Origin of the sequence: Bacillus safensis FO-36b (genome assembly GCF_000691165.1) — a bacterium.
Lineage (GTDB): Bacteria > Bacillota > Bacilli > Bacillales > Bacillaceae > Bacillus > Bacillus safensis.
Genome location: NZ_ASJD01000009.1, coordinates 1 through 57,671 on the forward strand (window position 1 = coordinate 1; position 57,671 = coordinate 57,671).

49 protein-coding genes, 4 tRNA genes, 1 pseudogene and 1 other annotated feature (1 of these 55 running past the window's edge) are annotated in these 57,671 nt (G+C 41.2%); of the genes and pseudogenes, 14 read left to right on the forward strand and 40 right to left on the reverse strand.

Features of this window, described 5'->3' with window-relative positions; translation table 11 throughout:
* Positions 1–181: 181 nt before the first annotated feature.
* From BA81_RS15535 to BA81_RS15550, 3 genes are all read right to left on the reverse strand, one after another.
* Positions 182–1,417 carry a TerD family protein gene (locus tag BA81_RS15535; protein WP_034283549.1) on the reverse strand — a complete coding sequence of 412 codons (1,236 nt, stop codon included), beginning with the start codon at positions 1,415–1,417 and terminating at the stop codon, positions 182–184.
* Positions 1,418–1,790: 373 nt separating this feature from the next.
* Positions 1,791–3,227, reverse strand: a complete 1,437-nt coding sequence (bglA, locus tag BA81_RS15545; protein ID WP_034283551.1) for a 6-phospho-beta-glucosidase BglA — start codon at positions 3,225–3,227, stop codon at positions 1,791–1,793.
* A 12-nt stretch (positions 3,228–3,239) separates the two neighbouring features.
* Positions 3,240–5,138: a beta-glucoside-specific PTS transporter subunit IIABC gene (locus BA81_RS15550; RefSeq protein ID WP_034283552.1), complete on the reverse strand. Its 1,899-nt coding sequence runs from the start codon at positions 5,136–5,138 to the stop codon at positions 3,240–3,242.
* 155 nt (positions 5,139–5,293) lie between these two features.
* Here BA81_RS15550 and BA81_RS15555 point away from each other — a divergent pair, with 155 nt between their 5' ends.
* Positions 5,294–6,004, forward strand: a complete 711-nt coding sequence (locus tag BA81_RS15555; protein ID WP_034283554.1) for a GntR family transcriptional regulator — start codon at positions 5,294–5,296, stop codon at positions 6,002–6,004.
* Between the two features lie 42 nt (positions 6,005–6,046).
* Here BA81_RS15555 and BA81_RS15560 read toward each other — a convergent pair whose 3' ends face one another.
* Positions 6,047–6,640, reverse strand: a complete 594-nt coding sequence (locus BA81_RS15560) for an Imm64 family immunity protein (protein ID WP_108909022.1) — start codon at positions 6,638–6,640, stop codon at positions 6,047–6,049.
* Between the two features lie 176 nt (positions 6,641–6,816).
* On the opposite strand from BA81_RS15560, the gene BA81_RS15565 reads away from it, so the two are divergent.
* On the forward strand, positions 6,817–7,713 hold the full coding sequence (locus tag BA81_RS15565; RefSeq protein WP_034283556.1) for a PhzF family phenazine biosynthesis protein: 897 nt from the start codon (positions 6,817–6,819) through the stop codon (positions 7,711–7,713).
* A gap of 39 nt (positions 7,714–7,752) precedes the next feature.
* Here the strand turns inward: BA81_RS15565 and BA81_RS15570 are convergent, their stop codons facing one another.
* From BA81_RS15570 to BA81_RS15650, 18 genes are all read right to left on the reverse strand, one after another.
* On the reverse strand, positions 7,753–8,628 hold the full coding sequence (locus tag BA81_RS15570) for a LysR family transcriptional regulator (RefSeq protein ID WP_227001689.1): 876 nt from the start codon (positions 8,626–8,628) through the stop codon (positions 7,753–7,755).
* 9 nt (positions 8,629–8,637) lie between these two features.
* On the reverse strand, positions 8,638–9,144 hold the full coding sequence (locus BA81_RS15575) for a hypothetical protein (protein WP_034283559.1): 507 nt from the start codon (positions 9,142–9,144) through the stop codon (positions 8,638–8,640).
* A 15-nt stretch (positions 9,145–9,159) separates the two neighbouring features.
* Positions 9,160–9,666 (reverse strand): LURP-one-related/scramblase family protein, encoded by a 507-nt coding sequence (locus tag BA81_RS15580; RefSeq protein WP_024424003.1) that lies wholly within the window; start codon positions 9,664–9,666, stop codon positions 9,160–9,162.
* Between the two features lie 105 nt (positions 9,667–9,771).
* Positions 9,772–10,113, reverse strand: coding sequence for a darcynin family protein (locus tag BA81_RS15585; RefSeq protein ID WP_034283651.1), 342 nt, complete (start codon positions 10,111–10,113; stop codon positions 9,772–9,774).
* A gap of 70 nt (positions 10,114–10,183) precedes the next feature.
* Positions 10,184–10,774, reverse strand: coding sequence for a Crp/Fnr family transcriptional regulator (locus BA81_RS15590; protein ID WP_034283561.1), 591 nt, complete (start codon positions 10,772–10,774; stop codon positions 10,184–10,186).
* A 173-nt stretch (positions 10,775–10,947) separates the two neighbouring features.
* Positions 10,948–11,796, reverse strand: coding sequence for an MBL fold metallo-hydrolase (locus BA81_RS15595; protein WP_034283563.1), 849 nt, complete (start codon positions 11,794–11,796; stop codon positions 10,948–10,950).
* Positions 11,797–11,862: 66 nt separating this feature from the next.
* Positions 11,863–13,029 carry an MFS transporter gene (locus BA81_RS15600; RefSeq protein WP_034283565.1) on the reverse strand — a complete coding sequence of 389 codons (1,167 nt, stop codon included), beginning with the start codon at positions 13,027–13,029 and terminating at the stop codon, positions 11,863–11,865.
* Between the two features lie 141 nt (positions 13,030–13,170).
* Positions 13,171–13,473, reverse strand: a complete 303-nt coding sequence (locus BA81_RS15605) for an ArsR/SmtB family transcription factor (RefSeq protein ID WP_025093701.1) — start codon at positions 13,471–13,473, stop codon at positions 13,171–13,173.
* A gap of 716 nt (positions 13,474–14,189) precedes the next feature.
* Positions 14,190–16,163, reverse strand: coding sequence for an AAA family ATPase (locus BA81_RS15610; RefSeq protein ID WP_034283567.1), 1,974 nt, complete (start codon positions 16,161–16,163; stop codon positions 14,190–14,192).
* Between the two features lies 1 nt (position 16,164).
* Positions 16,165–16,671, reverse strand: coding sequence for an ABC-three component system middle component 4 (locus BA81_RS15615; protein ID WP_034283570.1), 507 nt, complete (start codon positions 16,669–16,671; stop codon positions 16,165–16,167).
* On the reverse strand, positions 16,661–17,911 hold the full coding sequence (locus tag BA81_RS15620; RefSeq protein WP_051627369.1) for an ABC-three component system protein: 1,251 nt from the start codon (positions 17,909–17,911) through the stop codon (positions 16,661–16,663). Before BA81_RS15620 ends, BA81_RS15615 begins: the two co-directional genes overlap by 11 nt.
* A 261-nt stretch (positions 17,912–18,172) precedes the next feature.
* On the reverse strand, positions 18,173–19,375 hold the full coding sequence (locus BA81_RS15625) for a hypothetical protein (RefSeq protein ID WP_034283571.1): 1,203 nt from the start codon (positions 19,373–19,375) through the stop codon (positions 18,173–18,175).
* Between the two features lie 90 nt (positions 19,376–19,465).
* Positions 19,466–19,945: a 23S rRNA (pseudouridine(1915)-N(3))-methyltransferase RlmH gene (gene rlmH / locus BA81_RS15630; protein ID WP_034283574.1), complete on the reverse strand. Its 480-nt coding sequence runs from the start codon at positions 19,943–19,945 to the stop codon at positions 19,466–19,468.
* A gap of 80 nt (positions 19,946–20,025) precedes the next feature.
* The gene (locus tag BA81_RS19415; protein WP_080701239.1) at positions 20,026–20,196 is read right to left on the reverse strand and encodes a CxxH/CxxC protein; all 171 of its coding nucleotides are present in this window, start codon (positions 20,194–20,196) and stop codon (positions 20,026–20,028) included.
* Between the two features lie 162 nt (positions 20,197–20,358).
* Entirely contained in the window at positions 20,359–21,189 is an 831-nt protein-coding gene (locus tag BA81_RS15635) for an energy-coupling factor transporter transmembrane component T family protein (protein ID WP_034283577.1), read from the reverse strand.
* Positions 21,180–22,895, reverse strand: coding sequence for an ABC transporter ATP-binding protein (locus tag BA81_RS15640; RefSeq protein ID WP_034283578.1), 1,716 nt, complete (start codon positions 22,893–22,895; stop codon positions 21,180–21,182). The genes BA81_RS15635 and BA81_RS15640 overlap by 10 nt, the downstream gene beginning before the upstream one ends.
* Before the next feature lie 19 nt (positions 22,896–22,914).
* Positions 22,915–23,472 (reverse strand): ECF-type riboflavin transporter substrate-binding protein, encoded by a 558-nt coding sequence (locus tag BA81_RS15645; protein ID WP_024424020.1) that lies wholly within the window; start codon positions 23,470–23,472, stop codon positions 22,915–22,917.
* A 14-nt stretch (positions 23,473–23,486) separates the two neighbouring features.
* Positions 23,487–24,347, reverse strand: coding sequence for an SAM hydrolase/SAM-dependent halogenase family protein (locus BA81_RS15650; RefSeq protein WP_024427616.1), 861 nt, complete (start codon positions 24,345–24,347; stop codon positions 23,487–23,489).
* 112 nt (positions 24,348–24,459) lie between these two features.
* Positions 24,460–24,730, reverse strand: a binding site (T-box leader).
* 192 nt (positions 24,731–24,922) lie between these two features.
* Here BA81_RS15650 and BA81_RS15655 point away from each other — a divergent pair.
* Together BA81_RS15655 and BA81_RS15660 are read left to right on the forward strand one after the other, a co-directional pair.
* Complete coding sequence (locus BA81_RS15655) at positions 24,923–25,612, forward strand: ABC transporter permease (protein ID WP_034283580.1); 690 nt, start codon at positions 24,923–24,925, stop codon at positions 25,610–25,612.
* Positions 25,613–26,497 (forward strand): ABC transporter ATP-binding protein, encoded by an 885-nt coding sequence (locus BA81_RS15660; protein WP_034283582.1) that lies wholly within the window; start codon positions 25,613–25,615, stop codon positions 26,495–26,497.
* Positions 26,498–26,537: 40 nt separating this feature from the next.
* Here BA81_RS15660 and BA81_RS15665 read toward each other — a convergent pair whose 3' ends face one another.
* The 11 genes from BA81_RS15665 to BA81_RS15715 all read right to left on the reverse strand — a co-directional run bounded on the left by BA81_RS15665 (position 26,538) and on the right by BA81_RS15715 (position 34,673).
* On the reverse strand, positions 26,538–27,002 hold the full coding sequence (locus BA81_RS15665; RefSeq protein WP_034283585.1) for a GNAT family N-acetyltransferase: 465 nt from the start codon (positions 27,000–27,002) through the stop codon (positions 26,538–26,540).
* Between the two features lie 68 nt (positions 27,003–27,070).
* Positions 27,071–28,261, reverse strand: a complete 1,191-nt coding sequence (locus tag BA81_RS15670; RefSeq protein ID WP_377969777.1) for a S1C family serine protease — start codon at positions 28,259–28,261, stop codon at positions 27,071–27,073.
* 78 nt (positions 28,262–28,339) lie between these two features.
* A complete protein-coding gene (locus BA81_RS15675; protein WP_034283589.1) occupies positions 28,340–29,134 on the reverse strand; it encodes an MBL fold metallo-hydrolase in 795 nt (264 codons plus the stop codon).
* A 6-nt stretch (positions 29,135–29,140) separates the two neighbouring features.
* Positions 29,141–30,004, reverse strand: coding sequence for a two-component system regulatory protein YycI (locus tag BA81_RS15680; RefSeq protein ID WP_034283591.1), 864 nt, complete (start codon positions 30,002–30,004; stop codon positions 29,141–29,143).
* Entirely contained in the window at positions 29,991–31,370 is a 1,380-nt protein-coding gene (yycH, locus tag BA81_RS15685) for a two-component system activity regulator YycH (protein WP_034283594.1), read from the reverse strand. The genes BA81_RS15680 and yycH overlap by 14 nt, the downstream gene beginning before the upstream one ends.
* A complete protein-coding gene (walK, locus tag BA81_RS15690) occupies positions 31,360–33,198 on the reverse strand; it encodes a cell wall metabolism sensor histidine kinase WalK (RefSeq protein WP_024424029.1) in 1,839 nt (612 codons plus the stop codon). The genes yycH and walK overlap by 11 nt, the downstream gene beginning before the upstream one ends.
* 7 nt (positions 33,199–33,205) lie before the next feature.
* Positions 33,206–33,913, reverse strand: a complete 708-nt coding sequence (gene yycF, locus BA81_RS15695) for a response regulator YycF (protein ID WP_024424030.1) — start codon at positions 33,911–33,913, stop codon at positions 33,206–33,208.
* A gap of 347 nt (positions 33,914–34,260) precedes the next feature.
* Positions 34,261–34,333, reverse strand: a tRNA-Phe gene (locus tag BA81_RS15700).
* Positions 34,334–34,360: 27 nt separating this feature from the next.
* A tRNA-Asp gene (locus BA81_RS15705) sits at positions 34,361–34,437 on the reverse strand.
* An 82-nt stretch (positions 34,438–34,519) separates the two neighbouring features.
* Positions 34,520–34,591, reverse strand: a tRNA-Glu gene (locus tag BA81_RS15710).
* A 6-nt stretch (positions 34,592–34,597) separates the two neighbouring features.
* Positions 34,598–34,673: transfer RNA gene (locus BA81_RS15715), tRNA-Lys, on the reverse strand.
* A gap of 342 nt (positions 34,674–35,015) precedes the next feature.
* On the opposite strand from BA81_RS15715, the gene BA81_RS15720 reads away from it, so the two are divergent.
* Entirely contained in the window at positions 35,016–35,540 is a 525-nt protein-coding gene (locus BA81_RS15720; protein WP_034283595.1) for a peroxiredoxin family protein, read from the forward strand.
* Positions 35,541–35,568: 28 nt separating this feature from the next.
* On the opposite strand, the gene BA81_RS15725 is transcribed toward BA81_RS15720, so the two are convergent.
* The 6 genes and pseudogenes from BA81_RS15725 to BA81_RS15750 form a co-directional block, all read right to left on the reverse strand.
* Positions 35,569–35,778 (reverse strand): hypothetical protein, encoded by a 210-nt coding sequence (locus BA81_RS15725; RefSeq protein ID WP_034283597.1) that lies wholly within the window; start codon positions 35,776–35,778, stop codon positions 35,569–35,571.
* Positions 35,779–35,791: 13 nt separating this feature from the next.
* Entirely contained in the window at positions 35,792–36,925 is a 1,134-nt protein-coding gene (locus BA81_RS15730) for a DUF418 domain-containing protein (protein ID WP_034283599.1), read from the reverse strand.
* A 137-nt stretch (positions 36,926–37,062) separates the two neighbouring features.
* Complete coding sequence (locus tag BA81_RS15735; RefSeq protein ID WP_034283601.1) at positions 37,063–38,352, reverse strand: adenylosuccinate synthase; 1,290 nt, start codon at positions 38,350–38,352, stop codon at positions 37,063–37,065.
* 256 nt (positions 38,353–38,608) lie between these two features.
* A pseudogene (locus BA81_RS15740) lies at positions 38,609–39,023 on the reverse strand (VOC family protein).
* A 129-nt stretch (positions 39,024–39,152) separates the two neighbouring features.
* Positions 39,153–40,517, reverse strand: coding sequence for a replicative DNA helicase (gene dnaB / locus BA81_RS15745; RefSeq protein ID WP_003214779.1), 1,365 nt, complete (start codon positions 40,515–40,517; stop codon positions 39,153–39,155).
* A gap of 252 nt (positions 40,518–40,769) precedes the next feature.
* Positions 40,770–41,726, reverse strand: a complete 957-nt coding sequence (locus BA81_RS15750; RefSeq protein ID WP_034283602.1) for a DUF4885 family protein — start codon at positions 41,724–41,726, stop codon at positions 40,770–40,772.
* A 109-nt stretch (positions 41,727–41,835) separates the two neighbouring features.
* Between BA81_RS15750 and BA81_RS15755 the strand changes: the two genes are divergently transcribed.
* Positions 41,836–42,693, forward strand: coding sequence for a hypothetical protein (locus BA81_RS15755; RefSeq protein ID WP_034283603.1), 858 nt, complete (start codon positions 41,836–41,838; stop codon positions 42,691–42,693).
* A 161-nt stretch (positions 42,694–42,854) separates the two neighbouring features.
* Here BA81_RS15755 and BA81_RS15760 read toward each other — a convergent pair whose 3' ends face one another.
* The gene (locus BA81_RS15760) at positions 42,855–43,073 is read right to left on the reverse strand and encodes a hypothetical protein (RefSeq protein WP_034283605.1); all 219 of its coding nucleotides are present in this window, start codon (positions 43,071–43,073) and stop codon (positions 42,855–42,857) included.
* Positions 43,074–43,607: 534 nt separating this feature from the next.
* Between BA81_RS15760 and BA81_RS15765 the strand changes: the two genes are divergently transcribed.
* From BA81_RS15765 to BA81_RS15800, 8 genes are all read left to right on the forward strand, one after another.
* The gene (locus tag BA81_RS15765; protein ID WP_034283606.1) at positions 43,608–44,492 is read left to right on the forward strand and encodes an alpha/beta hydrolase; all 885 of its coding nucleotides are present in this window, start codon (positions 43,608–43,610) and stop codon (positions 44,490–44,492) included.
* 4 nt (positions 44,493–44,496) lie between these two features.
* Complete coding sequence (locus tag BA81_RS15770) at positions 44,497–45,282, forward strand: 2,3-dihydro-2,3-dihydroxybenzoate dehydrogenase (RefSeq protein WP_034283608.1); 786 nt, start codon at positions 44,497–44,499, stop codon at positions 45,280–45,282.
* A gap of 26 nt (positions 45,283–45,308) precedes the next feature.
* Positions 45,309–46,487, forward strand: a complete 1,179-nt coding sequence (dhbC, locus tag BA81_RS15775; protein ID WP_034283609.1) for an isochorismate synthase DhbC — start codon at positions 45,309–45,311, stop codon at positions 46,485–46,487.
* A 27-nt stretch (positions 46,488–46,514) separates the two neighbouring features.
* Positions 46,515–48,134, forward strand: a complete 1,620-nt coding sequence (locus tag BA81_RS15780) for a (2,3-dihydroxybenzoyl)adenylate synthase (protein WP_034283610.1) — start codon at positions 46,515–46,517, stop codon at positions 48,132–48,134.
* A gap of 18 nt (positions 48,135–48,152) precedes the next feature.
* A complete protein-coding gene (locus BA81_RS15785) occupies positions 48,153–49,061 on the forward strand; it encodes an isochorismatase family protein (RefSeq protein ID WP_034283611.1) in 909 nt (302 codons plus the stop codon).
* 15 nt (positions 49,062–49,076) lie between these two features.
* Positions 49,077–56,225, forward strand: coding sequence for an amino acid adenylation domain-containing protein (locus BA81_RS15790; protein ID WP_034283612.1), 7,149 nt, complete (start codon positions 49,077–49,079; stop codon positions 56,223–56,225).
* A 20-nt stretch (positions 56,226–56,245) separates the two neighbouring features.
* The gene (locus BA81_RS15795) at positions 56,246–56,473 is read left to right on the forward strand and encodes an MbtH family protein (RefSeq protein ID WP_025093680.1); all 228 of its coding nucleotides are present in this window, start codon (positions 56,246–56,248) and stop codon (positions 56,471–56,473) included.
* A gap of 123 nt (positions 56,474–56,596) precedes the next feature.
* Positions 56,597–57,671 carry the 5' portion of a helix-turn-helix domain-containing protein gene (locus BA81_RS15800; RefSeq protein ID WP_034283614.1) on the forward strand. Its footprint extends 551 nt past the window's final position, so only the first 1,075 of its 1,626 coding nucleotides appear in the window; the start codon lies at positions 56,597–56,599; its stop codon lies off the right edge, out of view.

Here is a 57,671-nt window from a genome sequence, read left to right on the forward strand (position 1 = left end):
TCAAGTATCTTGCCCAGAAGAAGTCACTCCCTCCATTATTGATCATAAAGTCTATTTTACCGTGACCTTCAAAACGGAAAAATAGGCTAAATGATTTAAAAAATGGAATAGACTCTCTATTTAAAGGTCAAATAAAATAAGCTAGACAATGCACTTTGCTTTGTCCAGCCATACATTTATTTTATTTATAATCATTGATCGGTCCTTTATCCATCAAAACATCAATTTCATTAGATGACTTCATTTTTAATTTAGGTCTGCGCTCGGAATTGGGTTTGCTGTAAAGCTCTAGCGGACGGATGATCACACCATCATTTGTATTTTGAAGCATCCCCGGCACACAAGAATAAATCCGATCATTATCATTCGCATGTTTGGCATGAATTGTCACAGACGTTCCTTGGTGATTATCGATACTCATAGATACCCTATATCTATAAAAGGAACCTGTTCCGTTTGATTGAGCAGAATAAACAACCGGAACAATAGCAAGGATATCGTCATTTAACCGTAATTTAATGACTTCTGTTTTCAGCGAATCACGGTCTCTACCGACATCTCCCATATGCTCTACAGCTCCGTTACCGTAACTTTTGAGAGCTGGAACACCTTTTGCGCCAAACATGGCCACATCTATTTGTTTTCCTGCCTTCGTATAGACCAATGCATAAATATCATAATCCGTTCCAGACTCCCAGGATACTGTAGCTGTAATCTCAGGCGTTTTTTCAATGATGATCGGTTTATGACCTTTGTCTAGACTAATTTTACCTTGAACTTTCTCTAAGCTAATAGGTGCAGCCACTTTCTCTTTAGCGGCTGTCTTCATTGGAGCAGGCTCATCAATTTGTTTTTCAGAAGCCATTTGAGGAGGTGAAGAAACATCTTGTACAACAGGTTCAACCTCCACCCCATAAAGCTTGCATAGCCCTTCCAATCCAGAATTGAAGCCACGCCAGATGGATCGTGCTTTCGTTTCACTATTTCTGATATACAGCTCTACTACGACAATCCCTTTTTCATTTGTAAATTTTACTGGTGTTAGGTATAGCACCTCATCACCTGTTCGAATTTCTGCTTGCAGATTCTTCACTTGAGAAAAGCCAATTCCTTGATCCTCTGTTAGTGTAATCGCCATCTTTGTGATTCCAACAGGCACTTTACTCATATCAAAATTCAATTGATGCCTTTTCAACTGATCTGATATCTCTGCTGGTAAAAGTGTCGCGACACCCGTGGCACTCTCCGGCTGATTGTAAAAAATAATGCCATTATCTCCTTGAACTAGATCTGAATCTGTTAAAAGAAACGCAGTTAAAGAAATATCAATTGCAGATGACACTTCATAACTGATGGATACTTGCCCCTTTGGAGAATTTAGTACGGTATTGGCACCCATTTGCAGAGTTTGATTCATTTCAACAACTCCTATTCCTCATCTACCATTTATCGTTTTTATAGATCAATTATACCAAATTGTGTAATAGAACCTATGAATATCTTTATCTCTTTTCAATTTCTGCAATGATATGAGAAAATGCCAACTAAAACAAACTACTCTCGAAAGGAGAATCAATATGTATAAAAAAATCATTCCTGCTGTTATGGTGATATTCGGCTTTTGGATTCTTCTTCAAATATACTTGAACATCAAGATCTTTCACAATCCAATGAACTATTTTGTCCCTATTACCCTCTTCTTCCTTTGTGTTCAGGCTCTATTAAAACATAAACGATGAAAAACCCGAACAAGCATATACCACGCTCATCCGGGCTTCTATTTTCCTTTATTACACTTCTTCACCGTTCGTTGCGATGACGTTTTGATACCAAGTAAACGAATCTTTTTTAAGGCGCTTCATCGAGCCGTTACCTTCGTTGTCGCGGTCAACGTAGATCATGCCGTAGCGTTTTTTCATTTCACCTGTTGTGAATGACACGATATCAATGATGCCCCAAGGTGTGTAGCCAATAAGGTCCACACCGTCGTATTCAATCGCTTTTTTCAGTGCTTCGATATGAGAAGCTAGATATTGAATTCTGTCTGGATCGTGAATAGAACCGTCTTCTTCCACTTGATCTATTGCACCAAATCCATTCTCTACGATGAACAGCGGGATTTGATAGCGATCGTAAAAACGATTCAATGTATACCTTAAGCCTGTCGGGTCAATGGACCAGCCCCAGTCACTTGATTTGATATAAGGGTTATCTACACCATGCGGCAGGGCTCCGTTGACAATGTCTCCGTTGTGATCAGACACCGTATCACTTTTAACCGTTGTCGACATGTAGTAGCTAAAGCCTAGATAATCCACTTTCCCTTTTCTTAAGCTTTCTTCATCGCCTTCTTCAAATGGAATATGATACCCTTCGCGTTCGAATTCTTTTAATGCATAGCTCGGATAGTAGCCGCGAACCTGTACATCTGGGAAGAAATAGCGCTGTCTCATATACTCCTCTGCAAGCATGACATCCTCTGGATTTGAGGAATACGGATAGATTGGCACGTGAGACACCATCGCTCCAATTTGGAAAGCAGGATTGATCTCTTTTCCTTTGGCTACTGCCCATGCACTTGCAAGTAATTCATGGTGTCCTGCTTGATACATGACTTCTTTGGCATTTTCGCCTTCTTTGACTGATACCCCTGAATTTGTCCAAAGGAATAGTGGGTTGTTGACATCCATTTTGTTATTGATTTCATTAAATGTCATCCAGTATGTGACCTTGTCCTTGTATCGATTGAAGCACACTTCTGCGAATTTCGCGAAATACTCAGCGACTTTTCGGCTGCGGAACCCGCCGTACTCTCTTGCCAAATGAAGCGGCATCTCAAAGTGAGACAGCGTAATCACAGGCTCGATGCCATGCTTGAGCAGTTCATCAAATACATCATCATAGAATTGTAACCCTGCTTCATTCGGTTCTGCTTCATCTCCCTTAGGGAAAATCCGGCTCCAGCCAATTGATGTACGTAAACATTTTAGACCCATTTCGGCAAACATTGCGATATCTTCCTTATAACGATGATAGAAATCGATCGCTTCATGATTCGGATAAAATTTATCTTCTTCTACCGTTTCAGTTATTTGTCTCGGTACTCCGTGAGCACCTGCTGTCATCACATCTACAACACTTGGTCCTTTTCCTGCTTCATTCCATCCACCTTCAAATTGATGTGCAGCTAATGCTCCGCCCCATAGAAATTCTTTTGGTAATGTCATTATTCATTCCTCCTATTTCACAATTGTGATCATGACGTCTGTTGACTGGCATGTCGATTGTTCTTGTACAATCACATCTTCGTACGCTTGTGTATTGGTGATGATGACGGGTGTGATTGTTTTTAATCCCTTGCTTTCAATGGCTTCTTGATCAAATGTCATCAACAAGTCACCCTTCTTCACCTTGCTGCCTTCTTTGATATGAAGAGTAAATGCTGAGCCATCTAGCGAAACCGTATCAATTCCTACATGAACAAGTAACTCCACACCAAATTCTGAACGCAGTCCAATTGCATGCTTTGTCGGCGCAAGCATGACGACACTGCCATCAAACGGTGCATACAGCTTGTTGTCTGTCGGTTCAATCGCAAATCCTTTGCCCATTGCCCCAGAGCTAAATACGGCATCCGGCACTTCAGATAACGGGAGTACTTTCCCTGCAAGCGGTGCAGGAATGGTTTCTTCATTGTTCATCGAAGCATTCATTTTTTCTCCAACTTGATCTTTATCAGACGTTGCACCGGCTGTCTGTTCCACTGTATCTTCCCCATAACCAAACATTTGAATGAGCACAACTGGTAAGATCAGCGCAATTGCGACACCAATCAATATGCCGATGATCGATGTTGGAAAGTCTGAACTAATTCCATTTACAATCGTCAGTGGACCAGGCAACCCTGCATACGCAAAGTAATAAGGCGTAAAGAAGCTGGCAGCAATGGCCCCGACCGCTCCAGATATACATCCGAAAATAAATGGTTTCTTGAAACGCAAGGTGACCCCATAAATCGCAGGCTCGGTAATTCCAAAGAGACCCGTGATTCCCGCTGACACCCCGACTTTTCGTGTTTCGCGGTTTCTTGCTTTTAAAATAACCCCTAACACTGCGCCGACCTGAGCGATAACAGCGATGGTTTGATATGCCTGGAAGGAGTCACGTCCATATTGTTCAAAGTTGGCGAGCACCATTGGTGTGATGCCCCAGTGAACACCGAAAATGACAAGCACTTGCCAGAAACCTCCGATAATGGCGCCTGCTAAAGCTGGGACATTTTCTGCTAAGACATTGTATCCGTTTGCAATTCCATTTGCGCCTGCTGTCGAAAGTGGACCAATTAATAGAATGGTTAACGGAACCATGACAACCATACAGATAAATGGGACAAATAACGGTTTGACCACCTCGTGAATGCGTTTGTTTAAAAATCTCTCTACATATGAAAGGATCCATACCAAGAATAACGGCGGCAAAACAGATGACGTATAAACCGTTTCAGATAACGCTATGCCTAAAAAGGTAACGCCTTCCCCTGATGCCACGCGTCCAGCAATCTCCGTCCAAGCCGGACTGACAAGCGCTGCTGTACACGCTACTGCGATATACATATTCGTTTTAAAATGCTTGGCAGCTGTAATGGCAATAAAGATAGGCAAGAACGTAAACGGCGCCCAAGAAATAAAGCTAAAGACTTCATACGTTCCCGTTTTCGAGAAGCTTGGAAATAATAAATTAATGAGGATAAGTGCACCTTGTAAAATACCAGCTGCCGCCAAAATATACACAAATGGCGCAAACACAGCAGACATGGTCGCGATGACACGATTCAGCACCGTTCCCTTGTTTTCATTTACCTGGTCATCTTCAGACGGCTGCAGCTGAACAAGGCTGGAAAAATGCTCATAGACCTCACCAACATGCTGACCGATGACGACCTGAAATTGACCGCCGTTTTCCACCACGGTAATGACGCCAGGCATCGCATTGACTGCTTCCTTTGCCTTTGGATTCGAACGTTTCAAGACCAAACGCAGCCGCGTGGCGCATCTTGCGGCACTCACCACATTTTCTTCTCCGCCAACTGCCTCTAAGATGTCTTCTGCAAGCTTTTGATAATCCCTCACTTTTGACATATAAAACCCCCCTTTATCACTACTAGTATATGTACATTATAATTATACCGGTACAATATATCAATACATATATAATTTCAATTGGCATATCAAAGGAAATTTGGTATGTGCTATAATACAAGAACAATAAATCGTGAAAACAAAGAGGAATGGCCATGTTAAAGTATCAACAAATTGCGAGCGATATTGAAAAATATATTGTCACCCATGAGCTGCAGCAAGGGGATAAGCTCCCTGTACTCGAAACACTCATGAGCCAATTTGCTGTGAGCAAAAGTACCATTATCAAATCATTAGACTTACTCGAAAGAAAAGGAATTATCTATCAAGTGAGGGGCAGCGGCATCTTTGTTCGAAGACACCGCCGTAAGGGCTACATCAGCCTTTTATCCAACCAAGGGTTTAAAAAAGATTTAGAGGAATTTCAACTGACATCAGAAGTTTTAATGCTAGACACCATCAAGCCGTCCGAAGAAGCTGCACTTAATTTGAACATTGAACAAGATGAAGATGTCTTTTATCTAAAACGCATTCGTTACATCAATGGGCAAACGTTATGTTTAGAAGAATCCTATTACCGAAAAACGATCATTCCCTATCTCAACACAGAAATTGCTGCCGACTCTGTTTTTAAATTCATCAGTGAAGGGCTTGGACTCAAAGTCGGCTTCTCCGATATGTACTTACAAGTAGGCAAACTTAATGAAACCGAAGCAAAGCACCTCGGACTTAAGCAAGACGATCCCGCTCTCCGCGTCGAGACGGTCTTTCATCTCACAAACGGCCAGCCCTTCGACTTCTCGAAAATCACGTATAACTACATGCAATCCCAATTTTTTATTCAAGCGAATAATTATTATGGGTGATGGATGGAAAAAGCCCCCTGGTGTCAGGAGGCTTTCTTACTTTTATCTTTTAACCTTTAAACATTCCATCCTTCTTTCTTGAGAAGATAGGCCATCAATCCCAACATCACCATAATAAATGTCTATGTGATTTCCTTTGCCAATTAGAGCAACTGGAAAAGCATGCTGGTCTTGCAGACACTTTTCAAACTCATCTGGATGAATTTCGACTTCAATTTCATGTCCAATGAACGCATATTCAAACGTCATCGTATGATAAAGATCCACAAGACAGCGTATGATCTCCTGCTGAAGATGAATGACATCATGAGAAACAACCTCTGTCCAATTTAAACTGAGAACGAATCCTACGAAACCCGTTTCTTTTTGTATGTTGATTGTCCTTCCTTTTCGATCTGAACTTCTGCCTGACAATTCAAACTCTGTATAATAACCAGAAAAATCATCGTCTTTGATGATGTTCTCTTTAACACTGTGTTCAATCCATGTTTCTCCGTCAGGGTCCAGACTAAACTTTACTTTCTTAATAGACATGTCTTTTTGAAGAAGATAATCAATCAATTGGCGAAAAGTATTTGGTATATGAATGTCTTCATAAAAAACGAGTCCGATATTGATATACCCACCTGTAGTTATGTCATATCCCTCGCTTCATTTTTTCTTTCATTATACTTTACTTAAACTATTATTCTATGAAAACTCCCTCTCTTACATGAACACTTGCGATTTAAACCATCAAAAAGATTCATTTTACGAATGCATCAAACAAACTTATGATTAACGTAACAAGAGTGTATAGGAGGGTTCGTCACATGGGAGACATTAGAGTGTATCATGTCGATGCGTTTACAACTGAGAAATTTGGAGGAAATGCCGCTGGGGTGGTGTTGGATGGTGAGTTTTTAACAGAAGATGATATGCAGAGCATCGCCAAGGAGTTGAATTTACCGGAATCCGTCTTCTTGCTTCCTGCCCATGATAAGAAAGCCGATTATCGCGTCAAATACTTCACACCGACGGAAGAGGTCAATTTTTGCGGGCATGCGACTGTTGGATTGACTTGGCTTCTAGCAACGGAGCTAGGGCTGGCTAAAGAGAGATCAGGGATCGTGTTAGAAACAAAGATCGGCAATGTGCCTGTTGAATGGCACGAAGAAAAAGGCAAGGTCGTTGATGTGGAAATGACGCAGGTGCCACCGAGGACGCGAGATTTTGTCATCGATTTAGAAGAGCTTAGTGACATGCTTGGTGTGAGCAGTGACCGCATCGATCCATCCTATCCTATCAAATTAGCAAACACCGGAAACTGGCATCTTCTTGTGCCGATGAAGCACCAACAGGACATTGATCAAGCGGCACCGAACTTAGCGGCTTTAGCTAAAATGAATAAAGAGCATGGCATCTCGACAACCCACCTTTATACGTTCCACACCTCAAAAGAATGCGATCTTTATACGAGGGATTTTGCACCTGGGATTGGTATACCAGAAGATCCTGTGACGGGGGCAGCAAACGGGGCGTTGGCTGGATATCTTTATTTGGAGGGTATCATTTCTCAGCAAGAAATCACTCACCTGAACATTGCCCAAGGGGATGCCATCGGCAGACCTGGCATGCTTCGTATCACAGTCATTCCGAATGAATCAAAGCCGGTGATTAAAGTGGCAGGCGCAGCTGTCATCACGATCCGCGGCGTGTTAACTTTATAAAACATCAGCTTGAATGGGGACTTCCTGTTCAAGCTGATTCTATTTAAAATGATTTTTGACCGTTTCGATCCATCTTTTGGCCGATGGGGAAGCTGCTTTGAATGATTTGAGCGCCAGGTTGACCTCACGAAAGACGCTCGTCTCCAGTGGAATGACTTTCGTATGAGGTATGTGCGGCGGCAAAACCAATTTTGGAATGATCGTGACCCCAAGTCCTTCTTGAACCATAGAAATAAGCGTATTGTTGTCTTCAATTTCAAACAAAACATGAGGCTTCACGCCGCCTCTTTCTTTTAACAGCTTCTTGACGAGTATGTCACAGCCCGCTTTCGGCATGATAAAGGCTTCATCATGTAACGAGTCCACTTCAATCACTTTCTTCGTATGAAAGCGATGATTCTCTTGTATGAGCACCACCAATTCATCCTGAAAAAGTGGAACGGTCTCAAATTCCCTCGATGACTGCGTTAAAAAACCAACATCAACCGTGCCAGAAGTGATCCATTCCTCAATCTCCTCATAACCGCCTTCATATAACTCCAGCTTGATATGCGGATAGATTTGCGTAAAACGATGAATAAGGCGTGGAAGGACATTTGAAGAAAAACTAGGGAATGTCCCTATCTTGATACTCCCCACTTCCATCCCTTGAATGAGCGCCGCCTCCTGCTCAAGCAATGCCGCATGATGCATGATTTGCCGGATATGCGGCATCACCCGCTCACCTGCGTCCGTTAACGAAAGCCCGTTTCGATTCCGCCGAAGCAGCACAATCCCGAGTTCCGACTCAAGCTTCGCAATATTATGACTCACCCCAGATTGCGTCAGCCCAAGCTTCTCCCCTGCTTTTGTAAAACTGCCGCACTCGACGACTGTTAGAAATACTTTGTATTGGAATGTGATCAGTGTGCTCACCTCACAAGCTCATATTAGATCTTGGCAAAATCTACTGTTAGATATTTCTTTGATTTTTCGATTTAAATGTTGTTCTATCAATTGAAGGCAAGTCTTCTGAATCCATAAACGTTGAAATGTAAAGAGCTGTTCTTTTTCATCACCATGCAAATCTTCATCTTTCTCCAACTGAAAATCCGTTAAGTCCATTTTTTCATGAACGTGCATATTAGTAAAAACATGAGCATTGTGAAAATCGTGCATATGCTCTACTAAAGATGAGATTGTGGTGATAAAATCATCAAATGTATCTTCTTCAAGCGTTTTTTTGAGATCCAGATTACTATGGACATCAATTGAAATATAATTATCTCTTTCATCTAATTCTTCTCGGGTAGCTAGCGGGTTATCATGGGTCGTTGCTTTTCTATTTAAATCTGTAATGGAGAAATAAATAATGATTTCTTTTTTATCGAGAAATTCATACTCCCATAATTCTGCATCTCTTAATCTTATGATGCGAGTGAGGTTGTCCAATTTTTAAACCTCCAATTAATTCGTCGTTGCCGACGACGAAGACCTAGACGCAGCTTCATCAGCTTTCACACAATCAATCGCAACAACGAGCGCAATCATCACAGGCTCCATTTCTTCTTTCAAAATATCAACCTTATAGCTGTCACCCCAAGTAAACCATTCCTTCTTCACCTGACCAATCACTTCGCCGTTCTGGAGCACCTGAAAATTCATATCCCACCAGTTACCTTGCACTTCGATCCCAGCAGCATCAATTGAATATTTTGCTTTAAAGAACGTAAACTCTTTTTTAATCGTCAATACCTCTTGACCACCAACTTCTACTAAAAACTTCGGTAAAAAGGTAAACATTTTCTTCGTAATCACAGCGATTTCATCTCGTTCTGTATTCAAAATGGTAAACGTCTTCGGCATCTTCATAAAGCTGCCTTCGACCACATATACATCATTCTCCTGCTGATCCTTTACCGTAAACCTGCCGCTCAGACTAAATACTTTCTGCTTCATATAAAGCTGCTTCATATGTACCTCCGATTCAGTTCAAAAATTTATCCGTTCTTACCTTACCCCTGATTATACCAAAAAATAGAATGTACAAAAAACCACCTGCTATCAGGTGGTTTTCGATTACTGATCCATTTTCAGAGATTCTTGTTCATATGTTTGAAAAGCATCTTCCATTCCCATGATGACCTCTTTAATTTTGACATAACCACTTGTGTAAGGAATAGAATCTCTAATCTCTTCCCACATAAAATGATAGAATTTCAGGTCATCCGTTTCACACATCACAAAATCTGTGTACTCCTTACCTGGAAGAGCTTCAGCATCAAAAAAGCGCACTGTCACATGTTCTTTATATTTCTGCATCAACTCTTGCAGCGAAGCCGCATGGGTTCTTCGCTCCTCTCGTGGCAAAGCAAGCCAAGATGGATAGAACTCTAATAAAACAACCATCATATATTTCATCATCATACCCCCGATTCTTCTATGATGTGATGATTGTACGTCAGATCTAGGGAGTGTGCATTAACATAGGTTAATGTTCAGCAGGATGGAGCAGCCTGCTCAGCGAAACCGGAGAAATACCAATATATGAGGCAATATGATATTGAGCGATTCGTTGATGTAACCCGGGATATTTCAATAAAAACGCCTGATATCGCTCAATTGCGGGCAAATAGAGCAGTTCCCTCTCACGCTTTTCCTTTCTCGTATAAAGCCTTTCTACACTAACCCGAACAAACCGCTCCCACATATGACTTCTGTCCATCAACATTTGAAGCAGATCATACGGAATTTCAATCACGATAGAATCCTCCATTGCTTCAATCGAATAAGGAGAAAGCTGCCCGTTGATCATACTTGCATAAGAAGTAGCAAAATCATCTTCCAACGTAAAAGCCACATTGTACTCCCTTCCATCCGGTAACAAATAGAAGAGACGGAAGAGCCCCGTTATGCAGAAATAAGCATGCTTCACTGGATCGCCAGCTTTGATCATGCATGTACCTGCTTTTAATTGTTTAATCGTTGTTCCATCTTTGAAGGCTTGCCAATGATTTTGTTCGATTGGATATTTGGATATTTTGGTTTTGAAAGTGTCGTATGGATCAGTTATTTTGTCCATATGTTTTTTACCTCCTAATAAGGAAAACTCGATAAAAAATTTATCAGAAAACACTCAAGTCTACTTGGGATTTTTTTATTATCAATGCCAAAAATAAGTCTGTCACAATCCGTGAGGCAAAAAAAGTCTCGTTTGAGGGAAATCACTCAAATGAGACTTTTTTTAGTTATTATTTAATACCCATTTACAAAATAAGCAATGGTTTCTAATTCATCTTCTTTCAGTTCTCTGTTCACATAATTTTGATATTCTTTCGTGATTTTCTGCTGATCTCCACCACATAGATCAGTGAATTTCGCTATCATCCGAACTTTGTCTGTTTCCTGACGAAACTCCTCTTTTGTCCACGGTCTTTGGTGTGAAGGAATATACGTATCGGCATCAAAAGCATCTAACTCATCTAAAAGACGCAATATTTCTTTCACCGTATAATGAACTTTTTCGGCATACATTTTCGGATAAATGCAATCACCAAGAAAAAGAATTTTCTCTTCTTTCACATACACGATCACTGAATCTGCCGCATGATCGCCTCCAACATGTTGCACGATGCAAGTGACCCCGCCAAGATCAATCTCCATCCGACGATCAAACGTGACATCCGGTAAAACCACCTGAATATCTCGATGACCCTGATATTCTTCCTTAATGGCCTTCGCGCAGAACTCAATCTCCGTTCCTTCCCTCACCCGCTCATCAATCGCCTCATCTGACCACGAAAACGGAACAAGCTCCTCCATTTCCTTTCTTGTCTGTGCAGAAGCAATTGAAACCGTATCAGGCAGCGCAGGCAGACCAAAAATATGATCCCAATGCCAATGCGTGAGGACAACCATATCAGGCTTGGCGTTCTCGTGCTTTAAAGTTCTTTGGATGAAATAGTTCGCATGATCTTCTGAGTTACCCGCATCGATCATTAATGTTTTGTTATTGCCAACGACCATGCCTAGGATGGGGCGGTCGGTGAGTGATACTGGTGTGATGTACCAAAAACTCTGACCTATTTTTTTAATTGAGTGCAAAGGTGCTTCCTACTTTCTGTCATTATTTTTTAAATTGAATCACGTTTTTTCCCATCGTTCTACTGTTTAAGTATATCGAATTTCATTACTCGAAGTAGCACGCGAAGCCAATATTGTTACAATGATCGCGATTGCAACGCCTAAAGCACCTGCCCAAGTAACGGAAGATAGAGAAACCCTCTCTACAAAGATACCTCCAATAGCTGCACCTGCGGCCATCGCCAATTGCATCATTGACTGATTGAGACCTAATAGTATACCTGATGACTCTGGCTCTATTGTAGCTAAGTGGTATTGTTGAGTCGGGCCAGAAGACCATGCAGCAAATGACCATAATATTAAAATGAGCAATACTCCAACATAAGAATGCGTAACTAGTGAGAGCAATATGAGCATGATGACATGTAATGTCATTCCACTAATCAGCGTAAAATTCACACCCCATCGATCGGTACTAAATCCACCAAACTTTGACCCAACTAGACTAGCAATCCCGAATACGAGGAGAACTCCACTCAGCAATTTGCTGCTTACACCTGATATATTTAAAAGGTAAGGGGATAGGTAGGTATAGGCAATTGAATAACCACCAAGCCAGAAAAAGGTGATGGCTAATCCCAACACTACTTTTGGTTTTTTAAAAAGAGCGAGTTGTTGAATTAAAGGTACGGGTTTATCCCCTTGGATTTTTGGAATCGTAAGAGAAATTATCACCATGGCTAATAATCCGAGTAAGGCTATTCCTCCAAATACAGCTTTCCAACCAAAGAAATCACTAGTCATTCTCCCCAGTGGGACTCCAATGATCAATGATGCTGTAAATCCCATTACTACTGTAGCAATAGCGGTACCTTGCTTACCTTTTGGTGCAATTTTTTCAGCAATTGTTAATGCAGTAACTACGACCATCCCCGCTCCAAGAGCCATAATAATTCTTGACACAATAAATAATTGATACCCAGGGAGGACGAATGCCAGAATATTACCTAGAATAAAAACGCTAAGTGAAAATAACATTAACTTGCGTTTATTCATTCCCGATGTTAAAGCCATTAATACTGGGGTGAAGATGGCATACACAAGAGAAAAAATCGTAATTAACTGGCCAGCTGCAGCTATCGTAATCCCTAATGATTCAGAAATATTATCCAAAATACCAGAGATGATATACTCTGATGTACCAACTAAAAAACTTACAATAGCTAAAATGTAAATCTTTACAGTGTTTGACAATGTAGATCACTCCTTATATATAATACATTTACATATCTAGAATTGTTAATATGTATGGACAAAAAAACATATTACGATAAGTCGATTTGTATTTAATAAATGAATGAAACTGAATTCTGATGTATGAATTCAGTTCATTTATTAAATATTTTTTTCTAGAATCTCAGCAATTTTTTTTATGGCATTTTCATCTCTTTTATAATACGTGTATTTACCTATACGCTCTGTCGTAATTAATCCAGCTCGAAGTAAAATTGAAAGGTATTGAGATGCTGTTGATTGCGTCATTTTCAATTTATCTGTTATTTGACTAACACATACCCCTGTAGTATTCATATCAATCCCTTCATGGGGTGTAAAATGACGATCAGGTTCCTTTAACCATTGTAAAATTTGCAATCTGGATTCATTGGATAAGGCTTTGAAAACTTCTATTGGCTCCATACACCCCATTATATCGATAAATAACGATATGTCAACATGTGTTGTTTGAGATTCCTTACAACTTTCTGTTTTCCTAGGTAATTTCTCGCCGCTTTAGGCTTAATCGTGTTTTTTTGCGGAGTGGTGGGGAAAACCCTATATCTTCTTTCCTGCTGGCAATGGAGATGTTTGATGGGAAAGGGTTAGAGTACTTTTTTGCGGCTTGTACAGATGAATTTATTCTTCTCATCCCTCACTTACTTATGATACGGTTCTGCGAACTTTATTAGGTGGTAAAACATTATCAGAAGAAAACCAAAAGGTAATCTTTTTGATATCCTTCTGGTTCTCCTCCATTTGTATTTCTTTTATTAAAGATCTAACAGTACCTTTTTCATCATCACTAACTATCGTTTTAAGTGCATATATAACTTCATCTTTATTAACAGAACGTTCATTACTCGAAATTTTAATTTCTGATTTCCTAATACTCTCTTAATTCGTCATACCAGCGCTGTATTACTGTATCTTCTATATCCTCAATCATTTTATTAGCTTCAAGCACAAAACGGACTCTAATATTTGGAAATGAAAAAATCTTGTTTATAACTCTTTCCCTCTTTCTTCAATAATTCTTTTATCATAGGCGATAGGTAAACACCTTCTAGCACTTGTTTCAGTACATAAGGGTTAAAATATGGTTTCCATGACTGATTACTTTTCACCCTTTGGGTTTGTTAGTTTGCATTGTTTATAAAACCTATTTCGTAACCTTCTTTATCTTCCGTACTAAATCTTTTAACCACATATTGAGCAAAATCTTTTTCAAGATCATCAGGAAAGTCATTATCGACTAAAATAATCTGATGTTCAATCCCCTTTTCAAGAAAGCCATTTGACATTTTTTGTAGATAATCATAGATTCTGATATACTTTTTCGGGTCATCTAGCCCTTCTATTTTACTTTCTTTGGCACCATCAGCGTCTTCACTATATTTTTTTGTTTTACCTAGATATTTGCCAATAGTATCAAGCATTATTAAGCTTGGAAAATTAGTTTCGTTAATCAAGCTATTCTTTAATATACTTGTAATATAACCCACAGAAACTAAAGTTCTTAGACCTCCCGAAGTTAAATCTACATATTCTCTATCTCTAACAATTGGTAAAAATGTTTTTTCACTAAAACTTATCCCATAGGCATTCTTTATTGGAATATACTCTAAAAACTCTTTTAAGTATGTCCCTAAATCACTTAATGTTTCTTCTACAGACGGTGTTTGTTCTTTTAATGATTTTAATCTAGAATCCAACTCACTAATCTGCTTATTGATTACCTCTTGTTTTTGTTTTAATTCACTTAATTGTGACCTTACCTTTAAAAAGTATTTCACCTTATCAAGTTGTTCTTTATAACTCGATAATTCTGAAATCACCATATCCCTCTGGCTTATATAAGGAGAAATAAAAGTTTCGGCTTTAGTGTCTAGAATACTCTTTGCTTTATCTAATTGAGTTCTATTTGATCTTATTACATCTTCGATTATAAATAGTTCATCTCGTAACTCATCTACAATTTTATTCAAGTCTTTAGATCTGTTTTTTATACTATTGATTTCTTTTTTTAGAACATCTTCATTGTGCTCGATAAAATGTTTTTTTATTTCTGATGTTTCCATCTTAGAATCACACAAAGGACATTCAACTACCTTATAATTTAGCATTGGCATACTATCCTTAACTTGTAAAACAGTTTGTAATTTATTTATATCATTGTAATACTCTTTTCTTAGTCTGAGGTTTTGCTCTAACAGAGCCTCTTTGTGAGATTTTTTTGAAAATAGAATATTTATTTTTTGCTCTATTTCAAGTACTATAGATCGTAATTCCTCCATTTCAGCATTATTTGACTTCATTTTGTCAGTTATTTTATTTTTTTCTTTTTCGAGAAAAATTAGCTTTTCATTTAACTCTTCTTTTTCAGCTTGCAGCGAACGCTCAGTTGAAAGTTTTGTTTCAAGTAAAAACGCAGAAACTGACACATACTTATTTTCAATTTCTTTCTTTTCTCTAACTTTTTCTCCTATCATATTTTGCAATTCTGTGATTTGTGTATCTAGCACATTATGTAAAAATTTAAATGTTTCTTTGTTTTTAGCCATTAATGAATAATTTTTTCTATCCAATAAGTCTCTACTTCCAACATCGTCTTGATCAAAATAACAATACTTAAATATATCTCTAAAGCTTAACCTTACCATAGGAGAATTATCCTTAGAGGGGGATTTTTTAACTTTAATGATGGGTATATTTAAACTAGATAATAAAAAATCAGAAAAATAACCAGCTGCCCCTTCTTTTTCATAATTAGGAGAATACTCTAGAGGGAATACATTCTCGATATTTTCAATATTTGAAGAAAAGACTTCTATATCCGCTTTTGGATTGAATATGTCTCTCTTTATTGTATAAACTTTATTACTTAACGATACTTCTAGCAAAGCATATTTTCCTTGTTGTTCAATCTCATCATACATGTACACTTTTTTGCTTCCTAACAAATAATCGATTAGATTTAATATGCTTGATTTCCCAGTGTCTGAATCTCCATGGATAATATTAATCCCATTTTCAAAATTCACATGATACGATTTTGACCTACCTATTAAAACCATCTTATTAATTATTAATTTTGGTGATTTCACAACCATTTTATATCCCCTTTACTAAAGGATTTACAATTCTCTTGAGTTCACTTGTACTTACTGATCTTAATATAAGCATCTCATTACATAATTCCTTAATTCTCATTGTGTAATCCGTTTCAGTTCTATTAACCATGGTTTTTCCCTTTTCCGTTAGGATATAAAAAAGTTCATTTTTTTCTTGAACAACATCTATCATGTTATATGCAATCATTAATTTAGTTAGTTCTTTAGCAGGTTTAATATCAAGTAGAGTAATTTTATTAGGAAATAAGCTAGAAACCGAGCCAGATTCAATGTTTAACAATTTCAAGCTATTCTTGTTTTTAACAGCTAATACCCGTTTTAGTAGAAATGGATATTTAATTAAAAAATCAAAAATCGTAAGTTTATCTAAATTTAATATTAATTTCCCTCTTGTTGTGTACGCTAATATTTCTATTATTATTAAAAATCTAATCAATCTTAAATTGATGTCATTTTCAGTTATAATAACTGGTATATTATTTCTCATTTTGATCCCTAGCCTTTCTAAAATCCTCTATATTTTTTATGGAATGACTTTTAGCCCACCATATATCTTTATCTAGGCTGTTTGCAAGTTGTTGTAACATCCCAGTTTTTTTATTAGCATCTATTAGGGGGATTGCAGTTTTTAAGAACTCTTTGTCTCTATCTATTATATTTTCTAAAATCTTATTTAAAAGTTCATTACTAGATTTTATTTCTCCATCTACAAGTTTATTAAAATATATTCGGTATAAACGTTCTAAGTTATTGTAAAGTTGATCTAATTCTTCGATGTCATATCCTTTGTTTATCATGGACCTAATCATATACTCCGCATTAAAGAAAGTTTGCTTTGAGTCATCAATTAGCGAATTATGAACATCAGCTATTAATAACTTCAATACAAATAATTCATCATCTAATTTACCATCATCAATAAACGTCTTTGGTTTCATATCTTCAGAAAAGTGTTTTTCCTTCACATACGTACTGAGGTCTTTTTTTATCCCCTTGTATACTATGCTGTTTTTTGATTCAGGCTTACATATATTAAAGTGATCATTATTACAAGCGACCTTTAGTTTTTTCCCCACCTGATATGAAACTGCATTTTGCTCTTCGACAATCTCATCATATTGTCCAAAATAATATACTGTTTTAGGTATCCTCTCCTTATTTTCTATCCAATCTCCATTAACCTTGTCAAGAAAGTCACTTAATGGCTTTAGATCAATTACTTGTGGGTTCGATCTAGCTAGTTTCCCACCTATATTAGCCCAATTTGAGCCTTTATGTGGTACAGCAAGTGATAGAAATAATTTTACTTTTGTACTTTCATTTTCGTTCAAATCATCAAGAATAAATGCTTTTGATATTAACCCTCCCATGCTATGAGCGATTAATATTATATTTTTGTACTCTTCGCAATATATTTCTATTGAGGACTTTAAGTGCTCACTTAAACTTTTGATACTAATATTTTTTGCAATATTTGAAGGCTTAGCAAAAATAGTCCTTATTAACCCTGAAGTGAACCTAGCTTTCTTAAAGTCTATTAACTTAGTAAAGTAATTAAAATACGCTATATCAAAATTCTCATTTATGAAATCTTCTTCTAAAAGCATTTCAGGAAACTTATATTTTGATGAGTTTGTCCATGTCTCAGAATCACTAGTAAATCCGTGAATAAAAATAATTAAATTTTCTTTATTATTTTCTTTAATAAACTCAATCGGCGGTTTCAATTTCATTCCCCCTAAATAATTCTCAATACATATTTTAACATTAATCAGCCATAAAGAAACTATTACTTAAACAGTTCAATTTTCACAGTTTCATTATTAAAATTGAACTGTTTTATAAACTTTTAAGAGTGCCTTTAATTCATCATCATACGATTTGGTTTACCAAAATAACGAACCTGTAATGATTAATTTTTAACTGCCGATTAAAAAGACAAGCTCTTTAGAACTTGCCTTTAGTACTAAAATTATTTTTTGCTTTAATTACATATAACTTCTCATCTCTGATTCCCATTCGCTTCGCATTTCCATTTCATAGTCTTTGATATTATCCAAACACGCATCACAACCCTCGATAAAATGAAAAAGTCCTAACATGTAGCTATAAAAGTTATCTACATCAATCTCTACATCATTAAACTTGTATTCATTACTGTATGAACATGGATACCTAAACATATCTCCATGCTTATCTATACGACTTATTGATTTAATATAGCTCTCAGCTAGCTCAAGTGTTTCTTCCTTTTGATTATCTTCTTTAGAGTAATGAATTAACATAGGTTTTATTGACTTCCATAAGTCTTTGTATAACAAATGTGAGTTCCTTTTACTTTTAACGATATACAAATCAACACCTTGGTTCATCTGCATATGAAGTAATCTTTTTAAACCTATCTCAATAGCGTTTCTCATTAAGAATACTATCGGATAAAATAATGCTTCGTCTTTTGTTTCTTTATAATTTTCAAATAAGAATGTTGCGACCTTACTATATCCTGTAATCTGCTTATGAAATCCATTACTCCATGGTGAGTCCCATAAATAGCAATTGTTTATTCGTGTATTTGCCAATTGTAAAAAATGGGGTTCTTTTTTAACGTCTAATTCAACTCCATTAGACCACTCACCATAAATCATTTTATTTAAGGTACTATAACAATGTATAAGTCGGTTCCCCATTTGAACTACATCTAATGCCTTATCGCCATACTGTTGCATGAAGTCGTCTTTAAATGGATATCTGAAAAGATCTGAACTGGAATCTATTAATTCAATACTATCTAAATATTTTTCTAACCATGTTTGTTCAGCTTCGTTTAGCCCTTCAACTCCATACCTATCTTTATAGATCTTATACAACTCTTTAACATTATGTTTTGTAGCAAGAAATATTGTCTGTAATTCGTTCTTAGTAGTTCCATTAATTGCTATTCCCGACTTAATCAATAATTCTATCGCTTGCCGCATCATATAAATACTAGGTAAAAACCACATATCATATTTGATATTATTGTGTGGACCTTCTATTATTTCCTTTAAAGTAATATAACCTGCGTTCATATAATTCTTAGATAGCTTTGTATAGTCTTCGTCAGGTTTCTTACTCCATTTGATATATAACTTCATCTCTTCATTTACTATATTTTTAATATTTTTGTCTTTTTCTACCCAAACATACTCCAATCTATACACTCCTCCTTTTCAATGATTTCTCTACTTCCTTCTTATTCTTCTTAATCTATTTATTTCAATAGAAAACTCTATTTTCCAACATTACTTGTGATACGGCTCCCCCCGCACAATCCGAAACGCACGATAAACCTGTTCCACCAACACCAGCCTCATCAACTGATGCGGGAACGTCATCCTCGAAAACGACAGTTTCTCATTCGCACGCTGCATGACAGCGTCGCTTAAGCCAAGGGATCCGCCTATGACGAAACATACTTTGCTTTTTCCGTATGTTGCCAGCTTATCTATTGTATCGGCTAATTCTTCGGAAGTTTTCATTTTTCCTTCGATGGCGAGGGCGATGACGTGGGCGTCTGGGTTGATTTTGCCTAGGATGCGTTCGCCTTCTTTGTCTTTGATGATTTTCATGTCTTGATCGCTGAGATTCTCAGGTGCTTTTTCATCCGCGAGCTCAATGATCTCGATTTTCGCATAGGCTTGTAATCGTTTTGTGTATTCGGCTATGCCTTGCTTTAAATATTTCTCTTTTAATTTTCCTACTGTGATAATTGATATATTCACAGGTCATCCCCACCTTAAGAACAAGTTATTCATATAAGTTATCAACAATTGTGGATAAAATTTGTGTATTTTGTGTCCGATCATTCGTTCCCCACTATATATATTGCAGGTTCATCGCACAATTCACAGGCTGTGGATAAACTGTGTGTATGTTCGATTTTTCTGAATTCCGGCGGCGTTTCGTGATCATCTATGTACATGTCTAGTACGGTTTCTATATGTTCTGCGCAAGCATAAAGTGATTTGTTCATAAGTTTCTTATTCCTCCAATAGGTTCTCTGGTTATTCACAAGTGTTTCGCTCATTGTCCAATATAACCGATTTATTCACATGTTAATAGTCTTTTACCATTTCCCACACCTTTTATCCACAAACCAAACAAAAAAAGCCTCCACTCCTGTGAAGGCTTCTTTCTATAAAAACGGATTATAAAATCTCGTTCCTCTAACAAATGTAATCACCAGCGACACGATCAGCACCACACCAACAAACAATAACGCCACATAATCTGCTTTCTGAAAGTCTTTCGCTGTAAACCATGTCCGCTTTTTATGCTTTCCAAACCCCCGCAGCTCCATCGCATTGCTGATCGTTTCAATCCTCTCCAAGCTGGAGAAAATCAGCGGCATGACAATCGACAGCGCATTTTTAATCCGTTTTCCCAGCTTTTCATTCTTCGATAAATCAATGCCTCTCGCTTGCTGAGAAATCGCGATAGTGCGAAAATCCCGCTGAATATCAGGAATATAGCGAAGAGCAATCGCTACAGCATACGAAATCCGGTAGCTGACCCCAATTCGGCTGAGGGATGAGGCGAATTCACTTGGATTTGTTGTCACAATAAATAAAAGCGCTGCTGGCATCACGGTCACGTATTTCAGCGTAATGTTTAACTGATAGAAAAGCTGTTCAAGTGTGACATTGTACCAGCCGGCAATATGAAACAGCTCGTGCTTCGCTCCGTAGATGGCGACACCTTGCTGGGGCGCAAAGATGTAAATGGCAATGTTATTGATCACTAGGAAAATCGCCAGGACGATCATCACGAAGGAAATATCACGAAATCGTACGTTCGACATCTGAAAGAACACGATACTGGCGGCTAACATAAAGACTAAAACGCCTGTATCATACGTGAGCATCGCTGCGGATGACCAGAGGATAAAGCAAATGAGTTTGGTTGCACCTGTCAGCCGGTGAATCGGCGACGGGCGATCGATATAGGACAGCATGTCTACAGCCATGTCATTCGTTCCTTTCTGTCAACCTCAATGAAGCGATCTACGAGTTCATTTGGATTCGGCCAATCTGCTTTCAGCGCCAGTTCATACAGCGACGTTTCCTTTAAGCTCGCCTTTTGGACAAGCAGCTGATCTGTCAACACTTTGGCTGGTCTATCATCTGCGATTTTTTCTCCATCTGAAATGACAATGGTTCTTGTTGTGTATTCGAGCATGAGATGCATATCATGGGTGATCATGAAAATCGTGACACCCTGCTGATTTAATTGGTCTAAAAACGTCATCATCTCTGTGTAATGTTTAAAGTCCTGTCCTGCGGTTGGTTCGTCTAGGATGAGGATTTCTGGCTCTAGTACAAGTATAGATGCAATGGTGACGCGTTTTTTCTGTCCAAAGCTGAGGGCTGAGACCGGCCAGTTCCGAAATGGATACAGTCCGCACACTTTCAGGACCCGCTCCACCCGTTCCTTGATCTCTTCTTCTTTTACGCCTCTTAAAACGAGACCAAGTGCGACTTCATCAAAGATCATTTGTTTTGAAATCATTTGATTTGGGTTTTGCATAACGACACCAATTCGTTCAGAGCGCTGTTTGATCGTGTCTCCTGTGATGTCATCGCCATTTAAAAGAATGGACCCTTTCGTTGGCTTTTCAAATGCACAGAGCACCTTGGACAATGTCGTCTTGCCTGCGCCATTGGCTCCAGCGATGCTGATCATTTCTCCTTTTTTGACGGTAAAAGAGATGTTGCTCAGCGTATTTGGTCTTGTTGGATAGTCAAAGCTCAGCTCGCGCACTTCTAGTAAATCCTGTGCTGCAATCTGCTCTACTGACGGCTCAGATGCTTCCATCCATTGCTCGATTTTCTCTTTTGCTTCATCGTCTAAGGTGAGATGCTGTAAATTAGCGATCTGATCTCCTGCTTCAACCGGAATACCTGCATATTTCATCGCTTTCACATATAAAGGCTCACGTAAATACGCCGCTTCTAATACATTTGAGGCGAGCAATTCATCTGGTGTCATATCCGCTGCAATCGTTCCTTCATTGACAACGATGATGCGGTCCACATGACGGAAGAGGACGTCCTCTAATCGGTGCTCAACCATCACAATGGTTTTTTTCGTTTGTTTTTGCAGCCGGTCAATGAGGTCGATGACTTCTTTGCCTGTTGCGGGGTCAAGGCTTGCAAGTGGTTCATCAAACAGCAAAATGTCGACATCATTGACAAGTACACCCGCAATGGCGACACGTTGTTTTTGCCCGCCTGACAACTCATGCACGGACGATGCCAGCTTGCCGTCTACCTCTGTTAATCTAGCTGCTTCCTCGACACGTGTTTTCATTTCTTCGCGTGTGACTTGATCATTTTCAAGCGTGAACGCGATATCCTCTCCAACGGTCAGCCCAATGAATTGTCCATCAGGGTCCTGAAGCACCGTTCCGACAAGCTGGGAGAGGGAGAAAATGTTCTCTTTCTCTGCATTTTTCCCGCCGATGTGAAGACTTCCTTCCATAGAACCTTTATAAGACGCAGGAACTAGCCCATTGATACAATGGGCTAGTGTGCTTTTTCCCGATCCAGACGGGCCTGCGATGAGAACTTTTTCTCCTTCATAGATCGTCAGGTTGATATCCTTTAATGTTGGTTCTGCCTGACTGCGATACTTGAATCCGAAATGTTCGAATTGAATCATCGGTTTCTTCATTTATGTGTTCCACCTTGCTTCATGATGTTTCTTTCGATAGGCTGCCGCTTTTGCTTCTCGTTTTCGCATAAGCTGCAATGATGATGGTCCCTAGGACACCAACTGTGATGATGTTTGAAATCCCTGCCACGATGCCTTGGACAAACACTTTGTTCGCAGGTTCTGCATAGATCACAATGTCGAGTACAGGAGCAATGATAAACCAGCCTAATGCCTGTGCGCCTGCTTGTACGGCGTTAAAGAGCGTGATTTTCTTCCAGCCGAAGTCTCCCTCTTCTACTTTTAAACGGTTAGAAATAAAGCCGATCAATAAACCAACGACACCCGATACAATAATCCAGCTCCACCAAGGGCCAAATGTGGTCGCATCTTTAATGAGATGGCCAATAAAACCAATCAGTGCGCCTGCAACAGGACCAAATAGCACGGCCATTAATGCAAGGAATGCGTATGAGGTTTCAATTTGTGTATTCGGAATTCCAGTTGGAATGGAGACGAAGCGTCCTAAAATCACAAAGACGGCTGCGCCAATTCCAATGGCAACGACAGTTTTCGTTGAAAGTTGTTTTCCTGCCATGATGTATCCTCCTCTTATTCGTATATAATGCGCGGAGCTTTGCGAATCGAAAGGCGCCATCCTGTGCCTGTACCGATGTTATAAGCCTTTGCAAATGACCCTTGATTGATCGCCACGCCTAAATGGTCGAGTGAATTGACATATACGAGTGGTTCGCCTACCTTTAAGTCGGCAAAAGATCGTCCATAGGTCATGATATTTTTATACACATTTTTCGGCCCGTTGGCAATGGTAACTTCTATTGCATCCCCATAATTAATTGAAAGCTGTTCAAATAGCGTGTGATGAATGTTTGTCCATAGGTTTCCGAATCTCACATCTAAAATATCAATCGTCCCTGTGATCACATCTTCTTCCGCATAAGCCTGTACGACTGGAAGATGGATAATATCATCAATATTCGCCTTTGGCCCAACCTCTTCAAAAGAAATCACACCTGATGCAATTCTCGCCCCTGTATAAGCGTAAATGTCTCTCCCATGGAATGTATGTGATTTTCCCGACTTTGGCAGCCGGTTAATGGTTTCATCTAAGTAACGGGCTTCCACAATGCCAATATCCTGCGCGACGTGCGTGAGTGTCCCGTTATCTGGGGTAATGATATAGTGTGAACTTGTCGTTTTGACGACAAGACTTTTTCTCTCGGATCCAACGCCCGGGTCAACGACAGAAACGAATACCGTCTCTTCCGGCCAGTATGTGACGGTTTGAAGCAGGCGATAAGAGGCCTCCCAAATGTCATACTGCGGAATATTGTGTGTTAAATCAAAAATGCGGATGCTGCTGCTGACCGTATTTGCCACTCCGTACATTGCACTGACAGCTCCATCATCAATGCCGAAATCTGATTGTAAAACCAATGCATGTTCACTCATGTCAATCTCCCTTTCATTTGAAAAAATGGATGTGGTGTTTCACGTGGAACATTTGAACAATTGTATGAAAAAAAAGTGGACAATAAAAAATACCCCATCCTTATCTTTGAATCATAAGGACGAGGTATTTGTCTCGTGGTACCACCTTTATTTACTGTTTGCTCGCGCTAAACAGCCTCTACAAGTACAAAGCTCCAATCTGGCTCATATACTGTGGTTTTGATAACGAGTACCAACTCTCGTCGTCACCTACTAATATCATAGATATGTTCAGCACGAGGCTCAGAGACCATTTTTCGAATCATTATTTTTGCTTCTTTTCAGCTGCCGAAGCTCTCTGTGGAAAAATTGATGATTGTACTTTCTCTCGTCATTGCCTGTATAGTTATCTTGAATTAAAGCTATCATACATGATGTTTTTTGATAAATCAAGATATTTTTCTGAACATTTTTAAAAATGAGTCAACTGGTGCTGGAAGAGTCTTCTTTTTATGAAATTTAAACAAATGTTAAAGAGCAAGATATGGTGTCTTTCTTTTCTAGGGGTATAATAAAGGTGAAGGGAGGTACAGCGTGTGTGGACCATCTGTATGAATGAGTTTAAGCAGCTCTTCAAAAGCACAAAATCTATTTTAACAATTGTAATTATTTTCATTTTATCTACTTTTGTTTCAAGTCTTCCGTTTATCGCTGCTCATCAGGAAAAATGGGAACTGGCAAAGGATCCTTATTCTATTGGGAATGAACTGGTGATGTCTTTATTTGGTTTCTTCCTTATTTTTTTGTTGTCTCATGATATTTTAAGCCGCGAAATTCATTTGAAAACCATTCGTTTTCTCGTCAGTAAAACAACCCGTTTGAACATTATCATCGGGAAATATCTAGGACTGATGCTGTTTTGGCTTAGCTGTATTATGACGACATATGTGCTGAATATGGTGATTTCACACCGTTTTCTGTTCTCAGATGCCTTAAAAATCTTAACCTTTATCAGTGTCGGTATCTCATGTGCTTTATTTTTGTCCATGCTCTTTCCAACACCGCAGAAATCAATGTTTGTCGGCATGTTATTTTCCTTTCTTTTCCCAATCGTCAGTTTGATTTCTGTTCTTTCTTCAGAACGAATGATTCATTGGTTCCAATATATGACGCCTTATTATTATGCGCGCTGGAGTGAACCGCTGACCTACGTCCTAATGAACACGGCATTGACCGTTATCTTACTCATTGGAACTGCACTGCTGTTTCAAAGGAGGGATGTGTAGATGCTTCATACAAAGGGGCTCACAAAAAAATACCGTACAAAAGTCGCAATAGATCATATTAATCTTGATGTCAATCAGGGCGATATCTTCGGCCTCATTGGACCAAAGGGATCTGGTAAGACGACGTTTTTCAATATTATTACCGGGATCTCCCGCCCTACCTCTGGTACGTTTACAGTGATGAATATGCCTTCGCTAAAAAAAGTGAGACAGCATATCGGTGTTCTGCCAGAATATACGGATTTATATGAAGGTCTTACGGCTCTTGAGCATATTGCCTATTTATCAAAAGTCACCGGAACACGCCAGAAAACAAGTGATTATGAGGAATTACTCGAATTTGTCGGTTTACATCATGATCATCAGGAGAAGGTCGGTGCCTTCACACCTGGTATGAAGAAACGGCTCGGAATGGCGCAGGCCATCGCCCATCAGCCGGAATTTATTTTACTCGACGAACCTTTTGCCGATATTGATGCAGATTCGATCTTGCACATCCAGCGGGTCATTGAAACATTAAAGGATGAAGGAAAAACCGTCTTTTTAACAGCTGACCGCCCAAGGTTCACCAATAGTATTTGTACCAAAACGGCGTTCATTTCTGAAGGAAAATTAGTGTCCCCACATACTACTCATCCTCAAGAAAAAACCATCACATCCTCAAACATACGTGCAACCTTCAAGCATGCATGGATTGATGATGAGGTGAAACCTGTTCTCACGCAGTACCTGCAAACTGTCGGAACAGATCTTGTGATCAGTGATGACGAGACCTCATTGTTAATTCGTTCAGAAGCTCAAGTTCCAGCGATCATTCGCGCTTTTGTGAAGTGCAAAGTCGATTTATACAGGGTCACGGCTCAGGATGCCATGCTGTCCTCATAAAAAAGTACCGTACGCTTTCTGCACGGTACTTCTTCTTTTTTTATAAAGGTTTACTCATATAGATACCGGTTTCTGCAAATCCCGTTTTCTCGTACAGCGAACGGGCGATTTGATTGTGAGCAAAGACATGGAGCGAGAGCTTTTGCACACCTAATGACTTTGCCTGCTCCTCTAATGCAGCAATGGCCTGCTTTGCAAAGCCTTTTCCTCGATAAGCTTCAAACAAAATAAAGTTATAAATAAACCCTTCGTGCTGCGGGTGATTCGGGTCATAGCAAAGCCAAACCCAGCCAATCGCTTCATCTCCGTTTAAAAAATTCCACAGCTCATGATGCTCCGTCTGAAGTCCTTCTGGAAGCAGTCTGTCAAATTGTTCTTCTGCGTTCGCAAGTGATTCTTCCTTTTCCCATGTCCCTGCGAGTACCTTTTCTTCCGCGTACCGCTGAATGGCTTTCTCCATCAATACATCGTAATCAGTTTGTGACATCCGTTGTAGTGTAACCAATCGTACCGCCCCCTTTCCTTCATCATATGTCAGTCATGCCAAAAAAACCAGTTCCTAGTTGGAACTGGTTAGCCGCCATATCGGTCGGTTTGAGAAAGTTTGATCTCTGCTGATTTTTTCTTTCCGCTTCGATAAAACTGCACCTTTACCTTGTCGCCGACCTTCTTTTGATATAAATACTTACGAAGATCTACGATATTCTGTACACTCTTGCCATCAAAGGAGGTCACGACATCCAGCTCTTTTAATCCCGCTTTTCCTGCGGGAGACAACGGCTCAACACTCATGACAACGACCCCAGATGTAACCTTAGATGGCAGTTTCAACGTTTCCTGCCAGTGATAGCTCGCAATATCCGCTAATGATTTCATGCCGACGCCAAGATACGGACGCTTTACCTCTCCGTAGCGCTCTAAATCCTCTATGACAGGAATGACTAGATTCGCTGGAATGGACAGCCCGATTCCTTCTACCTCTGATTCAGCAATCTTCATTGAGTTGATGCCGATCACCTTTCCGTCCATATTGATCAAGGCACCACCGCTGTTTCCAGGATTGATGGCGGCATCTGTTTGCAGTACCTCTGCATTCCAATCCGTCTGTCCGTCTCCATTTGAGTCAACAGGGATCGCACGCTCTGTGCCTGAAATGACTCCTTGTGTGACAGAGCCTGCGAATTCAAGCCCTAATGGATTTCCAATGGCGATGACTGGCTCACCTGGCTTCACATGATCTGAGTTACCGAAGGCTGCCGTTTTCTTGATTTTATCACTTTTGACAGTGAGAACTGCTAAATCCATGAGCTGATCGCTGCCAACAAGATTGGCACTAATTCTTGTCCCATCATGAAGGCTCACTTCAAGCTGGTTGGCGCCTTTGATGACGTGATGGTTTGTGACAATATAAAACGTGTCACCCTTTTTTTTATAGATCACACCTGACCCGCTGCCTGCTTCTCCGCCTTCCTCCCAAAAGCTCGACTTTTGGATATTAATGACGCCGACCACCGTATCTGACATATTAGACACCACTTTCGTGACTGCATCATTGACGTTTACATTCACAGTTTTTAAAGGGCCCTGAGATGTTTGTCCATCACCGTTCTGCTGCCATCCAAAGGGACTGCCGCTCTGTCCAGATACATAGGGGAAAAAGAATCCCATTAAAAAAGCTCCTACCAATACACCGATCAAACCAGAAAGAAAATATCCTTTTCTGCTTCGTCTCGGCTTCCACTCTACATCGCGATAATCCACTATGTTTCCTTCCTTTCAGTGAATAGATGATGTATATAGTGTTGGTAAGAAGCTCTTATCTTAATCATACGATTGTAAAAATCATACGGCGCAAAGCGGGGTTGCTTTTTTCGGGTCCGTATCAAATAAATCAAAGCCGTCCCCCACAACAAAGCCCTTCATTTCAAGCGTCTGCTGGACCGCCATACGGGCTAAATCCTTCATGTTGTTGTCTTGACTCAAGTGAGCCAAGTAAATGCGTGAGGTGGCATCTCCAATGACATCTGTCATCGCGAGAGCAGCATCTTCATTTGATACATGTCCGACATCACTCAGAATTCTGCGCTTAATGCTCCATGGGTAGCGGCCCATTTGCAGCATCCCGACATCATGATTGCTCTCAAACACAAACGTATTGGCTGACTTAATAATGCCTTTCATGCGGTCACTCACATAGCCTGTATCTGTCATGAGGGCAAGTTTGCGCCCTCCATAATGGAACACGTAAAACATAGGCTCTGCCGCATCGTGTGAGACGCCAAATGACTCGACATCAAGGCCGCCAAAGGATTGAACGGTCTCCATATCAAAATGGAATTTCTGCTCTGTGTCAATCTTTCCGATATGAGACTCCATTGCCTTCCATGTTTTCGCATTTGCATAGACAGGAAGCTTGTACTTTCTTGCCATGACACCAAGCCCTTTAATATGATCGGAGTGCTCATGTGTCACAAAAATGCCGTCCAAGTCCTCAGGCTTGCGGTCGATTTGGCTAAGCAGCTCGACCATCTGTTTGCCGCTTAAACCAGCATCCACCAAAAAGGCATGCTCGTCTGTTTCTAAATAAAAAGCGTTCCCCGTACTTCCGCTCGCTAGTACACTGAACTGCAAGCTCATGTTCTCTCACTCCATTGAAGATTTGTCATCTTTCTCTATATGATCAAGTGTTGAGCCATCAATGGCATTGATCAAATATTCTTCTTCTGTCTTTTTCTTTGAACCTGCTGATACGCCTTCAAGCTCCACCCGCCATACAGGTACCATGACTTGCGTGCTTGCCCCCGGGTATTGCGTATAGTAGCCAAGCTCTACCTTTTTCACGGTCGTGTTTTGGCTCAGCATATTTTGCGTATATAAGTCCTTCACTGTTTCAAGTGCCGGGACAAGGGTTTCTTTTCTCACTTCATTAATCGATGTCACCATTGATTGCTGATATGAGACGATTTCGTTTTGATCGTTGAGATTTAAGGTGATTTGCCCGATGGTTTCGGTGTCATCAAGGCCTTCTTGGAAGATGTATTTCCCTTTATACGTTTGGAAAAAGACGATTTTCCCTGTCTCTTCATCTATACTCCACAGCTTATAATTCTTCCCATCCAGCAAACGCTGGTTCACAAGGTTCGTCGCCGCTGTTTTGATATCCTTTTTCGGCAAGGCAACTGGCTTGTTGAAGGTCATTTCAAGCAGCGTGACAGGATCATCTTTGTCTGTTTTCGGGAATGTGCTTTTCGCCTTTTGATCAGCTAATCCGTCGACATCCTTTTTCGTATATTGCTTCTTTTCAGCTGTAATGCGGTATCCAATCTTCGCTTCATCTGATAGATTGCCATATTTGATCCCGTCTGCCTTCATTTCTTCCAGCGTATCCGTTTTTTCGATAATCGCAAAATGATCGGTTGACCGTTTTTCAAAGTATTGAAAACCTAGAAAGATATCGAGAATGAGAAAGGCTAGGATAAAGATCGTTTTGGTCTTATTCCACTCCATGATTCTCGCTCCCCTCTGTCAAAAGATCATTCGATAGAATCACGGTTTTGCCGTTATATTTCATGCACCATACAGGCTCCAGCCAGACAAACATTGCTTGATCTTGATCTGAAGCAGTTGAAGCAGCTTGATATGCAGGGAAAATCTGTTCAATTTTCTCCAGATCATCATATTTCGTCTGCTTGATGATCAAGTCCTTCAGCTCTGTCCCGTTCATCAGCTTGACCTGTTCACTTTGACTCGCTTTATTGCCAAGAATATAGTTTGGGCGCTTGTAATTCAAAATGTCATCATTCGCCCATTGTACTTCAAGAGAGGTCATCCCAAATGGATGCTTTGTACTGTTCACGATCGGCAGACCGTCCATAAACATATTAAAGGACAGCTGCTGGTTGCTGTTGATGCCAAAATATTGATAGTCATCAGTAAAGCTTCCCGTATCATTGAAATATTTCACGCTTCGCTTAATCAAATCCCCCGTTTGGAAAACAGTGCTGGAATTGATATTGCGATGCTGATATTGAATGCGGTGGTCTTTTTGATTGGCTTCAAGGCGGCTTGTGCCATCTGTGTACACCGTCCGGTTTAAATTAGATTCCTCACCGACAAGGCTCGGGTCCGTAAACAAAGCATCTTTGAACTTGTTTGTCTTAATCGTTTCGATAAAGAACATCTTCGCTTCAAGCTGCTTTTGCTTTCTCGGAAGAAGGAAATCTCGTTTAGAATTCGTTGAGAATGTATAAAGATCATAGCGCGGCATCTCGTTTTGAGCGGCTGCGATACTGTTCATTAGATTACGGTAGTTGGCGGACTCAATTGTCAGCTCAAGCACCGTCTCCTTGCTGTATGAGACCAAATACACTTTCTTATTGGCCTTATCCTGCTGGGCGAACGGCACGATCATCCGATCAAACGAGTTGTATTCAATGGACTTGTTCGGCCATTTAAAGAGCGCTTGGAAAATATCAATCGGAATCGGATCATTGAAGACAAGATCCAAAGTCTTCCCTTGTCCTTCGCGTCCATAGAAGAAATTCTTAAATTTCTGCTCGGAATATTGATCTGACACATCGTTAATCTCTTTGACATCCCAAAGGCTCACATCATTCCAAAAGTTTTGAAAGAGTTCCTTTTGATCCACTTTAAAATGCTCCCCATTTGAATGGATGAACATCTCGCGCGGCTTCACGACATCAATGAGACTTCTAGGCTCGTCGCTTGAAATCTTCTTCGTTTCCACGACCTGTGTGCCGGTATCTGCCTGATCCTGCATGACGGGCTGGAACATCCAGATATTCCACGTAAATACAAGACTGATCGCAATTAGGATTGTCAATATTATGGTTTTAAAGGTCTCACGCTTCATCCCAATCATCCTCTTGTTCTTCATTGTACGGAAGGGTAAAGGTCACCGTTGTCCCTTTTCCTTCAATGCTGTCAGCCCAAATATCTCCGCCATGAGCCTGAACCATTTCTTTTGCAATCGCAAGACCGAGGCCGGTTCCGCCAAGCTTTCTTGTTCTTGCTTTATCCACCCGATAAAAACGTTCAAAGATTTTATCCATATCCTTCTTCGGAATACCGATTCCTTCATCTTTCACGCTGAATAACACAAGGCCTTTCTCCTCATCCAAATCGACGGTAAACGTGATGTGTCCACCCTCTGGTGAGTATTTCATGGCATTGGAAATGATATTATCGAGCACCTGAGTAATTTTATCTTGGTCGATTTCCACATATACTTCACGCTGCGGCAGGTTGCGGATAAAATCGACATGCTGCTCCTTCGTCATTTCAAAACGATCAATGACGAGCGAGATAAACCTGATAAAGTTCGTCCACTCACGGTTGAATTGATAATCCTTGCTGTCGAACTTAGACAGCTGCAGCAGGTCATTGACAAGCCGGATCATCCGCTCAGTTTCATTTTGCGTGACACTGAGGAATCTTGGTGCAAGCTCTTTATCACCAATCGCACCTTCAGCCAGCGCCTCAAGGTAGCTTCGCATCGTCGTCAGCGGTGTGCGCAGCTCATGCGATACGTTCGCGACGAATTCACGGCGTTCAGCATCAATTTTCTCCTGCTCTGTGACGTCATAAATGACCGCAATTAAGCCATCAATTTTCCCATGCTCTTTCTGAATGACGGAGAAATTCACACGCAATACAGACAGCTGGTCTTCGCGTTCAATTTCTATCAGCATAGAATCTTGATTTTCGACTAAATCTTCAAATGTATGAGTTTCCTCTAAGCCAAGCAAAGACGTGATCGGCATCTCTAGTGCTGTTTCACGTGAAACATTTAACAGCTCTAATGCAGGGCTGTTTAATAGAATAATTGCACCGTTTTGATTCGTTGCGATGACACCGTCCGTCATATAGGCAATAACAGAAGAAAGCTTTTTCCGCTCCCCCTCCGTCATCAGCTGAGCTTCCTCCAGCTCTCTCGTCAGATGGTTAAAGGTTGTCGCAAGCTGGCCAATCTCGTCATGTCCATACTTCCGGACCTTTCTGGAGAAGTTCCCTTTGGCAAGCTCAATCGCCTGCTTTCTCATATCTGAAATAGGATGAGTGATCGTTCTAAAGATGAAGATACCCAGTAGAGCAGTCGTCCCAAGTGCAATCAGTGTCCCAGTTGCTAAAATGGTGTTAATGGTTCGCATTTGGTTAAACACACTTTCCATTGAAGACACAACATAAATCACACCAACGGTCTCTTGGTTCTCATTTTTTACGGCTGTCGCAGAAATACGCACCCTTTTATTTGACTCAGGGTCATAGAATTTTTTCTCATAGTCTTTGCCGACCGCAAAAATACGGCTAATGATTTGATCAGTGATTTTCTTGCCAGCAATCTCTTGGCTGCCGTTATTTACAGAAGCAATGACCTCTCTGCTTTCGTCAATATAGCTGACTTCAGAGATTTCATTAGACTCATCTTTGTTGTTAAAATCGTTTAATATCTTTTGAGCATCCTCTTTTAATTCTGCTTTGCTTTTCGATGAATCTTGTTCTAGGTAATACGATAACGAGTAGATTCGCTGATTCAAGGAATTATCATATGAATTAATTAAGGACTGCTCTAGCTGCTTCACAAAGTACACGCCAATGATCTGCATGGCGACGATGATCAGCAGCACGTAAATCAAGGTCAATTTGAAGTGAATCGAGCGAAAAAAACCTACTTTACTCATAAGAATCTTAGTCCTGCTCTGGGTTTCTTAAATAGTAGCCTACGCCTCGTCTTGTCACGATCCAGCTCGGGTGGCTAGGATTGTCTTCAATCTTTTCACGAAGACGGCGGACTGTGACGTCTACTGTACGGACATCTCCGAAGTAATCATAGCCCCATACGGTTTGCAGCAAGTGCTCACGTGTCATGACTTGTCCGATATGTTTCGCTAAATAATGAAGCAGTTCGAACTCACGGTGCGTCAATTCAATCGTTTCCTCGCGCTTAGACACCACATACGCATCTGGATAAATAACAAGTGATCCAACCTCAATATCATTTGATTCAGATTCTTCCTCCGTCTGCGGAGCAGCGGTTTGTCTTCTCAAATTCGCTTTCACGCGGGCAAGCAGCTCACGTGTGCTGAAAGGCTTTGTCACATAATCATCTGCGCCAAGCTCAAGGCCGATGACTTTATCAATTTCAGAGTCTTTTGCTGTCAGCATGATAATCGGCATATCATATTTCTTTCTCACTTCACGGCATACTTCAACACCATCTTTATTCGGCAGCATAATGTCGAGCAGAATAATGTCCGGCTTGATTTCTTCTACCATTTCAAGGGCTTCGTTTCCATCATATGCACAATGAACCTCATAGCCCTCTTTCCTTAAATTAAATTCCAATATATCAGCAATCGGTTTTTCATCATCTACGACAAGAATCTTTTTTTCCATTGTGATTTCCTCCTGCATTTTTAGCATCTATGTCATTCCATTTTGCATGTATCATTACACCTTTTCCATTTATGAAAAAAAGGCTCACTGTCTATTATAACGTTTTACGAGGCAAAGATAAAAATAATAACGGCTTTCTTTTCTAGTAAACGTTGGATAGGAAGGCGCCGCTCGAAAAAATTGATGACTTTTTCCTTTTTTATTGAAACTTTTCCAATCACCAGCCGTCTATATAGATGTAACGTCTTCTTCTTATGGAGCCGGGCCCTACCTAGGTCCGGCTTCTCCCTTTTTATGCCTTCTTTTCATAATAAAAACGCACCTGCGATTGCAGATGCGTTTGGAAGTGGCTCGGGACGGAATCGAACCGCCGACACACGGATTTTCAGTCCGTTGCTCTACCAACTGAGCTACCGAGCCATCATCAAAAAGATGAATATGTATAAATGGCGGTCCGGACGGGACTCGAACCCGCGACCTCCTGCGTGACAGGCAGGCATTCTAACCAACTGAACTACCGGACCTCAGTAACTTGCCCGAAAAAGCAATCGTGGTGCTCCTTCAAGCAAGTGAGGAAAAAATTAGCTTAACGCTAAAGTAAATCAATGACCCGTACGGGATTCGAACCCGTGTTACCGCCGTGAAAGGGCGGTGTCTTAACCGCTTGACCAACGGGCCAATACATGGTGAGCCATGAAGGACTCGAACCTTCGACCCTCTGATTAAAAGTCAGATGCTCTACCAACTGAGCTAATGGCTCTCGGCTTGTGAAAAGTGAATCTGAAGAAGCTGTATTGCGCCAAACCAATCGCTTTAAAAAAGCTGGAACATCGCATCCTAACAAGTTTCAGAGACCTTTGCAACAACGAGATTTATAATATCATAGAGTAAATACATATGGCAATACGTTTTTCGACATTTTTTAAAAAAAGTGTCGGATTTAAATATCTTCTATCAAAGCTCCCACTTCTGCAACCGCCTTCATTAGATAGGCCTTTTCGGATGTCTTCTGCCTACTCAAACACATAGACACGTTTCAGGCCGCTCAAAAATGGCTATACATGAAACAAGTGACATTGTCATTGAAAAAGGAGGAAGCAGTATGAGTTCATTCAAATTAGGAGATAAAATGCCCAACTTTTCACTTCCAACAATACAGGGCGAACACATTGATTTCGACAAACATTTAGAGGAGCATCAAAGCTGGCACCTGATCGTTTTCTTTAGAGGATCTTGGTGCCCGGTATGTGTAGAAGAATTAAAAGAGCTCGAACAGCAGCAGTCATACTTTCAGGACAAGGATATTCACTTGATGGCGATTTCAACGGATAACCCTGATGACTTGAAGGCATTTGCGGATAAAGAGGGACTGTCCTTTCCGATCATGTATGACCATGATCTCACGTCATTAAAAGCATATGAAGTCCACTATCACGGGGAAGATGCCCCATATGAAGATCACGGGGTGCACGGTGAACCCGCCTACTTCTTATTAAATGAAAAAGGTCAAGTGCTCTATCAGCAAAGACAAACAAGTCCGTTTGGCAGACCGCATGCCAACGAACTACGTAAAATCATTCAGTACATCCGTAAAAATTTAAAAGGCCAATATAAAAGCCTGAAGTAAGGAAAAAGCCCTCGTGATGAGGGCTTTTTTATGAACGTTTTTTGTTAAATAGCCAGTCAGCGGAGAAAAAGACAAGGAGTCCCGCCATTAAAATGACAAAAGTAACCGGTGGTCTGTCACCTTGGAAAAACGCGTACAGCGCATGTCCTCCTAATGCCAGAAGATAAAAGACAAATGCCGGCACAGCTGCTTTATGTGTATTCGCTTGTTCTCTTTTCGTCATTTTTTTAAAAAACATTGTGCTCTCCCCTTTATGATGCTTGTTTCATCGTCACCCTGCGAAGTGCCCGTGAACGGATATATTCCATTGGTCCAATTCTCCAAACCTTTAGGCAAACTGCTGAAATCGCGATTTGCAGAAGTGAAATCAACAGCCATGCCAATACAATCAGGGGCGCATTGATTTGACCGCCAAGACCCAATCCCCAGCTATAAAAAAGAATGGAGCAGATGACATTTTGCAGGATGTAGCAGCTAAGCGCCATTTTCCCTACATATTCAAACCAAGTCCATATGAACCATGGCTCCTTACGTGCGAGGAGCTTCGCAATGACAGCTATATAGAAAATAGAGAGGAATGGTGAAAAGACGTAGCGCACCACAAATTCCACTAGATCGTTCGGAACGAAGACTAGTGCATTCAGCGGCAGACCAACCCACAGTCCGATTCGGAACAATATTTGCCGGAGAGATTGTCCGCGTTCATTTGCATAAAATACACCAGCTCTCATCATTCGCACACCTAATAAAAACAGAAATGTGTTCATTGGAAGGATAAAGATCGCTTCTTCTCGGTACATGAAAAAGTATTGTAATCGTTCTTGAACCTGCGAGATCCATGTCTCTGGCAGCTGCTCTTCCAGCTCCGGTTCACCGCTTTGATCATCGGACGCTGACTCCATTTCAGAGAGGGAGTACAGCATCAGACATGACATGACAAGCAGATGAATCACACCTGAAAAAATCATGCCCTTTTTGATGCGCCTGCTTCCTCCACGAACGATATAAGCCACAAGTAAACCCGTGACAGCGTAACTCATGAGCACATCATATTCCATCACTAGAGCATAATGGACAAAGCCTTCAATAAATAAGAATAAAAGAATCCACAAATATGTACCCGGCCAAGGCGTATTTTTTCTTTTCGCCTGCTGGTATTTCAGCTCTAGCCCTACACCAAACATGATTGTGAGCAGTGATAACATTTTGCCATAAACGAACATAGAGACAAGACTTTCAAGAAAACTGCCATTTTCATATTCATCCGCAATCTGGTCTGTCGCAAAGGTATCCCCTGTATACGCAAAAAACCAGACGTTCGTTCCCAACGTGCCTAGTATGGCAAAACCTCGTAAAATATCTAATAATCGTATTCTTTCTTTCACTAGAACGCTCCTTCCCTCCTATACAGTTATCATATTTTGGTAATGACCGGAAGTCCGTTCTAGTGAAATTAAGGAATATTTAAACAAAAAAACACCAGCAAAATGCGAGATTTTACTGGCGCTTCATCAATCTATTCTTATGGACGGTACACGCTGCGGACAACGTTCGTTTGTGAACGATCTGGTCCGACTGAGAAAATGGAAAGTGGAATACCTGTTAATTGTGAAATGCGCTCTAAATAATGGCGGGCATTTGCAGGCAGCTCACTTAAGTTCTTCACGCCTGTAATATCCTCTGTCCATCCTGGCATTTCTTCGTAGACAGGCTCACATTTCGCTAATTCATTTAGGCTTGCTGGGAATTCCTCTGTGATTTCTCCATTCAATTTATAAGCGACACAGATTTTCAATTTCTCAATCCCTGTCAGTACGTCGATGGAGTTAAGAGATAAATCTGTAATTCCGCTCACACGGCGCGCATGACGGACAACAACACTGTCAAACCAGCCAACACGGCGCGGGCGTCCAGTTGTCGTACCGTATTCACGGCCAACCTCACGAATTTGATCGCCAATTTCATCATGAAGTTCTGTCGGGAATGGGCCATCTCCAACACGTGTAGTGTACGCTTTTGACACGCCAACCACATGTTGAATTTTCGTTGGTCCTACGCCAGAACCAATCGTTACGCCTCCAGCTACTGGGTTAGATGACGTCACAAATGGGTATGTCCCTTGATCGATATCAAGCATGACCCCTTGTGCGCCTTCAAATAACACGCGGCGGCCTTCATCTAGTGCATCATTCAAAACAACAGATGTGTCTACGACATATTTTTTCACTTGCTGGCCATATTCATAATACTCATCTAAAATATCTTCAATCTTGAAGCCTTCTGTGTCATACATTTTCTCTAAAAGACGATTTTTCTCTTCTAGATTACGTGCAAGCTTCTCTTCAAATACTTCACGATCTAATAGATCTGCGACGCGGATACCGATGCGGGCTGCTTTGTCCATATAAGCTGGCCCGATTCCTTTTTTCGTCGTGCCGATCTTGTTAGCCCCTTTCCGCTCCTCTTCTACCTCGTCCAATTTTAAATGGTAAGGCAGAATAACATGGGCTCTATTGCTGATTCTGAGGTTATCTGTACTCACATTCCGTTCGTGAAGATACGCAAGCTCAGTGACCAACGCTTTAGGATCAACCACCATTCCATTACCGATGACACAAGTTTTCTCTTTATAAAAAATACCGGATGGAATGAGGTGTAGCTTATAAGTCACTCCATCAAATTTGATCGTGTGACCTGCATTGTTTCCCCCTTGATAACGGGCAATCACCTCTGCATTTTCTGAAAGGAAATCGGTAATTTTCCCTTTCCCTTCGTCACCCCACTGCGTACCTACTACGACTACTGAAGACATATCGTGCACCTCCGTTAACCTTTCAAAACGTTATCTCTTTCAAACACATTTATTTTATCAATGCACAACGAAAAAGTCAACGCGAAATCCGAACATTAATATCTCGAAATCAAATTTTGTTCGTTTTAAATATAAGGAAAAGCGCTTTAATCACTTTTCCAGTGCTTAAAAATGGAGATTTTGAGCAAAAACAACTTTTTATCGTTTCCATCTGTTCATCAACATAAAAAAGACCCCCAACAATGGACGTCTTTTTTTAAACAGGTGTAATACCATCTGTGTTCATCAGCACAACTCGATACCCATCTGGGTCTTCAATGGTTGCTCCTCCCCGGTCCCAGTATGGATTCGTTGAGGTGACATGCCGTCCGCCAAATGAGAGCAATCTCTCTTTCATTTGCTGAAATTCTTCTGCATCTGGAAATATAGAAAACAAGCAGCTGTTCTGGATGCGGGACGGGCAGGCTTTCTTCTTCTTCATGTTTGGTGATTTCTAAATGAACATGCTGGTGAGGCAGCCCGAGCATCACACCATCGTACCCTTCATGCTGATCAAATGAGCCTATTCGTTTGAGCCCTAAGCCTTCTTCATAAAAGGAAACAACCTCTTTCATGTTGACGGTTGGGCGTGCGATACGTAATTGAGCGGCTTCAAACTGTTGAAATTTCATCAGTCTTCACTCCTTTTCTCCTTTTAGTATACGCTCTCTCTTTTTCTCTCTCCTCCTCATTTTGATTGTTTTTTCAATCATTCTTTCGATGTAGATCAATCAAAAAAGCCCAGCTTCTTGAGCTGGGCTTTAAGCACCGGGCGGAACACCCGCATCATCAAATCTTCTTTCCAGATTGACGAATTTGTTATATTCTTTGACGAACGCCAGAGATACTGTACCAACTGGACCGTTACGCTGTTTGGCAATAATGATTTCGATAATGTTCTTATTCTCTGATTCTTTGTCATAGTAATCATCACGATAAAGGAATGCCACGATATCGGCATCCTGCTCGATACTTCCTGATTCACGAATATCAGACATCATCGGACGTTTGTCCTGACGCTGCTCTACCCCACGGGAAAGCTGAGACAAGGCAATAACCGGAACTTCAAGCTCCCTTGCCAGCGATTTTAAAGCCCTAGAGATTTCAGAAACCTCCTGCTGACGGTTATCGCTTGATCGCCCGCTCCCTTGAATGAGCTGCAAGTAGTCAATCAGGATCATGCCAAGACCATTTTCTTGCTTCAATCGGCGGCATTTCGAGCGAATTTCACTTACTCTGATTCCAGGTGTATCGTCAATGAAAATTCCGCTGTTTGACAGCGAGCCCATCGCCATTGTCAGCTTGCCCCAGTCCTCTTCTGTCAGATTACCGGTTCTTAGGTTTTGTGCATTGATATTCCCCTCTGCACAAAGCATACGCATAACGAGCTGCTCAGCACCCATCTCTAAACTAAAGATAGCAACACTTTCGTCCGTTTTGGTCGCGACATTTTGGGCAATGTTCAATGCGAAGGCGGTTTTCCCTACTGATGGACGAGCCGCTACAATGATTAAATCATTTCGTTGGAATCCAGCTGTCATCCGGTCAAGCTCAGAGAAACCTGTTGGAATCCCTGTGATATCGCCTTTACGGTTATGAAGCTGTTCAATATTATCGTATGTTTGAACAAGAACGTCCTTAATGTTTTGAAAGGCTCCTGAGTTTTTACGCTGCGCCACTTCCATAATGGTCTTTTCCGCATCGCTCAGCAGGTCCTCTACTTCATCCTCACGCGTGTATCCATCTTGTGCAATGGTTGTCGCCGTACGGATCAGACGTCTTAAAATGGATTTTTCTTCTACAATTTTTGCATAGTATTCAATGTTTGCGGCAGTTGGGACAGAGTTCGCAATATCGGTTAAATACGAAATCCCGCCTACCTCTTCTAGTAAATCTGTATTGGCAAGCTCAGATGTCACCGTGACAAGATCGACCGGTTCTCCTCTATCGCCAAGTACAAGCATCGCATTGTAAATCTTTTGATGCGACATTCTATAGAAATCCTCTGGAATTAATACCTCAGAAGCGAGCGTTAGCGCAGATGGTTCTAAAAAAACAGCACCTAATACGGCCTGCTCGGCTTCTATATTTTGCGGCGGCAGCCGGTCATCGAGAAGTTCCGTCATGCCAAGCACCGTCCTTTCATAAAAAAATACGCTACTCATCATTTTAACATTTTCATCAATAAAAAAGTGAAAAACATCGACTATAGTCAAAATTACCATGTTGATATTTTGTGCAAACCAGCGCATTTCAATAGAAAAGACTCTGTAACATCAATTGTTATAGAGTCTTTCGTTATCGCTAATGGAATTTGGATTTGTTGCCGTTCACACATGTAATCGACGCTCCAACATGGCATGTTCGGGTGCGTTTTTCTAATCTATCGTTTTCTTAACTCCATAATTTTCTTTTTGCCCAATGTCTTGTAAAGAATCGTTTTGATAACCAATAGATAACACCAAATCTGGAATGGAATCAAACCCGTTTTTCGCTAGGTCAAATAGCTGTGCTCCGTAATGTGAAGCGGCAATGCGCGCATTTTCTGCTGTATATGGATTTTTAAGAAGTTCTTCTTTGTATAGATCAAAAATATTCGTTCCGTTATCCGTTACAAATTGACCATTTACAATGCTTAAATCCTTTAAATTGTAGCCTGTGACCGTTTTGATTTGATTAACAAGATGGAACTTGGCCAGAGAATCCGGTGTGAATTGAGTAGAATCATCATTTCTGCTTTTCATGATATGGAAAAATAATTCTCTTGTATTGTTGGTTGTATTTAATAAGTCTTCTATTTGTTTCATCAGCGTTTCGTCTTTTGAACCACTTACCACCAATTTAAAATTGTTCGGGTCAATGGTAAAAGTGAGATTTGTGTTTTTAGGAAGGGATATCCCGTTTTTAGAGAATAAATCTTGTATTTGTTCGTTCACTTTTTGGCGATTGAGTATTTTCTTTTCTACACTTTCTTGGGTAGGGTCATACCGTTTTTCATTACGAAAGGCGGCATCATTAGAATTAAAATGTCCTCCTGTTCCACTATTAGCCCATCCAATTTCAATAGAGTAAGCCGCCTCTCTTTCCGGTTTAGTTAAATCATTTCTGAAATAAGGGGAGTTTGGATTTCGATACTTATCAAATATATGACCATGAGGATCTTTGAATCGTTTATTTTGTTCATTTATTTTTTGGTATTTTTCATCTAAAATTTTCATTCTTCTATCAGCTTCGGTCATCACCTCGTTTGTACTTTTAATAGCTGATTGATCTTTAGAGTCTATTCGGTTCTGATTGTTTGAAGCAACTGCCGTGTATGACGAGTTAATATTCATTTTGATTCTCCTTTTTTAAAAAAATAGTGATTATTAAATATATCGGCAATTCAGTTAAAATTTGTTAGTTTCGATCCGATATAGTAATTATTACAAGGAGGGTTAAAATATGACAAATACTATCTTCAAACGTTTTTTGTTACCTGCATTGGTATTAGTGCTTGTTACTAGTTTTTTTGCACCTAATTCAGCAGAAGCAGCGATTACGGGGAATAACAGCCCTAACACAGCAAGCTCAATGGGATATTGGAAAAATAGTCGCCCAGATACAACAATCTTACCTGAAGGTGAAAATGAAGCGTATTATCAGTTTACGATCAATAAAGGTGAAAGAGTTTATGTCAGAAGTTCGTATAATAAGCAATATACAGGGATGAAAATCGAGGTGTATAATTCGAAAAGTTCAGATGAAAGAAGTAGGGTGATTAACCCTGATTCAATTACGCCGTTTATTTTTGCCAATACTGATGAAGTTACTTCAACTTCAGAAACTTATTTTGTGAAAGTAACTCGTGGCACATATACAGGAAATATGTATTTTACTGTATCCATTCAAGATCGAATTAAATCTGGAAATAGTACATTCAACTTTACGGGGACCGCTACCAACCTGGGGAATACTTCTTTGAATTTTTTAGGAGTTGATTCTTCTATCATTACAATGGATTTAACGAACAATTCTTCTATCCCTAAAAATGCAATCGTTAAATCGATTTCAACAACTAGTACCCAATCGCCTAACCAAGGAAATGTCACACACAAACTGATGGCTGATGAAAACAAGATTTGGAACGAATCCGTTTTTTCATCTGCAACAAGTGGTTCTTACCGTATTTCTCTGGAAGATCAATTAAGAGTGGCTCAAAAATGGAGCTTTAAGTACAACGCAAAGGCTACTGCGAGATCTACTATGAGCAATGTCAAAGCCGATATTCGTTACGAATATGATGTCACAGATGGATTCTAATTGAATGGTGTTTACAGACATGTACACCAATTGATCAAAAAGTAAGGGGACATCCCTTACTTTTTTCATTTCCGCATTTTTGATGCTATATGATATTTGGCCAACTTTAAAACAGCACCGTCCTTTCATAAGAAATACGCTGCTCATAAAAAGTGAAGGTGTTAATGGTGATTTTGCTTGAGGGCGTGTTGAAAGAGGAGGATGGTGATCATATCGGTGGCCCGCTGGTATAAATCCCATTGTTCATAGGCCGCAAATGTCATCCGTATATCATGTAATGATTGCTTCATTTCATGATATTCTTCCACTGTAAACGTATTTTTCAGTTTGAACTGATGTTCAAGCAGTTTTAGCCTTAGCTTTCCTAATGGAGTTTTCATTCTGCCTACATTCCCTTCGATCTTGTCTTCCTTAGAAAATTGTATATGAATTTACGCATGAGATTGAATAAGTTGTGAGATATGCTCACCAGCTTTTCGAAAAATTCTCCTCTTTTTTCCTAAAAATACAAGAAGGTCTATAGACTTATTTTTTCTCAAAATGATTTCAAGAAGAAAAACCTATATATATTCCTGAATCAAACAGAAGAAAATGGTAAATATCCCGTGACGGTCAAGGTCTTTTGGCATTTCTCCTCTTTTTAAATGACTCAGTCCGGCATTCCCTATTTCCATTCATTTGGTAGTTATTTAGTCCTTTATTTTCCGAAAATTTAGATCAAATTATCAATTACACCACTTAATGAACATTTGACTTCATAATTGATAACCATTATCATTTGATTTGCTTGCGTGATAATTGAGAATCATTTTCATTTGAAGAGACCATTCTTCAATCTCTACACTCATCCTATATCCGCAAGCCTGCTTTTATCAGCATATGAGAGTCAATTTGAGGAAGGGGATTTTTTACACATGTCCAAACGCCCTGAAGGAATGGGTACTGAGGATTCTCTTTTCGGAGAAAGCCGTCCTTTTTTTATACCCGGGACGGAGCAACTGGATATCACAGCACACCCATACAGACTTTTTATATTTAAACCGACTACTACTCCTCCAGCGGCTGGTTTTCCAGTCATGTACGTGCTTGATGGGAATTCACTTTTTGGCACAATGGTCGAAGCCATTCGTTTACAGTCAAGAAGACCCGAAAAAACAGGTGTTGTACCTGCCATCATTGTTGGAATTGGCTATCAGACAGAAGCGCCCTATCATCCGCTCAGGCATTATGATCTCACTCTAACCGGCCCTGACGCTTCCATTGGTGGCAAAAGAAAGGATTTCTCCACCCATACATATGGCGGAGCCTCTGCGTTCTTTTCTTTTTTAGAAAAGATTGTAAAGCCTTATATCGAGCAGCGCTTTCCGATCAACCAGAGTCGTCAAACACTATTTGGGCACTCTCTTGGCGGTCTTTTTGTATTACACACACTATTTGAGCACCCTGATGCTTATCAAACATATATTGCAGGCAGTCCTTCTATCCACTGGAACAAAAAATTATTTCTAGAAAAAGAACACCAATTCACCAGCCATATACGTCAGATGCCTATGGATGTCAGGCTGCTTGTAGGTGTAGGTGAGTTAGAAAAACATCATCCGTGTCAAATGAATGATCATGCAAATTCACTAGCAAATCGTATGCTGCCCTTATCCCCATATGGCTTGCATACAGCCTATCACGAATTCCCTAAAGAAGGACATACGTCCGTTTTACCGGTGCTGATGAATGACGCTTTTCGATTTGCACTCTATCATGATGATCCTTTCACAACCACAGACATGAAGGAAAGGCAGTGAACACATGAAACACAGTGGTCTATCTCAAAAAGTTGTCCTTATCACAGGCGCAGGACAGGGTATTGGACAAGCAGTCGCAAAAAGACTAGCCGAAGAAGGTGCGATTATTGCAGCAGTTGACGTAAAAGAAGATCAGCTGCAAAGCACCGTCCAGCAAATGAATGATGAAGGCATACGTGCCTTTGCCTATCCAGGTGACATTACCGATCAAGCATCTGTTCAGCACATGGTCGATCAAATTGAAAAGCAGCTTGGCCCCATTTATTTACTGGTCAATGTAGCAGGCATTCTTCGAATGGGTTCTATTGACCAGCTTAGTGCAGATGACTGGCAGCAAACTTTCGCAGTCAACACACATGGTGTCTTTTACGTATCTCAAGCTGTCTCCAAATACATGATGAAAAGATCAGAAGGGGTCATTGTGACCGTCAGCTCTAACGCAGGTGCCATTCCTAGAATGAATATGGCTGCCTATGCCGCTTCAAAAGCAGCAGCCACTTCATTTACAAAAACGCTTGGATTAGAACTGGCTGCCTATGGAATCAGGTGCAACGTCGTCTCTCCTGGGTCTACCGCAACGCCTATGCAATGGGCTTTATGGCCTGATAAACAAGGAGAAAATCAGGTGATTAAAGGTTCACTAGAGACGTATAAAACCGGTATTCCTTTACAAAAAATCGCTGATCCTCAAAATATCGCTGATGCAGTCATTTTCTTTGCATCTGAGCAATCCAGTCATATTACGATGCAGAATCTCACGATCGATGGCGGCGCAACACTCGGAATCTAGCATTTCATTTAAAAGGAGGCCTTTTCATGAAACATTCATTATTGTCGTCAGAAGAAAAAATACAGTTGCTTCAAGACTATCAGCCAGGCGCATTTTTTCTTGCTTCACCTAAACGCACGATACTTGCCGAAGGGATTTTCCAGCATATTGAAACCAATCAGCTAAATGAACTATCCACAAGGGTAGCGCACGTATTTGAAGATGCCAAACAAGCTGGAATTCAAACACCGATTGTGGCTGGTGCTGTCCCATTTGATCCGGCGCAGCCCGTTCGTTTAAATGTACCAGTCCATGTACAGTTTAGTGATCCACTCGAATTCCAACAAGGTGATGAGGAGTCAGAAGCGGCATCGCCATCCTATGAGGTGACACCTGACCCTTCTCCTGAAGTCTACATGAATGGTGTGAACGAAGGGTTAGCTAAAATTGAAAAAGGAGAGCTTAGCAAAATCGTACTCTCTCGATCTCTCCATCTCAAATCAAATCAAGACATTCCTACGAAAACAATACTCGAACGACTGGCTCGTCATAATACGACTGGCTATACGTTTGCTGCAAATGTAGCTGATCCGAAGTCTTCCCAAAAGCGCACACTTCTTGGGGCAAGCCCTGAACTGCTTCTTTCAAAAACTGGTTCATCTGTGATTTCCAATCCACTCGCTGGTTCTCGGCCTCGCAGTTCAGATCCAGTAGAAGACCAGCGCCGCCGCGATGAACTCCTTACCTCAGCGAAGGATTTACACGAGCACGCAGTGGTTGTTGAAGCTGTCACTAAAGCGCTTACTCCATACTGTCATACACTAGATGTGCCTGCATCACCATCCGTCATTCAAACAGAAACGATGTGGCATTTATCTACTGTGGTCAAAGGTGACTTAATAGATTCCAGTGTGTCCTCAATTGATTTGGCGCTTAGCCTTCATCCAACACCCGCAGTATGCGGAACACCTACAGCAGATGCACGTGAAGCCATTCAAGCGATTGAACCCTTCGATCGAGGATTTTTCACAGGAATGATCGGTTGGGCAGATACAAATGGTGATGGTGATTGGATTGTCACCATTCGTTGTGCAGAAGCTGAGGGTCACTCCCTACGTCTCTTTGCTGGTGCAGGAGTGGTCAAAGGATCAAAGGCAGAAGAAGAGCTAGCTGAAACATCTGCAAAATTCAACACGATGCTTCATGCAATGGGCATCCATCAGTGATAAAAATACATAGGAGATGACAAAAACATGTTTGTTCAACCACCTACATGGCCAGAAGAATTTGCAAAACGCTACCGTGAAAACGGCTGTTGGCGTGGGGAAACCTTTGGCGGTATGCTTCGTGAACGCGCCGCATCGCTAGGAAATAAAACAGCCATTACATACGCTGATACGCACATAAGCTACCAAGAACTTGATCAGCGCGTCAGCAGTCTTGCTGCCGGTTTTCATCAGCTTGGAATTCAGAAAGGAAGTCGAGTTGTCGTACAGCTTCCTAACATTCCTGCTTTTTTTGAAGTCATTTTCGCTTTATTTCGAATCGGTGCTTTACCCGTCTTCTCGCTGCCATCTCATAGAAGCAGTGAAATCACTTATTTTATTGAGTTTGCCGAAGCAGACGCATATGTCATACCAGATATCGATGGCGGCTTTGATTATCGATCACTCGCACGTCAAGTGAAAGAAAAGCTTCCCTCATTACCTCATGTCATTGTTGCAGGGGAAGCTGAGGAATTCCTTGACTTGGATGATCTGCGCAAGGACCCAGCACTTGATCCCCAAATTCATGTAGAGGCAAGCGATATTGCATTTCTTCAGTTATCTGGAGGCAGCACAGGCCTTTCAAAGCTTATTCCTCGCACGCATGATGACTATATTTATAGTCTTTGGAAAAGCAATGAGGTGTGCGAGCTCACACAAGATAGTGAGTATCTAGCTGCACTTCCGGTTGCGCACAACTATCCATTAAGCTCGCCTGGCGTCCTTGGGACGTTATACGCAGGCGGAAGAGTCGTTCTTGCACCTGGATCAAGCCCTGATGTCGTCTTTCCACTCATTGAAAAAGAACGGGCGACCATTACCGCTGTCGTTCCACCTATCGCATTGATTTGGCTAGAGGCCGCTCCTCATCGGTCAGATGACTTATCGAGTCTTGAAGTCTTACAAGTCGGTGGTGCTAAATTCAGTGCTGAGGCAGCAAAACGAGTGATGCCTACACTTGGATGTAAGTTACAGCAAGTTTTTGGCATGGCAGAAGGTCTGGTCAACTATACCAGATTAGATGATCCTGAACATGTCATTATTCATACACAAGGACGCCCAATGTCTGAATATGATGAGGTACTAGTGGTAGATGATGAGGACAAGCCCGTCCCGCATGAAGTGGCTGGACATCTTTTAACAAGAGGACCTTATACGATTCGCGGCTACTATAAAGCCGATGAACAAAACAAAAAAGCATTTACACCCGATGGCTTTTACAGAACAGGTGACATCGTGCGAATAACCAAAGAAGGAAATGTTGTTGTAGAAGGCAGAGACAAGGATCAAATCAATCGTGGCGGCGAAAAAGTTGCCGCTGAAGAAGTTGAAAACCATTTACTTGCGCATCCTGACATTCATGATGCCGCCATGGTGTCTATGCCCGATCCATTTCTTGGCGAACGCTCATGTGCCTTTGTTATCGCGAAAGGAAACAACAAACCAGCACCGCACGTCTTAAAATCATTTCTAAGAGAACGCGGGCTCGCAGCCTTTAAAATTCCCGACCGCATTGAATGGATCGATGCGTTCCCGCAAACAGGTGTAGGCAAAGTCAGTAAAAAAGCATTAAGAGAATTAGCTGCAACCCATACTGCCAACGTATAAAAAAGAGGAGTGAAAACCATGGCAATCCCTACTATTCCTGCATATCCAATGCCAAGCACACAAGATTTACCCGAAAATAAAGTGAACTGGATACCAGATCCGAAACGTGCTGTTCTGCTGATACATGACATGCAGCAATATTTTTTAAATGCATTTCAACAAGATACATCACCGATCACAGAGTTAGTTCAGCATATTGAACAATTACGTAATACATGCAATGAACTTGGAATCCCCGTCGTCTATACAGCGCAACCTGGTGACCAAGACCCGAAGGATCGTGCCTTATTAACAGATTTTTGGGGACCTGGACTTGGTGATGATGAAGCATTGACAAAAATCATTGATCAGCTTGCTCCATCTGAGGCAGATACAATGCTGACAAAATGGCGTTATAGCGCATTCAAGAAATCTAATTTTTTGGATATCCTTCAAGAAGGCGGGCGTGATCAACTAATCATTACTGGCGTATATGCACATATTGGCTGTATGCTGACAGCCGCAGAAGCATTCATGCTCGATATTGAAACCTTTTTTGTCGCCGATGCCGTCGCTGACTTTTCACTGAAACATCACAAAATGGCCATGACCTATGCAGCTGAACGCTGTGCAGTCACCACAACGACAAACCAAATCATCAGTCGTTTAACAGGACAAGAACCAAACAGTGATGATTTATCCTTTGAGGCCATCGTTCACCAAGTAGCTGAGTATCTCCAAATCGAGCCAAATGAAATACCACTTGATGAGAATCTCGTCTACCTTGGGCTTGATTCTATTAGAATGATGAGCCTAGCGGAAAAGTGGAGGCAGCAAGGAGCGACAGTCAATTTCGTTGAGCTTGCAGCAAATCCAACGCTCGCTCATTGGCGGACTCTTCTTTTCCCAGAAAAGCAGCCATCTATCCCAAATATCGATTACTTGTAAAGGAGGTATAGACCCTTGTCGATCCAGTCAGTCGATTCATTCCCGCTAACCGGTGCCCAATCAGGCATTTGGTACGCGCAGCAGCTTGATCCAGCTAATCCTATTTTCAATACAGCTGAGTATATAGAGATTAAAGGTCCTATTGATCCCATACAATTTGAAGCAGCCATTAGAAAGACTGTCTTAGAAGCAGATTCCTTGTATATGCAATTCGTTGAGGATACTGACGGTCCAAAGCAATGGATGACATCTAAGAAAGAGATTCCATTTCAATATGTTAATTTACAAAATGAAAAACAGCCTCTTGATGCGGCTAAAGCATGGATGAAAGCCGATCTTTCAACACCAGTCTCTTTAGAGAAAGATGTATTATTCCGTGAAGTACTTTTTCAGCTTGCTGACGACCGATTTATTTGGTATCAGCGCATTCATCACATTGCCATTGATGGATTCGCCTTTTCGCTCATTGCGCGTCGTGTTGCTGAGGTCTATTCAGCCCTATCGAATGGGACACCTATGCCCCCTCAAACATTTGGATCCTTACATGACGTAGTCCAAGAGGAGCTCACCTATCAACAGTCTAATCGATATGAAGATGATCAAGCGTTTTGGAAAAATCGCTTTGCTGATCAACCTGAAGTTGTCAGCCTTGCTGAGCTTGCCCCAAGAACGTCGGATCATTTTATCCGAAAAACGGCTGGCTACGATGCAGAAAAGGTAAGCAAAATGAAAAAAAATGCTCAAGCCTTCGGTGGTACGTGGCATGAAATGATCCTTGCTGCATCCGCTTTATATATGCATCGTATGACTGGTGCACATGATATTGTTTTAGGATTACCTGTGATGATGCGCCTTGGATCGTGCGCCTTACAAACACCCGGAATGGTCATGAACCTGGTACCGCTTCGTTTAACATGCAAACCAGAAATGACGCTATCAGCACTTGTTCGCCAAGTATCTGATGAACTAAAAGCCATTCGCCCTCATCAAAGATATCGCCACGAGGACATGCGGAGAGACTTTAAACTTATCGGAAGAAATCAGCGATTATTTGGCCCGCAGATCAATATCATGCCATTTGATTATGATCTCATGTTCGATCAGAGCATGGGTCAAGCACATAACCTCTCAGCAGGACCCGTGGATGATATATCGATCAACATATACGACCGCGCGGATGGGAACGGATTTCAAATCGACTTTGATGCAAACCCTGCCGTATACAAAGAGCAAGCAGTTGACGCTCATCAGCAGCGTTTTCTTCAATTGCTGGAGGAAATAACCGGACTAGAGCAAGATCAAACGATCAGTCAATTCAACCTTCTTTTGTCTGAAGAGAAAGAGAACATCCTCAAGCACTGGAATGATACAAAACGAGAATTACCAAGGGAATCTTTACGGGAACTATTTGAAAAACAGGTGAGCAAAACACCACAAGCAAAAGCATTACAGTTTGAAGGAATTACTTTGACCTATGAGGAGTTGAATCAGCGGGCTAATCAATTAGCTCATTATTTGAAAAAACATGACATTGGACCAGAACAATTTGTCGCAATTGCTCTGCCTCGGTCCATCAATATGGTCGTAAGTCTATTAGCCGTCGTCAAAACGGGAGCCGCATATCTGCCACTAGACCCTGATTATCCTAACGATCGTGTCGCCTATATGCTAGAAGATGCCAAACCGGCGTGCTTGCTCACAATTAAAGAGACAGCAGACGGTTTGAACCATCCGCACATCGTTCAGCTGGATGATTCAACTGTTCATCAGGAGATAGCAGACAGTCCGCACATCAATCCGGCTTGGAGCGAGGGCTCTCCACATCACCCAGCTTACATCCTCTACACATCAGGATCGACAGGCAAACCAAAGGGTGTTGTTGTAACAAAACGAAATGTGATCAACTTTATATTGTCCATGCAAGATTCATTTTTATTAGATCAAAAAGACCAGCTTTTAGCGGTAACAACCATTGCCTTTGATATTTCTGGGCTGGAAATGTTCCTACCGCTTTTACATGGGGCTGCTATTTTATTGGCAAAAAAAGAAACCATACAAGAACCAGCAAAGCTTTCAGACATGATTCGTTCTCATCATGTCACAATCATGCAGGCAACACCAACGTTGTGGCATGCGTTGGCAGATGAATACCCTGATGTGATCACAGGTATGCGTGTTCTTGTTGGAGGTGAAGCTCTCCCTGCCTCCCTTTTGCACACATTGCAATCTCTTCAATGTGACATTACTAATTTGTACGGACCTACAGAAACGACGATCTGGTCTACGATGGAAAATGTCACAGCACATCGAGAAAATAGTGGACCGGCAATTGGTAAACCCATTTGGAATACGAGCATTTACATTTTAGATGAAGGACTAAACCCAGTCCCAGCAGGATCAATCGGTGAGCTTTATATTGCAGGTGAAGGAGTATCCAGAGGATATCTTGGGCGATATGATTTAACGGCTGAACGCTTTGTCGCTGATCCATTCGGCACAAAAGGCACGAGAATGTATCGTACTGGTGATTTAGCCAGATGGCGTGAAGATGGTTCAATTGATTATATCAGCCGTGCCGATCATCAAATTAAAATCCGCGGCTTCCGTATTGAACTAGGTGAAATTGAAACAGTGATGATGCAGCATCAAGCCATAAAGCATACATCTGTTATCGTTCGTGAGGATCAACCTGGGCAGCAGCTGCTTTGTGCGTATGTTGTGCTGACAGACGGGTCTTCTCTGCACCCTTCAGAGCTCAGGCAGTTTGCGGCTGCATTACTTCCTGACTACATGGTGCCCTCTGCTGTTGTCGTTTTGCCAGAACTTCCACTTACACCAAACGGCAAAATCGACCGCAAAGCATTACCAGCACCAAATATGTCTTTAGTTAGTTCTGAGCGTACACCTAGAACACCACAAGAAGACATGTTATGTAGTTTATTTGCAGAAACCCTTGGCCTATCTCAAATTGGCATAGATGATAGTTTCTTTGACTTAGGAGGACATTCCTTACTCGCCGCTCGCCTGCTTCGACGTATACGCGATACACTTGGTGCAGACCTAAGTATGAGTACCATTTTTGAATCACCTCGAGTTGCTGAGCTTGCGCAGCACATTGACAAAGCGAAGGACATTCGGCCGCCGCTTCAGGTTGAAGACAAACCAGATGAAATTCCATTATCCTTTGCCCAAAAACGGCTCTGGTTCCTTCATTGCCTTGAAGGGCCAAGTCCAACTTACAATATTCCACTTGTCATTCAGCTGACAGGTACACTGGATCAAACAGCTCTCATTGGTGCACTGGCAGATATCACTGAAAAACACGAAACCCTTAGAACCATTTTTCCAGATAAGAACGGCATGCCAAGACAGGTCATTTTACACCCGAAAAGTGTTCAGCCTGAACTCCATGTCACAGCTTCAAGCGATCAACAAATTGAGAATCAGTTAAACGAAGCCATTCGCTATAGCTTTCAGATTGAAGAAGAACCTGCACTTCGAGCTGAATTATTCACGCTTGATGCAAACCGATCCGTACTGCTTCTATTGCTGCATCACATCGCTGGTGACGGCTGGTCACTTGCACCATTGACGCGAGACTTAGCTGCTGCTTACGAAGCCCGTATACAAGGAAAATCCATCTCCTTGCCAGCAGAACCTGTTCAATATGCTGACTATGCTATTTGGCAGCAGAAGCTGTTGGGCAGTGAAGAAAAGGCGGATAGTCTATTTGCCAAGCAGCTCAGCTATTGGAAAGATGCCTTACATGACCTGCCTGAAGAACTTGAACTGCCTTATGACTTCCCGCGTCCACAGGAAGGAAGCTTCAACGGTGCGACGATAGACTTTACGATTGAACCCGCTTTACATCAGAACCTCCTTGAGCTTGCAAAGCAGCATCAAGTGAGTTTGTTCATGGTGCTTCAAGCATCACTTGCAGCATTACTGACACGCATTGGGGCCGGTACAGATATCCCAATCGGCAGTCCAATTGCTGGACGGAATGACGATGCACTTGACGATATTGTGGGCTTGTTTGTGAACACACTAGTATTACGTACAAATACAGCTGGTAATCCAACCTTTAGTGAGCTATTGAAGCGAGTGCGAGACGTTGACCTAGCAGCCTATGAGCATCAGGATCTGCCATTTGAACGGCTAGTTGAAATCCTAAACCCAACCCGGTCCAGATCAAGAAATCCATTGTTCCAGGTCATGCTAGCCTTCCAAAATACACCGAAGGCAGAAATGAAGCTGACACAACTTGACTCAGATCTTTACGTGAAACCAGTAGGGTCAGCTAAATTTGATCTGACCATCGAATTGGCAGAACAAAGAACGGAAACTGGGTCAGCAGCGGGATTAACAGGATTGTTTGAATTCAGCACAGATGTATTTAAACAAAGCACCATTCGAGCAATCGCTGACAGAATGAAGCGCTTTTTAACAGAGGTAGCTGAGCGCCCGCATCTGCCGATTGGTCAAGTGAACATTTTATCAGATAAAGAGCGGCAAACATTTCTCCCTGACAAAAAGACAATTGCTCAGTTAGACCAAGCACATAGTCTCTCGGCTTTATTTGAAAAAACGGCGCAGCAATCTCCTGATCGAGTCGCAGTAACGGATGGCAAGAGGCAGCTGACCTATGGTGAGTTAAACAACAAAGCCAATCGTCTTGCTCATTTATTAATAGAAAGAGGCGTTGGACCAGAACAGTTCGTTGCACTTGCCCTGCCTAGATCAATCGATATGCTCATAAGCTTATTAGCCGTTCATAAAGCAGGCGCAGCCTATGTTCCGCTTGATCCTGATTATCCAGCAGACAGGCTGGCATACATGATACAAGATGCCAAACCCGTTTGCAGCATCACAACAAAAGCAGATGCAATGCACCTCCCTGCTGATTGCGATTTGATTTTGTTAGACGAAAAGGAAACGAGCGATCAATTGCTGACTACGCCAAATCACAATCCGGCTGATATAGACAGAATTAAGCCGCTATCTTCTCTGCATCCGGCCTATATTATTTATACATCCGGTTCTACAGGGAAACCAAAAGGAGTGGTCATCCCACACCAAAATGTCATCCGTCTTCTAACATCTACTGAACATTGGTTCCATTTTGATGAAGAAGACGTTTGGACAATGTTCCATTCATATGCCTTTGACTTTTCAGTATGGGAAATTTGGGGACCACTTTTATATGGCGGCCGACTTGTCATTGTATCTCATACCATCTCTCGCTCTCCAGAAGAGATGCTGCAGCTTCTAGTTGAGGAAGGTGTGACTGTACTTAATCAAACACCTTCTGCCTTCTATCAGCTCATGCAGATAGACAAGGAACAACAAACACTTGGTCAAGCATTATCACTCCGCTATGTCATCTTTGGAGGTGAAGCATTAGAGCTTAGCAGATTAGAAGATTGGTACAGCCGTCACTCAGACTGTAAGCCAAAGCTAATCAACATGTACGGCATTACAGAAACCACCGTTCACGTTACGTATAATGTACTCAATCGAGAGATGATCACAAAGAACTCCAGCAGTTTAATAGGCGAACCGATTCCTGATTTACACGTGTACGTACTAGATGAATACCTACAGCCTGTTCCCCCTGGGACGACAGGTGAAATGTATGTAGCTGGAGCTGGCCTTGCAAGAGGTTATCTAGGCAGACCTGACCTGACATCAGATCGATTCCCTGCCGATCCTTATGGAGCACCTGGCACAAGGATGTATCGTACAGGCGACCTTGCGCGCTGGACAGAAGAAGGGGATCTTGATTACATTGGCAGAGCTGATCATCAAATTAAAATACGCGGATTTCGCATTGAACTTGGAGAAATTGAAGCCGTTCTGGCACGCCACGATGCAGTTGCACAAGTTGCCGTCATGATGCGAGAGGATCAGCCTGGCGACAAACGCTTAGTCGCCTATATCGTCACAACTGAAGAAGACCGTTTCGATACTGAAACCCTTCGTCATTTTGCAGCAGCCAGTCTTCCTGATTACATGGTTCCCGCGGCATATGTACAAATTGACACCATGCCGCTTACAGCAAACGGGAAGCTTGATCAAAAATCACTGCCAGCACCTCAATTGCATATACAGCAAGCAGATGGCCGCGGCCCAAGAAACCCGAAAGAGGAAATCCTATGTCATCTCTTTGAAGAGGTGCTTGATTTACCTAAAATCAGCATAGACGATCGCTTTTTTGACATTGGCGGGCATTCCTTACTTGCGGTTCGTTTAATCAGCCGCATTCGTGATGCACTTGGTGTCAAACTAAGCATCGGAACGTTGTTTGAAGCACCAAATGTGGCAAGTTTGGCAGAGAAACTAGAAACAGGAAGCGATGAAAACGCACTAGAAATCCTGCTGCCACTGCGAACAAATGGAGAAAGATATCCTCTCTTTTGTGTTCACCCGGCAGGTGGTCTTAGCTGGTGCTATGCAGGTCTCTTGAATACATTAGAAAAAGACATCCCTATTTATGGATTACAGGCACGAGGAATCGCAAGAAAAGATGACTACCCGCACACACTAGATGATATGGCTGCGGATTACATCAAGCACATCCAAACGATTCAGCCAAAAGGCCCTTATCATCTTCTTGGCTGGTCACTAGGCGGAAACGTTGTACAGGCAATGGCTACACAGCTCCAGCAGCAAGGTGAAGAAATCGCACTCGTTGCGATGCTGGATGCCTATCCAAACCATTTCTTACCGATTAAAGCAGCACCTGATGAAGAAGAAGCACTAATCGCTCTTCTTGCGCTTGGCGGTTATGATCCAGATACCTTAACAGGTGAACCGCTCACAATGAAAAGTGCCATCGATATCTTGAAAAAAGATGGCAGTGCACTAGCTAGCTTAAATGAAGATGCCATTAGAAATCTAAAAGAAACCTATGTGAATTCAGTTCGATTGCTTGGAGAATATCAGCCAAAAACTTATCAGGGGGACATATTATTCTTTAGATCTACCATTATCCCAGATTGGTTTACACCAATTGATCCCGAAGCATGGGCACCTTATATCAACGGAACTATTGAACAGCACGACATTCATTGCCGGCACAAAGACATGTGCCAGCCTAAACCCCTAGCAGAAATTGGTGTCATCTTAGACAACGCACTGCATCGGGTCAAACAAAAGCACTAAGAATAAAGGAGAGATGACAAATGACAAATCCCTTTGATCGTGAAGACGGTGTATTTCTTGTGCTGGTCAATGAACAAGGACAGCATTCACTTTGGCCATCATTTGCACCAGTGCCAGATGGATGGGAAAAGGTCTTTGGTGAAGACACTAGAAATGCCTGCATCGATTATATCCAGACACACTGGCAGGACTTGCGGCCATTAAGCTTAACAAAAGAACCTGCGCTAGCACATGGAAAAACGGAATAAATCACCGCACCCTGATCTCCATCAGGGTGCTTTTTTGACAGAATAAACATCACCATCTTTCAGCTCTTTCTGCTACAATTTAATTGAGAATGTTTATCAATCAATAAGAGATCAGGTGGTTTTATGGGAAACAACAATCAATTACGTACATTGGCAAATGCCGAACAATTCATCTACCGATTAACATATACTGAAAAAATAAATAATGCAGAGCTTCCACATACAGAGCAGCAGCTATCAGATACATTCTGCCTCCTCTTCAGCATAAGCGGCAGCGGTTTACTCACATTGAACGATCAAAAATGGCGATTGAAACATCTGACACTCTATACAATCATGCCTGGGGAAACATTTATGTTAAAAACAGAGCCTTATCAAAAACACGAGCTCTATCTGTTTCGCTTTCAGCTCTACACGCTGCAAAATCAAAACATAGGAGAAGTATCAACGGAACATGCCCGTTTCTTACTGAATAAATGGCAATTTATCGATATTAGCTCGATTGAACATATTCATTCTTTATTGTCCGATATGACAGAGGAATGGCAAAGACCTGAATCCATTAGCTTTTTTAGAAGCCAAACTCTTTTTCAGCAGCTCATTATGCAGCTTTTCACACTGCATAAAGAAGATATTTGTGACACGGCACATGCCCTTTTCAAAACAAAACAATATATCGATCAACATTCCGAAGAACCCCTCAGCCTGACAAGTCTATCTCATATGGCTGGCATCAGCGCCAATCATTACAGTGAGCTATTTAAAAAGCATTTTGATGTGAGTGTCACTGATTATATCACCAAGAAAAGGATGGCTAGAGCCAAACAATTAATGGCAAAAGGCAACGCAAAGCTCAAAGACATTGCACTGGAAATCGGCTATCAAGATCCGTATTACTTCAGCCGCATCTTTAAGAAAAAAACGGGCATGACCCCTTCAACTTATATGAAAAGCCGTCAGCGGAAAATTGCAGCCTATGGCCATTCCATACTCGGCCAGCTCACACCCATTCATATCATCCCATATGCTGCCCCTCTTCACCCTAAGTGGACAGCACATGATTTTGAGCATCATGCAGAAGAAATTCCGATTCACCTGAGTGCACATCGGATCAACGAGCACGCTGAAGCCAATTTACAGCTATTAAAAGAAACAAAACCTGAGCTGATCATTGCCAATGATCATGTGACAGAGGAAG

What these genes read in the sequence shown, in the direction of transcription:
- BA81_RS15535 (WP_034283549.1), bottom strand. Translation starts at nt 1,417, where the DNA reads ATGAATCAAACTCTGCAAATGGGTGCCAATACCGTACTAAATTCTCCA.
- bglA (WP_034283551.1), bottom strand. Translation starts at nt 3,227, where the DNA reads ATGACATTACCAAAAGAATTTCTATGGGGCGGAGCATTAGCTGCACAT.
- BA81_RS15550 (WP_034283552.1), bottom strand. Translation starts at nt 5,138, where the DNA reads ATGTCAAAAGTGAGGGATTATCAAAAGCTTGCAGAAGACATCTTAGAG.
- BA81_RS15555 (WP_034283554.1), top strand. Translation starts at nt 5,294, where the DNA reads ATGTTAAAGTATCAACAAATTGCGAGCGATATTGAAAAATATATTGTC.
- BA81_RS15565 (WP_034283556.1), top strand. Translation starts at nt 6,817, where the DNA reads ATGGGAGACATTAGAGTGTATCATGTCGATGCGTTTACAACTGAGAAA.
- BA81_RS15580 (WP_024424003.1), bottom strand. Translation starts at nt 9,666, where the DNA reads ATGAAGCAGCTTTATATGAAGCAGAAAGTATTTAGTCTGAGCGGCAGG.
- BA81_RS15585 (WP_034283651.1), bottom strand. Translation starts at nt 10,113, where the DNA reads ATGAAATATATGATGGTTGTTTTATTAGAGTTCTATCCATCTTGGCTT.
- BA81_RS15590 (WP_034283561.1), bottom strand. Translation starts at nt 10,774, where the DNA reads ATGGACAAAATAACTGATCCATACGACACTTTCAAAACCAAAATATCC.
- BA81_RS15605 (WP_025093701.1), bottom strand. Translation starts at nt 13,473, where the DNA reads ATGGAGCCAATAGAAGTTTTCAAAGCCTTATCCAATGAATCCAGATTG.
- BA81_RS15610 (WP_034283567.1), bottom strand. Translation starts at nt 16,163, where the DNA reads ATGGTTGTGAAATCACCAAAATTAATAATTAATAAGATGGTTTTAATA.
- BA81_RS15615 (WP_034283570.1), bottom strand. Translation starts at nt 16,671, where the DNA reads ATGAGAAATAATATACCAGTTATTATAACTGAAAATGACATCAATTTA.
- BA81_RS19415 (WP_080701239.1), bottom strand. Translation starts at nt 20,196, where the DNA reads ATGAACAAATCACTTTATGCTTGCGCAGAACATATAGAAACCGTACTA.
- BA81_RS15635 (WP_034283577.1), bottom strand. Translation starts at nt 21,189, where the DNA reads ATGGCTGTAGACATGCTGTCCTATATCGATCGCCCGTCGCCGATTCAC.
- BA81_RS15640 (WP_034283578.1), bottom strand. Translation starts at nt 22,895, where the DNA reads ATGAAGAAACCGATGATTCAATTCGAACATTTCGGATTCAAGTATCGC.
- BA81_RS15645 (WP_024424020.1), bottom strand. Translation starts at nt 23,472, where the DNA reads ATGGCAGGAAAACAACTTTCAACGAAAACTGTCGTTGCCATTGGAATT.
- BA81_RS15650 (WP_024427616.1), bottom strand. Translation starts at nt 24,347, where the DNA reads ATGAGTGAACATGCATTGGTTTTACAATCAGATTTCGGCATTGATGAT.
- BA81_RS15660 (WP_034283582.1), top strand. Translation starts at nt 25,613, where the DNA reads ATGCTTCATACAAAGGGGCTCACAAAAAAATACCGTACAAAAGTCGCA.
- BA81_RS15675 (WP_034283589.1), bottom strand. Translation starts at nt 29,134, where the DNA reads ATGAGCTTGCAGTTCAGTGTACTAGCGAGCGGAAGTACGGGGAACGCT.
- BA81_RS15680 (WP_034283591.1), bottom strand. Translation starts at nt 30,004, where the DNA reads ATGGAGTGGAATAAGACCAAAACGATCTTTATCCTAGCCTTTCTCATT.
- yycH (WP_034283594.1), bottom strand. Translation starts at nt 31,370, where the DNA reads ATGAAGCGTGAGACCTTTAAAACCATAATATTGACAATCCTAATTGCG.
- walK (WP_024424029.1), bottom strand. Translation starts at nt 33,198, where the DNA reads ATGAGTAAAGTAGGTTTTTTTCGCTCGATTCACTTCAAATTGACCTTG.
- yycF (WP_024424030.1), bottom strand. Translation starts at nt 33,913, where the DNA reads ATGGAAAAAAAGATTCTTGTCGTAGATGATGAAAAACCGATTGCTGAT.
- BA81_RS15720 (WP_034283595.1), top strand. Translation starts at nt 35,016, where the DNA reads ATGAGTTCATTCAAATTAGGAGATAAAATGCCCAACTTTTCACTTCCA.
- BA81_RS15725 (WP_034283597.1), bottom strand. Translation starts at nt 35,778, where the DNA reads ATGTTTTTTAAAAAAATGACGAAAAGAGAACAAGCGAATACACATAAA.
- BA81_RS15735 (WP_034283601.1), bottom strand. Translation starts at nt 38,352, where the DNA reads ATGTCTTCAGTAGTCGTAGTAGGTACGCAGTGGGGTGACGAAGGGAAA.
- dnaB (WP_003214779.1), bottom strand. Translation starts at nt 40,517, where the DNA reads ATGACGGAACTTCTCGATGACCGGCTGCCGCCGCAAAATATAGAAGCC.
- BA81_RS15750 (WP_034283602.1), bottom strand. Translation starts at nt 41,726, where the DNA reads ATGAATATTAACTCGTCATACACGGCAGTTGCTTCAAACAATCAGAAC.
- BA81_RS15755 (WP_034283603.1), top strand. Translation starts at nt 41,836, where the DNA reads ATGACAAATACTATCTTCAAACGTTTTTTGTTACCTGCATTGGTATTA.
- BA81_RS15760 (WP_034283605.1), bottom strand. Translation starts at nt 43,073, where the DNA reads ATGAAAACTCCATTAGGAAAGCTAAGGCTAAAACTGCTTGAACATCAG.
- BA81_RS15765 (WP_034283606.1), top strand. Translation starts at nt 43,608, where the DNA reads ATGTCCAAACGCCCTGAAGGAATGGGTACTGAGGATTCTCTTTTCGGA.
- BA81_RS15770 (WP_034283608.1), top strand. Translation starts at nt 44,497, where the DNA reads ATGAAACACAGTGGTCTATCTCAAAAAGTTGTCCTTATCACAGGCGCA.
- dhbC (WP_034283609.1), top strand. Translation starts at nt 45,309, where the DNA reads ATGAAACATTCATTATTGTCGTCAGAAGAAAAAATACAGTTGCTTCAA.
- BA81_RS15780 (WP_034283610.1), top strand. Translation starts at nt 46,515, where the DNA reads ATGTTTGTTCAACCACCTACATGGCCAGAAGAATTTGCAAAACGCTAC.
- BA81_RS15785 (WP_034283611.1), top strand. Translation starts at nt 48,153, where the DNA reads ATGGCAATCCCTACTATTCCTGCATATCCAATGCCAAGCACACAAGAT.
- BA81_RS15795 (WP_025093680.1), top strand. Translation starts at nt 56,246, where the DNA reads ATGACAAATCCCTTTGATCGTGAAGACGGTGTATTTCTTGTGCTGGTC.